Here is a 57,671-nt window from a genome sequence, read left to right on the forward strand (position 1 = left end):
CTATTGTTGATGGTGAATTCCAAACTGCTTGTTCTAATGCTTGTTCTACTGGAGCAATGATTTTTGGAGATATTAATGATAAAGAGTCTAAAGTGGCTGCACTTGTAGAAGATGAAAGAATGTATCATTTATTGGAGCATGTTGGTACAAAACCAAATGTTATTTACCACGTTAAAGTTAGAAATACTTAAGATAAATTAAAAATCAATTTAAAGGATTATGTCTCATATATACGACGCACCCATTAGAAAACCTTTGGTTATAGGTGATAAAACCTATCACGATGTAACAGTAGATGTTGCTGCTCCTGTAGAGGGTAAAGCCAATAAGCAATGGTGGATTGTATTTTCAATCGCATTAATAGCCTTCCTTTGGGGATTAGGCTGTATTATTTACACTATTTCTACAGGTATTGGGACTTGGGGATTAAATAAAACAGTAGGTTGGGCTTGGGATATTACGAACTTCGTTTGGTGGGTTGGTATTGGTCACGCTGGAACTTTAATTTCTGCAGTACTTTTGTTATTCCGTCAAAGATGGAGAATGGCGATTAACCGTTCTGCTGAAGCCATGACAATCTTCTCTGTAATTCAAGCAGGTTTATTCCCAATTATTCACATGGGGCGTCCATGGTTAGCGTACTGGGTTGTTCCAATTCCGAATCAATTTGGTTCTCTTTGGGTTAACTTCAACTCACCATTACTTTGGGATGTATTTGCAATTTCTACTTATCTTTCTGTATCCTTGGTTTTCTGGTGGACAGGATTGTTACCTGACTTTGCAATGCTTCGTGATAGAGCAGTAACTCCTTTTAATAAAAGAGTATATTCAATTTTGAGTTTTGGATGGAGCGGTAGAGCAAAAGATTGGCAACGTTTTGAGGAAGTATCTTTAGTACTTGCAGGTTTGGCTACGCCACTTGTACTTTCTGTACACACTATTGTATCGATGGACTTTGCTACTTCTGTAATCCCAGGATGGCATACTACAATTTTTCCTCCATACTTCGTTGCTGGAGCTGTTTTCTCTGGATTTGCAATGGTAAACACATTGCTTATTATTATGAGAAAAGTATCTAATTTAGAGGCTTACATTACTATCCAGCACATCGAATTGATGAATATCATTATCATGATTACAGGGTCTATTGTTGGTGTTGCTTATATTACGGAACTTTTCGTGGCTTGGTATTCTGGAGTTGAATACGAACAATACGCATTCTTGAATAGAGCTACTGGGCCTTACTGGTGGGCATATTGGTCGATGATGACTTGTAACGTATTTTCTCCACAATTTATGTGGTTCAAAAAATTAAGAACAAGTATCATGTTCTCTTTTATTATTTCGATTGTAGTAAACATCGGAATGTGGTTTGAAAGATTTGTAATTATCGTTACTTCTTTACATAGAGATTATCTTCCATCTTCTTGGACAATGTTCTCACCAACATTTGTTGATATTGGAATTTTCATTGGAACAATTGGTTTCTTCTTTGTTTTATTCTTGTTGTATGCTAGAACATTTCCTGTAATTGCACAAGCAGAGGTTAAAACTATTTTGAAAGCAACTGGAGATAATTATATTAGAGAAAGAGCATCACATAAAGATTCACACCATGAGTAATAAAGTAATATACGCCATTTATAATGACGATGATATATTGATGGACGCCGTTAAAAAGACACGTGCGGCTCATCATCATATTGAAGATGTTTTTACTCCATTTCCGGTTCACGGATTGGATAAAGCAATGGGACTTGCACCAACAAGATTAGCAATTTGTTCTTTCCTATATGGTTTGTGCGGTTTGTCTTTTGGAACTTGGATGATGAATTATATTATGATTCAAGATTGGCCACAAGATATTGGTGGAAAACCAAGTTTTAGTTATATTGAAAATATGCCTTCTTTCGTGCCAATTATGTTTGAAGAAACTGTATTTTTTGCAGCTCACTTAATGGTTATTACTTTTTATATGAGAAGTAGATTGTGGCCATTTAAAGAAGCTGAAAATCCAGATGTACGTACTACAGATGACCATTTCTTGATGGAAGTTGCAGTAAACAATAATGAAGAAGAGCTTGTTTCTTTTTTCGAGAAAACAGGAGCAGTAGAAGTTAAAGTAATTGAAAAGCATTAATAGTAGATATGAAAAGCTTATATAAAATAACACTTTTAGTAGGTATTAGTATTTTAGTTTCGTCTTGTCACGATAAGGAGAAGCCAAATTATCAATACATGCCTAATATGTATGAGCCAGTAAGTTATGGAACTTACTCTCAATCGGATGTTTTCAAAGAAGGTAAAGAAGGTCAGCTTCCTGTTGAAGGAACAATTAATAGAGGTTTTGAGGTATATGAGTATCCAAATACTCCAGAAGCACTATTAGCTGTTAAGGCAGCTAACTTGCAATCTCCTTTAGGTGCTTTGTCTGAAAAAGATGCAGAAAAAGCTAAAGCTCTTTTCGAAATTTATTGTGCCATTTGTCACGGTGAAACTGGTGATGGTCAAGGGAAATTAGTTAAACAAGGAAAATTCTTGGGAGTTCCTAATTATAAAGATAGAGAAATCAATGTAGGAAGTGTATTCCATGTTGAAACTTATGGTCTTAATATGATGGGTTCACACGCTAATCAATTGAGCAAACAGGAGCGCTGGTTAGTTGCATCTTATGTTATGGATCTAAAAAGCAAATTATAATTGTAGAACAAACTCATCGTAATAGATATGTATACATTTTCAAGTAAATTAAAAACATTTTCTCTAATCTTAATGGCTGTTGGTCTTTTAGGAATAGGTTATGGTTTTTTATCTGCACCCAAAGATATTAAAGAAGTTGAGGCAATTCTTGCTTCTGATGCTCATGGTAGTCATCATGAAGTTGAAGCTACTCATCCTTCTGAGGCAACAGAGGTTGCAACTGAAGCGCACGCTCACGCTACAAAAGAAGAAAGTCATGCTGTAGCAGAAGTTGCTCATGATTCAACAGAAGCACAAACTTCTACAGCAGTAGTAAAAGATTCGTTAGCTACACCTGTTGTAGCTCACGAAACACATGTTGCCACAGAAGCTCATGCTGAAGCTGGTGAACACAAAGTTGATGCTCATGCTGAACACGAAGCACATTTAAAACACGTTTTACACCAACTGCAAAACAAACCATGGGCTGCATTGTATGTTGCTTGTATCTTTTTTATGTTGGTTTCTCTTGGAGTGTTAGCTTTTTATGCTATTCAACAAGTAGCTCAATCAGGATGGTCTCCAGTATTGTTTAGAGTAATGCAAGGTATTACGGCTTATTTGCCAGTGGGTTCTGTTATCTTTTTTGTGATATTAATTCTTTGTGGATTGCATTTCAATCATTTATTTGTTTGGTTGGGTGAAGGTGTAACAGAAAAAGGTCATGAAAATTATGATGCAATTATTGCAGGTAAATCAGGATATTTGAATTTTCCTTTTTGGATAATCAGAGCAGCAATATTTTTGATTGGATGGAATCTTTACAGACACTATTCTAGAAAAAATTGTTTAGCACAAGATGAAGCAAACGATGATAGTTTTTACAAAAAGAATTTCAAAATGTCTGCTGGTTTCTTGGTATTCTTTATCGTTACAGAATCAATTATGTCTTGGGACTGGATTATGTCTGTAGATCCACACTGGTTTAGTACTTTGTTTGGATGGTATGTATTTGCTAGTTTCTTGGTAAGTGGTGTAACAACAATTTGTTTGATTACTGTTTACTTGAAATCAAAAGGATATTTAGAGCATGTAAATACAAGTCATGTACATGATTTGGCTAAATTTATGTTTGGTTTTAGTGTTTTCTGGACATATTTGTGGTTCTCACAATTTATGTTGATTTGGTATGCTAATATTCCAGAGGAAGTTACTTATTTTGTAACAAGAATCCAACAATACAATTTGCCATTTTTTGGTGCTGTAGTTATGAACTTCTTATTTCCAGTATTGATTTTAATAAATACTGATTTCAAGAGAATCAGTTGGATATTAGTTATGGCTGGAGTAGTTATTCTATTAGGGCATTATATTGATTTCTTTAATATGATTATGCCTGGCACAGTAGGTGACCAATGGTTTATTGGAGTTTCTGAAATAGCTTCTGTTCTTTTCTTCCTTGGATTGTTTATTTATGTTGTATTTACAGCATTGACTAAAGTTCCATTATTAGCAAAAAGAAATCCGTTTATTGAAGAAAGTAAACATTTTCATTATTAATATTTAAAAAAAAATAGATGACAAGTTTGTTGGTAATTATAGTTTTAGTTTTGTTGGCTATTGCATTATGGCAATTGACTAAAATATTCGATTTAACTCAAGTAGTTAGCGAAGTGGATGATTCACAAGTAGCTAATGATAAGGATAATAACATCCAAGGGTATTTGATGTTTGGTTTCTTGGCATTCCTATATATTTTTACAATTTACGGATTGATAAAATGGGGAGATTTAGTATTGCACACACCTGCTTCAGCTCACGGTTCGGATATTGATAACTTGATGAATGTTACATGGATTTTAATTTTCATTGTTCAGGCTGTTACTCAAGTTTTAGTTCATTATTTTTCTTTTAAATACAGAGGGAAAAAAGATCAAAAAGCTTTATTCTTTTCAGATAGTACAAAGTTAGAAGTTATTTGGAGTGGTATTCCTGCTGTTGTTTTAGCAGTTTTGATTCTTTTTGGATTATATGCTTGGACTAACATTATGTTTATTGATGAAGATGAAGATACTATTGTAGTTGAAGTGTATGCACAACAGTTTAAATGGACTGCAAGATATGCTGGTCCTGATAATGTTCTCGGAAAAGCTAACGTTCGATTGATTGAAGGAGTAAATACTTTAGGTGTTGATTTATCCGATCCAAATGCTCAAGACGACATTGTGGTTTCTGAATTGCATATACCAAAAGGAAAAAAAGTACATTTCAAATTCCGTTCGCAAGATGTTTTACACTCTGCTTATTTTCCATATTTCAGAGCACAGATGAACTGTGTACCTGGTATGGTGACTGAATTTGCTTTCGAACCAATATATACAACGGCAGAATACAGAGAGCTAGATTATATGAAGAAAAAGGTTCAAAATATTAATGCAATAAGAACTAAAAAAAGTGCTGAACTTGTGGCTAAAGGTCAGCCAGCACTAGATCCTTATACTTTTGACTTTTTATTGATTTGTAATAAAATTTGTGGTGCATCTCACTACAATATGCAAATGAAAATTGTTGTAGATACTCCAGAAGATTATAAAAAGTGGTTGAGCGAAAAACCTACATTAGTACAAGAAGTTAAAACAGCCAATGCAACTCCTGCTCCAGCTGAAGGTACAATAGGAATTGATACTACAAAAGCTAAAGATACTGCAGCTATTGTTAAAGTAGCTATGAAATAATTATTTAAGAAAATTTAAAGTAAACAAATATGTCAGCAGAAGGTCACGATCACGCACAAGATCACGAACACGAACACCACCATAAAGACACTTTTATCACTAAATATATTTTTAGTATAGATCACAAAATGATTTCCAAACAATACTTGATAACAGGTATTATTATGGGGGTTATTGGGGTTATGATGTCTATGCTTTTTAGATTACAATTGGCTTGGCCAGAAGAATCTTTTAAAATATTCAATCTATTATTAGGTGATAAATTTGCTCCGAATGGAGTAATGGCAAACGATATTTACCTTGCTTTAGTTACCATACATGGAACGATAATGGTATTCTTTGTATTGACAGCAGGTTTGAGTGGTACTTTCAGTAATTTATTGATTCCACTTCAAATTGGAGCTCGAGATATGGCTTCTGGATTTTTGAATATGATTTCTTATTGGTTGTTCTTTTTATCCAGCGTTATTATGTTATGTTCTCTTTTTGTTGAGGCTGGACCAGCATCTGCTGGTTGGACAATTTATCCTCCTTTGAGTGCCTTACCACAAGCTATTCCAGGTTCTGGAGCAGGGATGACACTTTGGTTGGTTTCTATGGCTATATTTATCGCTTCTTCATTAATGGGGTCATTGAATTATATCGTAACTGTTATCAATTTGAGAACTAAAGGGATGTCAATGACAAGATTACCACTTACAATTTGGGCTTTCTTTGTAACAGCTATTATTGGTGTTATTTCATTTCCAGTATTATTGTCAGCTGCTTTATTGTTGATTTTTGATAGAAGTTTTGGTACTTCTTTCTTCTTATCAGATATTTATATCGCAGGAGAAGTATTGCATTATCAAGGCGGTTCACCAGTATTGTTTGAACACTTATTCTGGTTCTTGGGTCACCCTGAAGTTTATATTATTATCCTACCAGCTCTTGGTATTACATCTGAAATTATTGCAACAAATTCACGTAAACCTATCTTTGGATACAGAGCGATGATTATGTCAATCTTGGCAATTGCATTTTTGTCAACAATTGTATGGGGTCACCACATGTTTATTTCAGGTATGAATCCATTTTTAGGATCTGTGTTTACCTTTACAACTTTGTTAATTGCGATTCCTTCGGCAGTAAAAGCGTTTAACTACATCACAACACTTTGGAAAGGAAACTTACAATTGAATCCTGCGATGTTATTCTCTATCGGATTGGTTTCTACTTTTATCACAGGTGGTTTGACAGGGATTATTCTTGGAGATAGTACTTTAGATATTAACGTTCACGATACTTACTTTGTAGTGGCTCACTTCCACTTGGTAATGGGAATCTCTGCACTTTATGGAATGTTTGCTGGTATTTACCACTGGTATCCAAAAATGTTCGGAAGAATGTTGAACAAAAATTTAGGTTATATTCACTTTTGGGTAACTGCAGTTTGTGCTTATGGAGTGTTTTTCCCAATGCACTTTATTGGATTAGCAGGTTTGCCAAGACGTTATTACACAAACACCAATTTTCCTTTGTTTGACGATTTGCAAAATGTTAACGTATTGATTACTGTTTTTGCTATCGTTGGAGGAGTTTTCCAATTGGTATTCTTATTCAACTTCTTTAGTAGTATTTTTTACGGTAAGAAAGCAGTTCAAAATCCATGGAAATCAAATACGCTTGAATGGACTACTCCAGTAGAACATATTCACGGAAACTGGCCAGGAGAAATTCCAGAAGTACACCGTTGGGCTTACGATTACAGCAATCCAGGTCACGATGTAGATTTTGTACCACAAAACGTTCCAATGAAAGAAGGAGAAGTAGTATTACACCACTAATCATTTTTTAAATTATATCTAAATGCCTTTCCTTTCGAAAGGCATTTTTATTTGTCCTTAACTTGTTATATTTGTAGCATGAACGAAAATTTAGACCCAACAAACAACAGCTATAATTCAGAGGAACTTGATCTTGAAAAAAGATTAAGACCACTGTCATTTGATGATTTTGCAGGTCAGGATCAGGTTTTAGAGAATTTGAAAGTTTTTGTTGCAGCAGCGAATCAAAGAAATGAAGCGCTCGATCATACCTTGTTTCATGGACCTCCAGGATTAGGTAAAACTACTTTGGCAAATATCTTGGCAAATGAATTAGAAGTAGGGATCAAAATCACTTCTGGTCCTGTTTTAGATAAGCCAGGAGACTTGGCTGGTTTGTTGACCAATTTGGAAGAAAGAGACGTTTTATTCATAGATGAAATCCATCGTTTAAGCCCAATTGTTGAAGAATATTTGTATTCGGCAATGGAAGACTTCAAGATTGATATTATGATTGAATCGGGGCCAAACGCCAGAACGGTTCAAATCAATTTGAATCCATTTACTTTAATTGGTGCAACAACTCGTTCGGGTTTATTAACAGCTCCAATGCGAGCACGTTTTGGAATTTCATCACGACTACAATATTATACTACGGAACTTCTAACGACAATTGTTGAAAGAAGTGCCTCTATTTTAAAAATGCCAATTTCTATGGAAGCGGCTATCGAAATCGCAGGCAGAAGCAGAGGAACGCCTCGTATTGCGAATGCATTATTACGTCGTGTTCGTGATTTTGCTCAAATAAAAGGGAATGGAACTATTGATATCGAAATTGCTCGTTATGCCTTAAAAGCATTAAATGTTGATGCTCACGGTTTGGACGAAATGGATAATAAAATCCTTAATACAATTATTGATAAATTCAAGGGTGGACCAGTAGGTTTGTCAACATTAGCAACTGCTGTGTCCGAAAGTAGTGAAACCATTGAAGAAGTGTATGAACCTTTCCTTATTCAAGAAGGATTTATCATGCGAACACCAAGAGGAAGGGAAGTGACTGAAAAAGCTTATCAGCATTTAGGAAAAATTAGGACAAATATTCAAGGCGGACTCTTTTAGTTTTGATTAATAACAAAGAAATACACACACAATTTATAAAAGCCGAATCTAAAAGACTCGGCTTTTTGTCTTGTGGAATATCTAAAGCAGGTTTTTTAGAACAAGAAGCCCCTCGATTAGAGAATTGGCTCAAAAAACAAATGAATGGTCAAATGTCCTATATGGAAAATAATTTTGACAAACGTTTGGATCCTACTTTACTGGTAGAGGATTCTAAAAGTGTGATTTCGCTATTATTGAATTATTACCCTTCCGAAATTCAAAATACGGATTCTTATAAAATTTCAAAATACGCTTACGGTCAGGATTATCATTTTGTAATTAAAGACAAATTGAAGGAGTTATTATTTTCTATTCAATCTGAAATTGGAGATGTTTCAGGTCGTGCTTTTGTAGATTCGGCTCCTGTTTTAGATAAAGCTTGGGCTGCCAAAAGCGGTTTGGGTTGGATTGGTAAAAACAGCAATTTACTGACTCAAAAAGTAGGTTCTTTTTATTTCATAGCCGAATTGATTATTGATTTAGATTTAGAATACGACCATGCTGTAACCGATCATTGCGGTTCTTGCACCGCTTGTATCGATGCTTGCCCGACCGAGGCTATTGTTGCTCCTTATGTGGTGGATGGTAGTAAATGTATTTCTTATTTTACCATTGAGCTCAAAGAGAATATCCCGTTAGAAATGAAAGGCAAATTCAATGAATGGGCTTTTGGTTGTGATATTTGTCAGGATGTTTGTCCTTGGAATCGCTTTTCGAAACCACATAAAGAGCCACTTTTCAATCCCAATCCTGAATTGCTTTCTATGTCCAAAAAAGATTGGAATGAAATTACCGAAGAAACTTTTAAAGCTGTTTTTAAAAATTCGCCACTAAAAAGAACGAAGTTTGATGGCTTAAAGCGCAATCTGAATTTTTTGAAATAATTTTTCAAATTAAAACCATTGTTGTTGATTATTTTTCTAAATTTATAATTCATTTAAAATCATTTTGTTATGAAAGTGGAACAAATATTAGCCAAAAAAGGAAAAGAAGTATTTTCAGTATTACCAACCATTACAGTGTATGAAGCCTTGGGTGTAATGAGTGAAAAAAACATTGGTGCTATTCTAATTATAGAAGACACTGTACTCAAAGGGATTTTATCTGAAAGAGATTATGCAAGGAAAATTGCCTTGAAAGCAAAGTCTTCCAAAAAGACTTTTGTTCATGAAATCATGGAAGAAAATGTGCTTACTGTAACTCCAGCAGATGATTTGGATTATTGCATGGAATTAATGAATACAAAACGAGTAAGACACTTGCCTGTTTCGGACAACAATATAATCATAGGAATCATTTCTATAAGCGACGTGGTAAAAGCAATCATCGAAATACAAAAAGAAACTATCAAACATTTGGATTCTTATATATCGCAGTAATTTCAAATAGTATTATATCTTTAAAAGCCATCTCAAAAGCGAGGTGGTTTTTATGTTTTATCATAACCTATGCAATTTGAATAAGCAAAATATTAATTTAATTTAGATAGCTACTGTTCTTATTACAAGGATAAACAAAACTTGTGTTTTTTTATGAATTGTTTTTTGCCTAATCCCTTTCGATAAACTACTTTTGCAAAAGTTTTAAAAGAACCAACAAAGTCAGCCTTGAGTACCATTTCTATCAAATCAATTTATAACGATTTCAAAGCCATCACAAAAGCAGGATTAGCTATTAGTGTTTTGTTCTCGTCTATCGCTGGTTTTTTGCTTGGTGTGACTGATTTTCAGTCTTTGGATTGGGTGGTTTTGCTAAAATTAGCCATTGGTGGTTATTGCATGGTGGGAGCTTCAAACGCATTCAATCAAGTGATCGAAAAAGATTTGGATGCCTTGATGGACAGAACTAAAAATCGTCCTATTCCAGCTGGCAGAATGTCGCCAAATTTGGCTTTAGTAATTGCGAGTGTTCTCACTATTATTGGAATTGTTTTGCTTTATAGTATCAATCCAAAATCAGCCATGTTTGGTGCGATTTCTATTTTTTTATACACAAGTTTATATACTCCTTTAAAAACGGTGACTTCCTTGTCGGTTTTTGTGGGAGCTTTTCCAGGAGCAATTCCTTTTATGTTAGGCTGGGTTGCAGCAACAGGAGAGTTTGGTATTGAGGCTGGAACTTTGTTTTTAATTCAGTTTTTCTGGCAGTTTCCTCACTTTTGGGCAATTGGTTGGTTTTTATATGAAGATTACGAAAAAGCGGGTTTCTTTATGTTGCCAACAGGTAAAAAAGATAAAGGAACAGCTTTGCAAATTATATTATATACCGTTTGGTTAATAGTTGCGTCACTTTTGCCTTCCTTGGGATATACGGGGCAATTATTTATTTCGCCTATCGCAGCGGTTTTAGTATTCTTGCTCGGACTTTGGATGCTTTTTTACGCAGTGAAATTATATCAATCAAGAACAGCAAAAGCAGCAAGAACCTTAATGTTGGTAAGTGTTTCTTATATTACCTTATTACAATTAATTTACATATTTGATAAATTTTTAAGATAGTTATGACAACAACAATGACCGCCGAAGAGCATAAAGAAAGATCAAATAGATCATACAAATTGCTATTGATGTTCGCCATGATTAGCATGATTATGATGTTTGCAGGACTTACCAGTGCTTTTATAGTGAGTAAATCCAGAGTCGATTGGTTGAAAGATTTTCAATTGCCAGCTGCATTTTTCTACAGCACAGCAGTAATTATTGGCTGTAGTGTTACTTTTCATTTGGCTAAAAAAGCGATTCAAAAAGACAATCAAAATGCTACAACAGGATTTCTTTTGGCTACTCTGGTATTAGGAATTTTATTTGTGGTTTTGCAATTTGCAGGATTTACTGAAATAGTAGAAAGTGGGTATTATTTTACTGGACCACAGAGTTCAATTACAACAACATTTTTATATATTGTTACCGTTGTGCATTTGCTGCACCTTGCTGGCGGACTAATTTCGCTTTTAATTATAATTTATAATCATTTTAAACAAAAATACAATTCAACCCAAACTCTTGGGATTGAGTTAGGTGCAATGTATTGGCACTTTTTGGATTTATTGTGGGTATTTTTATTTTTATTTTTATTTTTCTTTAAATAAGAAAAAATTGTAGATTTGGGAACTTTTTAACGAATAACTTTTATGGAGACAGTTACTACTGCAAATAGTGGAGAAAAAATTTGGGGAGGCGGCGATACTCAACCAATGGGAGCTAGTTATGGCAAAATGATGATGTGGTTTTTTATCGTATCAGATGCTTTAACATTTTCAGGATTTTTAGCGGCTTATGGCTTTTCTAGATTCAAATTTATAGAAACTTGGCCTTTGGCAGATGAAGTGTTTACACACTTTCCATTCATGCACGGTGTTTCGGCACCGATGTATTATGTGGCATTTATGACTTTTATTTTGATTTTTTCATCCGTAACAATGGTACTTGCCGTTGATGCTGGTCATCGATTGGATAAAAAGAAAGTAACACTTTATATGTTTTTAACGATTATCGGAGGTTTGATATTCGTTGGTTCACAAGCTTGGGAATGGAAAAACTTCATCAAAGGAGAATACGGAGCTGTTGAAACTAAAGGAGGAAGTTTACTTCAGTTTGTTGATAAAGACGGAAAACGAGTAGCACTTGCTGATTTTGCAGTGACTTTGCCAGAAGAAAGGGAGCAATTGTCAAGAAATAAAGCAAAATGGTTTATGGATGAACCAACTTTGCCTAGTTACTCTGTTGCAGAAGTGCAAGCGGGTTTCAAAGCGAATCCTAATATTTTAATTAGAACAGAGGTTATCAATGCCAAAAAACAAAAGACGGTTCTTTCTAGAGAAGAATCAGAAGCAAGATTAGCGCAAGCTAGTTTAGTTGTTGAAGGTGCTAACTTGGTTAGAAACGAGTATGGAAGCAAATTGTTTGCTGATTTCTTTTTCTTTATAACAGGTTTTCACGGTTTCCACGTATTTTCTGGAGTAGTAATTAATATTATTATATTCTTCAATGTTTTATTAGGAACCTACGAGAAAAGAAAAAGCTATGAAATGGTAGAAAAAGTGGGACTATATTGGCACTTTGTTGATTTAGTTTGGGTATTTGTATTCACGGTTTTCTATCTAGTTTAATTTACAAAAAGTCATTATTATGTCACACGCACACGAATCTAATACTAAAAGAATCTGGACTGTTTTCGGAATCTTATCTGTTATAACAATTATTGAAGTAATCTTTGGTATTCTTAAGCCAGAGTCATTACACATGACAAACTTTTTAAGTTTAAATTTATTGAACTGGTTGTTTATTATCTTGACTTTAGTAAAAGCCTACTATATAGTTTATGCTTTTATGCACATGGAAGGAGAAACAGCATCTTTGAGAAATTCAGTAATTTGGCCTTTAATTTTCTTGGTAGTTTATTTATCATTTATTCTTTTAGTTGAGGCTGATTATGTATTTGAGGTTTTTAAAAATGGCACTATTAAGTGGAATTTTTAACAAAATATTAATTCAATAAAAAGGGTGCGCATTGCGTGCCTTTTTTTATTTTTGTACCTATCTTCCGCTATAATTATGAAAAAAAATATTGTTCTCTTCATCCTTTTTATTTTACCAATTGTAGCTTACCTTTTCTTCGCTTCTGGCGTAAATGGTTTTACAACATTACCAACAATAACTCCTAAAACAGCCGATTTTGGCAATTGGAAATCATTGGATGGACAAAAAATAAGTTTGAATGGTAATATTACCGTACTAGGTTTTTCGGGTTCAAACTTGCTAAAAAACCGAGGTAATTTTTTTAACTTAAACGAGAAAATTTATCAGCGTTATCATACTTTCAAGGATTTACAGTTTGTAATTGTTTGTCCTCTAGGAACAGAAGAACAAGCTAAAAGTTTGTTAACCGTTCTAAAAGGCTTTACAGACGTAAGTGATTGGCATTTTGTGTTTGCATCGCCTTCAGAAATTGCAACTTATTACAATCAGTTAAAGTTAGTTGAAAAATTAAATGCTGATTTAGGAACTCCAAACGTTTATATTATTGATAAAGAAAGAAATTTGAGAGGAAGAAAAGAGAAGAAAGATTATAAAGAAGGTTACAATACTTTTCATCCATCGGAATTGAGCAACGAAATGCTTGACGATTTCAAGATTATTCTATACGAATACCGAGCGGCACTTAAAAAAAATCACAATGCCACTAAAAAACTTTAATCACCCCTATTATGCTTAAAAACAAATCGTATATATGGATTTCTTTTGTGGTTCTAATTTTTGGAATTATTGTAGTTCCGAAAATAATTGATAGAATTGAGAAGGGCGAAATCGTAAAAGGAGACCGACTAGATAAAGTTTCGAATACTTCCAATGAAGATTCTAATTTAATTGCGATTGGTCCTGCACCTAAATTCGAATTAATAAACCAAGACAATGTTAAGATTACCAACGAAACCTATAAAGGAAAAGTCTATGTTTTAGAATTTTTCTTTACCACTTGTCCTTCCATTTGTCCGAAGATGAATCAAAGTATGTTGGTTATTGAGAAAAAATTCTTTGGTAATCCTAATTTTGGAATTGTTTCTATCACTATCGATCCTGAAAATGATACTCCAGCTGTTTTAAAAGCGCATCGAGAATTGTTGGGAGTGAAATCATCGAATTGGAATTTCCTAACAGGTGATAAAAAATATATTATCGATTTGTCAAACAAAGGATTCAATCTTTATGCTGGTGAAAATAGTAAAGTCAATGGTGGTTTTGAACATTCTGGTTCGTTTGCTTTGATTGACAAAAACGGAAAAATTAGATGTAGAAAAGACGAATACGGAAATCCAATTTTATATTATGATGGTTTAGACAAAAAAGGAGTTCGTGATATTCAGCAAGACATAGCAATTTTATTAAAAGAATAACGATGGAAGACAATTTGTTAGAAAAAAAATTCAATAAGTTTATAATAGCAGTTTCTATTATAATACCAGTAGTAGTGGCTATTCTTTTTACAGTAAAGCTAAAAGATTTTGGATACAATGTTCAGCCTCTTTCATTTTTGCCACCTATTTATGCAACTATCAACGGAATTACGGCAGTTGTTTTAGTTGGAGCAGTATTGGCCATCAAAGGCGGAAGAGTTTTTTTGCACAGAAGATTAATGACTACCGCTATAGCTCTTTCGGTTGTTTTTTTGGTAATGTATGTGGCGTATCACATGACTTCTGAATCGACCAAGTTTGGAGGAGAAGGAATAATTAGAACGGTCTATTTCTTTATTTTAATTTCGCATATTCTGTTGTCTATTGCTGTTATACCACTAGTTTTGGTTACTTATGTACGCGCTTTGGCCAACAAATTCGATAAGCATAAAAAAATTGCCCGAATCACATTTCCGATTTGGTTGTATGTTGCCGTAACAGGTGTTGTGGTTTATTTAATGATTTCCCCTTATTATGTTTAGTAAAGTTAGAAGTCAGAAGTTAGAAGTCAGAAGTCAAAAAAACAAATCGAAAATTCTTTTTGTAATTTGTTTTTTTGTTTTTGGATTTTCTACTTATGCCCAATGTGCCATGTGTCGTGCTGCTTTAACTAGTGAAGGAAACACTGCAAAGGCACAAGCCGTAAATGACGGAATCGTTTATTTAATGGTAATTCCATACCTTCTTGTTGCTGGAATAGCCTATTATATTTATCGAATGTGGAAGAATAAGAAGTAGTCTGTTTTTAGAATCTGAAATCTAAATTCTACAATCTAAAATCGAACTACTTAAATCCATCTACAGAAACATTCACAACTCCATTTATTTTTATAAAAGCAATAATGGCTTTGTTAGTCAATTGAATGCTGTTAAACTGAATATCTTCCATTTTTCCGTTGACAAAAACACCTGGCATTGGAGAATAATTTTTCAAATAAGCCGCCATACTTTTCTTTCCTTCTTCAAGATTTGGAACGATAGAATAACGACAAGTCTGCTGAATTTTTCGTAGAATCAGTCCTTGAGCTAGCCAGTTAGCCGTACGCATCAATTTATTTTTGGTGTCTAAAGCATAATCCAGTTTGTCAAAATAAATTTCTTTGGTTTGTTCATTATATTGAGGAAAACCGGTTAAATATATTGTTCCGTTTACCGAACCTAATAAATCCAAAGCAATTACCATTTTGTCATTTTTGTGCCAAATATCCACTTTTTGAACGGTTACTTTTTTGCTTCCTGATCCAAACACTTGCCCTGCAAAATTCTTGGTCATTATTTTGGTCGCTTCCGCATAAGTTGATACTGCGGCAATTGTAGCAGAAATTTTATTGGGGATTTTAGTTATTGGTTTTAGAATAATTTTTGAAGCATTGAATTTAGATTCTGGTTTTTGACCAATCAAAGTTTCCATCGTACATTTCATCCCCATATCCATCAAAAAAGTGTCGTTTTTAAGTTTGGCATCGGTCGAATAGACTTCGATAGGAACCACTTGAAGCCAACTTTGATACGCTTCACTCATTTGAAAAGGGGTGCAAATTTTTTCCAAAGCTGCCAAAACATTAGGTTTGAAATCCATCGATTTTTCTATGGCAGCATCAATTTTAGTTTCTATTTTAGATCTAAAAAGTTTTACAGCAGGATTGATAAGATAAGTAACAGGTGCATTTTTTCCAAAAACAGTCATCGTTGGACTTTCGTTCCAATCCAACGATTTAAGTTCGGTTTTAGAATGCAGTTTCCAATTGGTCAAACCTACGTCACTTAACAAAGTTACTACGCCATTCAAATTGAATTCTTTTACATTGTACATGTTAACTCCCATGGTTTTAGTGCCTATTCTATATTTAACCAAGGCTTTAAGTGGTAAAACAGTTTTTAATTTTCCGTTTTCGTTGCTGATGGAAATGGGTGCTAATTTCCAAACTTTCATTTCAATATCATCGTCCTCAATGGTGTTGTCTTCATAAATTAATCCATTCAAAAGCGTGTTAGTCTGGTTTTCTATATCTTTGATTTTTACACTAATAGGTAAATTGATAAAAGAAGCTACGTTGTCATAAAGTAGCGGACTAGCATCATCAGGTTCGGGTTTTAATGCTGCAATTTTATTGGAAGTAGAACAGCTAGAAAGAGAAAAAATGATTAGAAAAGTAAGAAACGTAGAGGCGGTTTTTAGCATTTTGATATAGTTTGAAAGTGTAAAATTAGCAAAACAAATATATTTTAGGATGAAACTGTAACATTTTCATCAGCAATAAGTCTTATTCGTTGTGGAAGTGTTCTAGGTATTAACATTTCCTTATTACAAATTATTTTTCAAAAGAATTAATATTGTTTCAAAATTAGCCAATATGATTGAAATTAAAAACTTACACAAATCCTATAAAGTCGGTGGTTCTGAATTGCACGTGCTAAAAGGAATAAATTTCAATATCAAAGAAGGAGAATTGGTAGCCATTATGGGTTCTTCAGGCTCTGGGAAATCCACTTTATTGAATATTCTAGGCATTCTTGATGAAGCTGATTCGGGCGATTATATTTTGGATAATGTACCCATCAAAAAACTCAACGAAACCATAGCGTCCAAATACCGAAATCAATTTCTGGGTTTCGTTTTCCAATCGTTCAATCTAATCAATTATAAATCGGCTCTCGATAATGTAGCCATGCCTTTGTATTATCAAGGTGTAAAACGTAAAGAGCGCAACGAAATAGCCTTGCGTTATCTGGAGAAAGTAGGTTTGGCTTCGCATTCGCATCATTTACCCAATGAACTTTCTGGAGGTCAAAAGCAAAGAGTAGCCATTGCTAGAGCTTTGGCTTCTAATCCGAAAGTGCTTTTGGCCGATGAGCCTACTGGTGCTTTGGATACACTAACGTCTTATGAAGTAATGGAATTGATTCAAGGGATTAACGACGAAGGAAAAACGATTTTGATTGTCACTCACGAACCTGATATTGCCGCTATGTGCAAAAGAAATGTGGTTTTGAAAGACGGTTTAATCATCGATGATAAAATAGTAGAACAAGTTAGAGCTTCGTCTTATGTTTAATATAGAACGCTGGCAGGAAATCTTCGAGGCAATAGCCAAAAACAAGTTGAGAACCTTTCTCACGGGGATTTCTGTGGCGTCTGGAATCTTTATTTTAGTTATTCTTTTAGGCGTTGGAAAAGGACTCCAAAACGGAATTGAAAAACAATTCGAACGTGATGCTGAAGGAATTATTGAAGTTTGGTCTGGAGTTACGACCAAAGAATATAAAGGTTTAAATCCAGGCAGACAAATCCAGTTCAGGGATAGCGATTACAATCTTTCGGTTCAAAAATTTGGCGATCAGTTAGACAAAAAAGCATCTTCCTACAATCAATGGAATGGAGCGGTTGTCTATGGAAAAGAAACTGGAAATTACCAATACCGTGGTGTAAAACCAGATTACCAAGCCATAGAAAACGCTACTATGGTAGAAGGTAGATTTATCAATGAAAATGACTTGGCAAACGATGAAAAAGTAGGCGTTATTGGTCAGAAAATAAAAATTGATTTGTTTAAAAACAAAAGTCCATTAGGTAAATATATTACTATCAACGGAATTAATTTTAAAGTAGTTGGCGTGTTCACGGATCCTGCTGGAGAAAGAGAGGAAAATAGAATTTATTTGCCCTTGACCACCACACAAAAAACGTATGGAGCTGGAGATAAGATCAGTAATCTCTTTTATACTCTTCAAAAAAAGGCTACCTATGAGGAAGCATTAGCCCAATCTACTAAATTTTCTAAAGAATTAGAACAGCTGTTAAAAAGCAAAAATGTCATTGCTCCCGATGATAGTGGAGGAATAGGAATTCACAATTCCGTAGAAAATGCCAAACAATTTTATGATTTGAATCTTTATATCAGACTGTTTTTTTGGTGGGTGGGTATTTGTACCATTATAGCAGGAGTCGTTGGTGTGAGTAATATCATGTTGATTATTGTTAAAGAACGAACCAAAGAAATTGGTATTCGAAAAGCATTGGGTGCAAGCCCCATTTCTATTATCGGAATGATTTTGCACGAATCGATTTTTATTACCACAATTGCTGGTTTTATGGGACTTTTGTCCAGTTTGTTGCTGTTAGAATTCGTTGGTCCTTATGTTAAAAGTGAGTATTTCCAGAACCCCGAAGTCGATTTTAGTATTGCCTTAACCACCTTATTATTGTTAGTGTTTGCAGGAGCTATGGCGGGATTTTTTCCAGCTTATCGTGCGGCTAAAATTAAACCAATTGTTGCACTTAGAGACGAATAATTATGTTAGATAGAGACAGTTGGGACGAAATTTTAGAAGCGCTTACCGCCAATACCTTCAGGACATTATTGACGGCTTTTGGAGTGTTTTGGGGTATTTTTATATTGGTAATTTTACTCGCTGCAGGTAAAGGATTAGAAAATGGAGTCAAAAAAGGTTTTGATGGAATAGCAACCAACACGATGTTTATGTGGACGCAACAAACATCAAAACCCTACAAAGGATTGCCGCAAACTAGAAATTTTGAGTTCAAAAACAGAGATGTGGATGCTTTAAAACAAAGTTTTCCTGACTTGTTGTATGTTTCTCCACGCAATCAATTGGGCGGTTTTGAAGGTTCAAATAATGTAATTCGTGGTACAAAAACCGGAGCTTTTACCGTTTATGGCGATTACCCAGAATTGATTAAACAAGAATCAATGGAGATTACCAAAGGGCGTTTTGTGAATCAACAAGATATTTTCTTAAAACGAAAGGTAGCTGTTATTGGACAAGGAGCAATTAAAGATTTATACGATAAGACCGAAGAAGTGCTCGGAACCTATATCAAAGTAAATGGAGTGAATTTTATGGTGGTTGGCGTTTATAATTCTAAATCGAATGATGGGAATGCCGAATCGAATCAGAAGAATATTTTCATGCCTTTTACTACTTTCCAGCAAGCTTTTAATTATGGAGATACTGTGGGTTGGATGGCTTTGACGGCTAATGATGGTGCTTCAATAACCAAGTTGAAGCCCCAAATTTTGGAATTCATGCGAGCCAGACATTCCATTCATCCACAAGATGAAAGAGCTATTGGAAAATTCGATTTGTTCGAAGAATATAGCAAAGTGCAGGATTTGTTTGCCATATTAAAGTTCATTGCCTTTTTTGTGGGAACATTAGTTTTGGTTTCGGGAGTTATTGGAATCTCGAATATTATGCTAATTGTAGTTAAAGAACGCACCAAAGAAATTGGAATTCGTAGAGCTTTAGGAGCAACACCAGGAGCTATTCGTTCGCAAATATTATTAGAATCCATCTTCTTGACTTTTTCGGCAGGAATGTTGGGGATTGCAGTAGCAACAGGGGTTTTAGTAATTGTAAACAACGTTTTAGAAGGAATGCCTAAAGAAGGAATGATGTTCGCCAACCCGAGTGTGGATTTATCAGTAGTGTTTTTTGCTTTAATAATATTGGTTGGTTCTGGATTATTAGCAGGATTTATCCCAGCGCAAACCGCTATAAAAGTAAAACCCGTTGACGCATTACGAACAGAATAAAATAGCAATCAAAAAATAATCGAATCAAATAAATAGTAAAATGAAAAAAGGAGTAACCGTAGCCATCTTAATTATAATCGCATTGGTTTTTGTCGGTGCGTTGTATTATTTGTATGCCAAAAACCAACATCCGCCAGTAGTTTTTCAAACAGAAAAAGCAGAAATCAAAACGATAATTAAAAACACAATTGCCACAGGAAATATCGTTCCTGATGAAGAAGTATTGATAAAACCCAATATTTCGGGGATAATTGAAGCAGTTTATATCAAAGCGGGAGAAACTATCAAAGCAGGTGATTTGATTGCTAAAATAAAAGTGGTTGCCAATGTTTCGAATTTGAGCAATACACAAAATCAGGTTCGAACAGCTAAAATAAACTTGGACAACCAAGAAAAATTGTTTCAAAGACAAAAAACCTTATTCGACAAAGGTGTTATTTCTGCCAATGATTTTGATGCGGCGCAACTGGCTTATAAACAAGCCAAACAAGATTATGCCGCTTCCAAACAAGGTTATGATATTGTAAAAACAGGAACTACTTCGGGTCTTGGGAATTATGCTAATACTTTGATTCGCTCTACCGTCAACGGAATGGTGTTGGATGTTCCTGTGAAAGTAGGAAATCAGGTTATCGAAAGTAATAATTTCAACGAAGGAACGACTATTGCTAGCGTTGCCGATGTGGGCAAAATGATATTTGTGGGCAAAATAGATGAATCGGAAGTTGGGAAAATAACCGAAAATTTACCCATCGAAATTACAGTTGGAGCTATCGAAAACAAAAAATTCGATGCCGTTTTAACCTATATTGCTCCCAAAGGAAAAACCGAAAATGGAGCGATTCAATTTGAAATAAAAGCTTCGATGTCTAACAAGGACAATACTTTTATTCGTGCAGGATTGAGCGCCAATGCTTCTATCATTTTAGAAAAAGCCGACAAGGTTTTGGCTATAAAAGAATCCTTAATTCAGTTTGATGCCAAAACCCAAAAACCTTTTGTAGAAGTTGAATCGGGTAGTCAAAAGTTTGTTAGAAAAGAGTTGGTTCTTGGTGTAAGCGATGGAATTTATGTAGAAATAAAAAGCGGTGTCAAAGCTTCCGATAAAATAAAAGTTTGGAATCAAGGCTTGAAAACCGAAGAGCCGAAACCATAAATTTATCTCAAAAAAGAAATTCAATTTTAAAATAAATGTAAAATAGGTGTAGTATCTTTGCTACGCTTTCATTCAAAAGATATGAAGAAAATTAATTGTATTCCACTGGTTATTATCCTGCTGTTTGGCTTGTCGATTCAGGCGCAAACCAAAAAATGGACGTTAGAAGAATGCGTGAAATACGCCATTGATAACAATATCTCGATCAAACAAACCGAATTAGATACTCAAACAGCTGCTATTGACAAAAAAGGAGCGATTGGAAATTTTATTCCTTCGGTAAATTCGAATGCTTCTCACTCTTGGAATGTTGGTTTGAATCAAGATCCAACTACGGGACTTTTGCGAAATCAAACGACTCAATATTCTTCTTTTGGAGCAGGTGTTGGAATTGATATTTACAAAGGTTTACAGAATCAAAATACACTTCGAAGAGCCAATCTTTCGATTCTTGCTGCCAAATATCAATTGACCAAAATGCAGGAAGATATTGCATTGAATGTAGCCAATGCTTTTTTACAAGTGCTTTTTAATAAAGAAAACCTGAAAGTACAACAACAACAAAAAGATATTGACCAAAAACAATTGGCGCGTTCAGAAGAATTAGTCAAAGCAGGTTCGGTACCAAGAGGCGATTTGTTAGACATCAAAGCGACTGTAGCCTCTGATGGACAAAAAGTCGTTGCTGCCGAAAATGCGTTGTTAATATCTAAATTAGCATTAGCTCAATTACTACAGCTCAAGGATTTTTATGATTTTGATGTAGCCGATGAAACCACCGTTCAAGACGAAAATAATATTCTGGCTCAAACTCCAGTTAGTATTTATGAAAAAGCCAAAGAGCAAAGAACAGAATTAAAAATCGCTAAAACTAATTTAGAAATTGCTCAAAAAAATGTAGCCATTGCTAAAGGCGCTTTTCAGCCAACGTTACAAGGTTTTTATAATATTAACACGAGAATTTCGTATGCAGATAGTTATGATTTTCTTACAGGAACATCTCAACCTGCTGCGCCTTTTGGACAACAATTTACCGATAATAGAGGGCAAGCTTTTGGTGCACAATTATCGATTCCAATTTTTAACGGTTGGTCAGTCAAAAATAATGTGGAGCGTTCTAAAGTCAGTTTAGAAAAATCTAAAATCGCTGTAGAACAAGAAGAATTAACGTTGGAAAGAAATGTTTATACTGCTTTTACCGATGCAAAAGGAGGTTTGAATGCCTATGAATCTTCGCTTTCTGCATTAGAAGCTAGACAAGAAGCGTATAATTATGCCAAAGAAAAATATGCAGTAGGAATGATGAATTCTTTCGATTTCAATCAGGCGCAAACATTGCTTACTAACGCTCAATCCGAAGTTTTGAGAACCAAATACGATTACATCTTTAAAATAAAAATACTCGAATTCTATTTTGGAATTCCAATCATAAAAAACTAATTCATTATGTCTAAAAAAACTATTTATATATTAGTAGGTGCTGCGATTGCCATTATAGGATTATTGATTGTACTTTCAAAAACAGGAGTTATTGGCGATAAAGACAAAGGGAAATCAGTAGAAATTGCCAATGTCAATGCCACAACAATTGTTGAAACCGTTTCGGCAACCGGAAAAATCCAACCCGAAATTGAAGTGAAAATTTCTTCGGAAGTTTCAGGCGAAATTATTGCCTTGAATGTCAAAGAAGGACAAGTAGTCAAAAAAGGCGATTTGTTGGTTAAGATAAACCCTGATTTATATACTTCGGGTTACAATCGTACACTTTCTAATTTATCAGGAACCAAAGCAGGTTTGAGTCAAGCCGATGCTTCGTTTAAAGAGGCTAAAGCCAATTATGAAAGAAACAAAACCTTATTCGAAAAAGGAATTATTTCTAAATCGGATTGGGATAAAGCAATTTCTTCATTTGAAGTGGCAAAAGCCAATAAACAATCCGCTTATTTCAGTGTGCAAAGTGCTTCAGCAACGGTTAATGAAGCCAAAGACAATTTGGGTCGAACCACTATTTATGCACCAGCCGATGGAACGATTTCAGTACTGAATGTTGAATTGGGTGAAAGAGTTTTAGGAACGCAACAAATGGCAGGAACCGAATTACTTCGCGTAGCCAATTTGAACAACATGGAAGTTGAAGTAGATGTAAACGAAAATGACATTGTAAAAATAAAAGTAGGCGACGAAGCCAATGTGGAAGTGGATGCTTATTTGAAAAAACAATTCAAAGGAACGGTAACGAGTATTTCCAACTCGGCTAGTTCTACTTTGACAGCGGATCAAGTGACTAATTTTAAAGTAAAAGTTAGAATTCTGAAAGAATCCTACCAAGATTTATTGGAAGGAAAACCAGCCACTTATTCGCCATTCAGACCTGGAATGACTGCAACCGTGGATATAATTACTAAAACCAAATCGAATGTTTTGGCAGTGCCAATAAGTTCGGTTGTAGTAAAATCGGACACTACAGCGGTTAAAGATTTTAAAGTGGAAGACAAAGAGGAAAAAAATAAAGCGCCTGCTCCAAAAAGTGATAAAAAACTAGAATGTGTGTTTGTGAAAGTAGGTGATAAAGCCAAAATCCGAATCATCAAAACTGGAATTCAAGACGACACTAATATTGAAGTACTTTCTGGACTCAAAAAAGGCGATGTCGTCATCACTGGCCCATACACAACTGTTTCAAAAGAATTGAATTCTGGAGATAAAGTCACTCTGGAAAAAGAAGAGAAGAAGTAGTGTTCAGTTTGCAGTAACCAGTATTCAGATTTCAGTTTGCAGTAATTAGCAAACAAGTTGTAAGTTTCAAAAGAAACTCATAATTCATAACTCATAATTCATAATTATTTTGTCCTACATTTTAAACATCGAAACCGCGACCAAGAATTGTTCTGTTGCATTAGCAAAAGAAGGAACAACTATTTTATGCAAAGAAATTGCCGAAGAAGGCTATTCTCACGCAGAACGTTTGCACGTTTTTATAGAAGAAATTATCAAAGAATCGGGGATTACTTTTCAAGAAGTAGTAGCTATTGCCGTCAGTCAAGGGCCAGGTTCTTATACAGGATTACGCATAGGAGTTTCTGCGGCTAAAGGCTTGTGTTATGCTTTGGGCGTTCCGTTAATTGCGGTAGATACTTTACAGGTTTTAGCTTCGCAAGCCAAGGTTTCTGATGGATTGATAATTCCAATGCTAGACGCAAGACGAATGGAAGTCTATAGTGCTATTTTTTCGCCAACATTCGAAACTAAAAGAGCTGTTCAAGCGGAAATTATCACTGAAAACTCTTTCGAAGATTTCCAAGAAACCCTTTGTTTCGTAGGCGATTGTGCAGAAAAATGTAAAACAGTTCTAACAAAAGAAAACCATGTTTTTTTAGAAGAAATTAAATATCCATCAGCAAAAGAAATGAGTTTGTTGAGTTTCAAAAAATATCAAAAAAACGAAACAGTCGATGTTGCTTATTTTGAGCCTTATTATTTAAAGGATTTTATGATGACAGTTTCGAAGAAGTAATTGTCTATATTACAGAAGAATTTAATCAAGTAATTTATTAATTTAGAAGTAAAAACCTCGCAAACTGAGAGGTTTTTACTTTTGATTTAGCAGCTTTATTTTACATCAATCAACTGTATTTTAGTATTAGAAACTCTTTTGAATGTTCCAATTACAAAATTTTGATTCTGTATAGCAGCATCAAGTTTGTTGCATAGCGTATTGCAATCAATTTCAATTTGATCTAGTAATTGATAACCTGCTTTTTTTGTAACAAAACTTTCTCCATTTTTCTTTAAATCAATGTCAAATGGAGTTTCATTACTTACTTCTTGAATAGAATTAATTTTTAATAATTTATATTTCAATGAGCTACCGTCAGCAGGAGGATTTTTGATTTGTTCTACACTTACTGAAAGGTTATAAATTTTTCCAGGAACATAATTAAAACCTTCGATATTTTCATAAAATCTCTGCCAATTAGCTGTTCCAATAGCATTTCCTTCTTGAACGATTAAAGTCAAAACAGGACCTACGGCTACACCTGTGTTTTGATAATGATTAATTCGCATGTCAATAGTTTGTAATTTGTTTTCATCTTCATTGGAACAAGAGAATGAAATGACAATAGTAATTAAAAGTAGAATTAGTTTTTTCATAATTTATTTGTTAGCTGTTTTAAAGTAGATACTTGATTTTGCATTTGGTTGCGTTGGATTGTTGCTAATTTGTATAAAAATGAAAAATAATTTTATTGTAAGCAATATGAAATTTGTTTTTTGTGGTGTTTTATATCCTCTTTAAATTCAATAAATTATAATTTCTAACCAAAAAACCTCGCAATTTGCGAGGTTTTTTGTTATATTTTTCTTTGTAATATTACTTATTCTCCTCTTTCAAATAAGGTTGAATGGCAATTCCTGCAGCGTCAAAAGCTAATTTGCAACCCTCTAAAGTATCCGACGAAACTACTCCAAAATCAGCATTGGTTGCCCATGGTCTAACGGCTAATTGAATTGAACTGTCCGTCAATAATTTTACAGAAACTTCGGCTTCAGGTGTTTTTAGAACTTTTGGATTCTTGTTTAAAACTTCAGTTATTAAGTCTTTAGCCTTTTTGATATCCGTGTCATAAGAAATAGAAAAAGTCAAATCGGATCTGCGGATTCCTTCTAAAGAGTAATTGATAATCGTTCCGTTCGACAACGAACCATTTGGAATAAAAATCGTTTGATTGTTACTATTGATTAATTTCGTTACAAATATCTGTATTTCGCTTACGGTTCCTGAAACTCCCTGCGCTTCGATAGTATCACCTACTTTGAAGGGTTTGAAAAGAATAATCAACATTCCGCCAGCAAAATTAGATAGCGATCCTTGTAGTGACAAACCTACAGCAAGCCCAATGGCTCCAAGGATAGCAACAAAAGAAGAGGTTCCTATTCCTAATTTGTCGATAATAGTAACAAATAACAATACTCTTAAAACCCAAAGTAAAATATCAGCTAAAAATTTGGTCAGAGTAGGATCTAAATCCCTTTTGACCATGATTTTTCGAATCAATCTGTTAATTACACGAATGGTGTAAAGTCCAACAAAAAGAATAAAAAAGGCTGAAATTAATTTTGGTGAATAGTCAATAAATGTTTTGATGATAGTACCGGCATAACCAGTCAAATAGTTAGGATCTAGTGTCATTTGAATAAATAGTAATTTGTTTTATGCGTTTGCAGCTTCTACTTGAATGGCATTGTCATTCAACATGCTTTTGAGCATATTTTCGATACCACTTTTCAAAGTAAACGTAGAAGATGGACAACCACTACAAGCACCTTGAAGAATTACTTTTACCACTTTCGAATTTTCATCATACGATTCAAAAGCAATGTTTCCACCATCGGCTTGAACAGCTGGTTTTACATATTCTTCGAGTATGTTGATGATTTGTTGTGAAGTCACATCCAGATTGTCGAAGTTTTCGTTTTTGCTTTTTTCAGATTCAGTATGTGCTACAATCAAACTTTCGTCGAGAACAGTTCCGCCATTTTCGATAAATTGTTTGATAAAAGTTCGCACTTCTAATGTAATTTCTTGCCAGTCGTTGATTTCATATTTAGTCACCGAAATATAATTTTCGTCAATAAATATTTCTTTTACATAAGGGAATTTGAATAATTCTTGTGCCAAAGGAGAAGCAGCAGTCTCATCGATATTTTTAAATTCGACAGGGCTTTTGGTCAGCATTTTATTGACTACAAATTTCAAGGCTGATGGATTTGGAGTCGTTTCGCCATAAACCGTTACTGGCTGTTTTTTTGTTTTTTCGTCAGATGGAGTGATGATAATTCCACCATCGGCTATAAATTTTTCGATTTGTTCCGCTACAGCATCCTGAACGTCTTCCCATTCCACGATACTAAATCTTTCGATTCCGATGAAATTTCCAGAAATGTAAACCGTTTTTACAAAAGGTAAATAAAATAATTTTTGAGCCAACGGAGAATTCTTGGCTTCATCAATGTTTTTGAATTCAAAACTTTCGTTTTGGGTAATAAAATCTTCTAATTCAAACTTTAGAATAGTAGGGTTCTGTGTTTCTTTTATTGTTATTTTTGACATGATAGTATTATTTTTTTGCAAATTTAACGAAGTTATTTTCTACTAATACCTATATTTGATTTTTTAATGAATAAATTAACTTTATCGCTGTTTTGTTTGAGGTTTTAGTTCTTTTTTCACCGTTTACTAACCCCAAGTTTCATAAATATAATCCTTTTTTGATGTATCATAAAATTAAGTTTATCATAGTCCTTTTACTAGTTAGTCAGTTTTCTTTTTCGCAAGAGGGAATACCTGTTTATTCGGATTATTTATCGGATAATTATTACTTGATACATCCTTCGATGGCTGGTGCTGCAAATTGTGATAAAATCAGGGTTACTGCTCGCAAGCAATGGTTTGGGCAAGAAGATGCGCCTGCACTTCAAACGGCAAGCTACAATGGCAGAGTAGGGGAAAGATCAGGAGCTGGAATTATTCTTTTTAATGATAAAAACGGGTATCATTCGCAAAAAGGAATGAAGTTGACTTACGCACATCATTTGATGTTTTCTAGAGATGAGGTCGATTTGAACCAATTGTCTTTTGGAGTAAATGCTGGTTTTTTTCAAAGTCAATTGGATGAAACAGCTTTTTTGCAATCTGGCGATTGGGATCCTATTATCAATGGAACAATTGTTCAAAAAGATGCTTATTTTAATATAGATATTGGTGCATCTTATAACTTCTTGGATTTTTATGCCCATTTAACGGTTAAAAATGTGGTAGAAACGCGAAGAGAGATTTACACCGAATATGAGAGTGATAATTTAAGAAAGGTTTTGTTGAGTGGAGGTTATGTTTTTGGTGATTTAGACAGAATATTATGGGAGCCATCTGTACTGTTACAATATACAGATAAGACCAAAGAGAAAGCTATTGATCTTAATATAAAAGCCTATAAAAATCTAAATTTCGGAAAAGTTTGGGGTGCTTTATCGTATCGCCGAACTGGTTTTTCTGCTCAAAGTTTACAATACATTACGCCAATTATTGGAGTTAATATTGACAAGTTTATGTTGGCTTACACTTATTCTCATCTTAGGGGTAATGTCAATTTTGATACTGGTGGTTTTCATCAAATAACACTAGGAATTGATTTGTTTTGCAAACGAGAAAAATACGATTGTAATTGTCCAGCCATTAATTAATTTATCTAATGTTAATCAAATCATTAAACGGAAAAACGCCATCTATTCCTGAAGATTGCTATGTGGCTGAAAATGCAACTATTATTGGTGATGTTAGTTTCGGCAATTCTTGTAGTGTGTGGTTTAATGCTGTTATAAGAGGTGATGTCAATTTTATTCGTATTGGAAATAAAGTCAATATTCAAGACGGTGCGATTATTCATTGTACATATCAAAAGCATCCCACAATTATTGGAAATAATGTTTCTATAGGTCACAATGCCATGGTTCACGGCTGTGTGATTCATGACAATGTATTAATTGGAATGGGGGCTATTGTGATGGATAATTGTGTAGTCGAAAGTAATTCTATTATTGCAGCTGGTGCCGTTGTTACTCAAAACACGGTAGTCGAAGCAGGAAGTATTTATGCTGGTGTTCCTGCAAAGAAAGTAAAAGAAATTAGTCAATCTGATTTTGCTGGAGAAATTGAACGTATTGCTAATAACTATGTAATGTATTCAGGTTGGTATAAAACTGAAGAATGATTGCTAGAAATCTTTTTCCAAAACCTTGTATTGATTGCCTAAAATTTCCGAAAGTACTTTAGAATTGGAATTGGTGTAAAATACAGGTTCTCCATTTCTTTTCGATGAAAAGCCTACATTTTCTAAAACCTTTTGAGTTTGTCTAGCCACGGCTTCTCCTGAATCGATAATTTTGATGTGTTCTGGAAGTATTTTTTTGATTTGAGGAATCAAATAGGGGTAATGACTGCAACCCAAAACAAGATAATCAATATTAGCATCAATCATAGGAACGAGATAAGAATACAAAAGCTGTTTCATCTCCACCGAATCAATTTCTCCATTTTCAATGAGTTGTACTAATCCGTGACCGATTTGTTCTATTATTTTTATGTCTTGATACTTCTCGGCGGTTTTATTGAAAAGTTCACTGTTAAGCGTGCCTTTTGTAGCCAAGATTCCTATGGTCTGTGTTCTTGAATTTGTTGCTGCTGGTTTTATGGCGGGTTCTATTCCTATAAACGGAACATCATATTTTGCTCTTAATTCCAGAATAGCATTGGTTGTAGCAGTGTTGCAGGCAACAACAATTAATTTACAGTCCATTTCAAGCAGGAAGTCAGTGTTCTTCATGCTCAAAGCTACAATTTCGGCTTTTGATTTTTGACCATAAGGTGCATTTTTACTATCGGCCAAATAGATGGTTTTTTCGTTAGGAAGCAATTGATGAATGGCTGACCAAATGGATGTTCCTCCGATTCCCGAGTCAAATATTCCGATAGGTTTGTTGTTCTCCATAAGTATCAATTACGAATTAAAAATTACGAATTACGATGAAAATGAATCGATTGCGTTGTGCGAAGTGATTGATGAGTAATTGCAATTATTTAAAAACAAATTTAGGTACTAGCAGTTGATTTACCTAAAAATCGCAGCACAAAAAAACCGCTCGATTCCATATCTGGAGGAGCGGTTTTAAATAATTAGTTTAGGTTTATTAGAACCCTAAATCTTTTTTCACATCTGCAGTCAAGTTAGGACCATCAGCTAGCAAAAGTGTAGATCCGTCAAGAACATATTGAAAACCTTTAGCTTTACCTACTTTTTGAATAGAAAGTCTTACTTTTTCGTAGATTGGTTTTGTAATATCTTCTTGTTTTTGTTGCAATTCTTTTTGTGCATTTTGTCCAAATTCTTGGATTCTTTTTTGCATGTCTTGCACTTCTTTTTGACGTTCAGCATTTACAGCATCAGTTACTTTTGTAGCATCAGCATCGTATGTTTTTAATTTTGCTTGAAATTCTTCTGCCATTTTTTTATAATCTGCATCATAAGTAGCGCTCAATTTTTCTAATTGTTTTTGAGCATCCAGCATTGCAGGCATTTTTGTCATAATTTCACTTACATCAACATGTGCTGTTTTTGCTTGTGCATTCATAGTTTGGCTGGCTCCTAAAACTAGTATTGCAGCAATTAGTAAAGTTTTGATTTGTTTCATTGTTTTAAGTATTAATTAATTATTGGTTGTATTCTATTTTGTTGTTTTAACTTTTTCTTCGGCTGCTTTTTTGGCTGCTTCTCTTGCTTCTAGCACTTTTTGTTTTCTTTCTTCTAGTGCTTTTTTGCGATCTTCAATTATTTTTTTGCGTTCTTCTAATGTTTTTGCTCTTGCTTCTGCTTGTTTTTCTTTGGCTTCTTCTGCCGCTGTTTTTGTTGTGTCTTTAACTGTTTCGGTTGTTTTAGCCTCGGTCTTTGTTTCCTCTTTTACTGTACTTTCAGAAACCGTGCCAGTTTTTTTGGCTTCTCTATCAGCTAAAATTTGCTTTCTTTTTTCTTCCTGTGCTTTTTTGTTGTCTTCGGCAGCTTTTTTGCGTGCTTCGAGTATGGCAGCTCTTTCTTCTAATTGTTTTTGTCTAGCATCGGCGGCGGCTGTTTTTGCAGCTTCTTTTTGAACTGAATTGTCTGTTGTTACAGCTGTTTTAGCTGTGGTAACTGTTCCGTTTTTCTTGGCCTCTCTATCAGCAGCAATTTGTAATTTTCTTTCTTCTGCAGCTTGTTTTCTTTGTTCTTGAACTAGAATTCTATCGGCTATGATTTTGTCTCTAGCTGCTTTTTTAGCATCTAATGCTTTTTGTCTTTCTGCTAATCCTGGGTTTTCATCCAGTGCATCTTCTTTGGCTTCTCTTTCCTCTTCTTCTTTAAGCTGTTTTTTAGTGAGTTGTTCTCTTTTTTCGGTTCTATTTAAAACACGAATAATTTGGTCGCTAATATCAAATCTTTTGGCAGCAAATAGCATTGTTAAATCGGAAGTTTTGTCAAATATGAAATCGTATTTTTTGGCTTCGGCAATGTCTTGTACAGCGGTAAAAACTTGGTCTTGTATTGGTTTTGTTAAACCTGCTTTTTGAGTCATCAAATCGCCATTAGGACCAAAACGTTTTTGTTGGTACTCTAAATTTTCATTTTCAAGGAACGTGATTTCGGCAATTCTTTCTTCTATAAGACCTTTTGTTAATAAGGCTTTCTCTGCTTTTAGGGCTTCTTTTAATTTATTGATTTCATTTTTTTTGGCTTCAATTTCTTGCTTCCATTTTTGTGCTTTTTGTTCTAATTGGTTTTGAGCTTCGGTATAATCTGGAACGTTTTGTAAAATGTATTCCATATCGATATACCCCACTTTTGTGCCTTTAGTTTGTGCTTGAATCGAAGAAAATCCAATCAGGGATAAAAATAGAATTAAAAATTGTTTTTTCATAACTTTACTATATTAGAAAAATGTAGTGTCTGTTTTTAAAATTGTTGTCCAATGATAAAATGGGTTTCCCAGCCATTGGCTTTAGATCCAAGTGTTCCGTCGCCTTGTGGTAATCCATCAAAACCATAACCAAAATCAATTCCTAATAATCCAAAGGCAGGCATAAATACTCTCAATCCTACACCCGCTGAACGACTTAATGAAAATGGATTGTAGTTAGAGAATTTGTCAAAAGAGGAACCTGCTTCAAGGAAACTTAGTGCATAAATCGACGCTGCTGCTTTTAAGGTTATTGGATAACGCAATTCTAATGAATATTTGTTGTATATCGTTGCTCCAATTGGTTCTCCTAAACTATTTACAGGTGTTAAAGCACTGTTTGGGTATCCTCTCAAAGCAATGGTTTCTCTACCATCCATAGAAAAGTTTTGCATACCATCACCTCCTAAAAAGTATCTTTCAAACGGAATGTCGCCTCTGTCTTTGTTATAAGATCCCAAGAATCCGTATTCAACTAATGATCGAAGAACTAGTTTTCCATAGACTTTGGTGTACCAATCGGCTTTGAATTTGATTTTGTAATATTCTAACCAGTTGTATTTCTTTTGATCTACTTTTGCAGGGTCGGCTACTGCATCTTGGTAATTCGTAACACTGTTAGGTGTTGGGTTAGTGGTACTAGGTAAGCTTTCAAGATAATCGCCATTGTTTACCATTGTACCATTCGAACCTTCATATTGCGCTCCTGAATATACATATTTATATTCTTTTTGATTGCCTAAATTAGCATAATCTACTCCGTTAAACAAAGAGTAAGGCAAGGTGAATTTTCCAGTCAAACTGAATTCAGCACCATAAGTCGGGAAAATCGGGTTTACACCTTTGTTACTTCTAGTTAATCCTATAGTGTATGCCAAGTTTCTTGAGGCTCCATCTCCAAAGGTAAATAGGCCTGTGTTGTAATTGTGCAAATCATAGTGTTGATAACTGATAGTTTGAGATAATCCAAAATAATCATCAGGTACACTCAATCTTTTGTAAATTCCTGCTGATAATGTCAAGATATTAAAGCTTCTACTTTTATCAACTCTTTGGGTTCTAAAATCATTATAAAATTGACTTGTATAGGATATAGAAGTGTTTAATTGCACTGGTTTTTGTCTGCCAAACCATGGTTCAGAAAACGAGGCACTATAGGTTCTGTAAAAAGAACTGGCTTGCAATCGCAACGATACTTTTTGTCCGTCTCCCATCGGAAGTGGTTTGTAAGCTTCTTTTTTGAATAAATTTCTAGCCGAAAAATTGTTGAATGACAGTCCTAACGTTCCAATAAAACCACCACCGCCATAACCTCCTTGAAGTTCGATTTGGCTAGCTCCTTTTTCAGTCAAAGGATAATTAATATCTACTGTTCCTGCAGCTGCATCCACATTTTTGAACTGTGGCTCAATTGTTTCTGGGTCAAAAAATCCCAATTGTCCAATTTCACGAATGGTTCTTATTAATAATTCTTTGTTGTATTTTTCGCCTGGTTTGGTTCTTAATTCTCTATAAATTACATGGTCATTCGTTTTATCATTTCCGGTAACTGTAATTTTGTTGAAATAAGCAATAGGACCTTCGGTGATTCTAATTTCAAAATCGATAGAATCATTGGCTGTTCTGGTTTCTACAGTGTTGATGGTCGAGAATAAATACCCGTTGTTTTGGTATAAATTGGTAATATCTTCTCCATCAGGTTTTGTTTTGTCGGCAATTCTTTTTTCAAGAAGGACACCATTGTAAGTATCTCCTTTTTTGATGCCTAACATTGCTGAAAGTCCTTCATCTGAATAAACAGTGTTTCCAAGAAATTTGATGTTTCCAAAACGGTATTTGTTTCCTTCTTCAACTTTTACTTTTACCATCAAAGCTTTGGCATCTTTGTCATACGAAACAGTGTCTGATAGTATTCTAGCATCGCGGTATCCTTTTTCTTTGTAGGCTGCAATAACTTTATCCAAATCGTCTTTGTATTTTTCTTTGATGAATTTAGAGCTTTTGAGGGTTAGCAATTTTTTCTGTTTGGTATCTTTCATGGCACCACGCAAGGTTTTGTCATTCAATTCCTTGTTGCCTTCAAAATCAATTTCTTTGATTTTTATTTTTGAACCTTTGTCAATTTTTACCAACATGTTTACCATATTCACTTCTGCAGTGTCTATAACGGTATTGATGGTAACTTTGGTATTAAAAAAACCGTCTTTTTTATATTTATTTTCAATATAATTTTTGGTGGTTGTAATTAAGTTTTCGTTGACTACTTTGGTCTTGGTCAGTCCATTATCTTTAATTAAACCTTCCATTTTGCTTTTAGAAACTCCAACTATTTTTACTTCATTTAGTTTAGGAAGTTCTTCTACGTTCAAGTCAAGATAGATACTGTCATTTTCGATTCGGTTTACATAAAATGAAATTTCGTCAAATAAACCTAGTTTGCCTAATTTTTTTATAGCGTTACTAATTTCTTCGCCAGGAACTGTAATTTCTTGTCCTTTTTCAAGACCTGCAAAAGTGACTACGGTATTTTCGTTGAAACTGATTTTTCCAACTACATCTACTTTGGCTAAAATGTATTTTTTTCCTTGGTCAAAAGGAACTCTTTCTTGGGCTTTCATTTGGCTAAAACTACCAAGAATTAAAAGACCAAAAACTATTTTTATGCTTTTTTGTAACACTAAAAAATTATTTAATTTGTTCACTTGTTTTTCCAAATCTACGCTCTCTTTTTTGATAACTAATGATAGCCTCATACAAATCTTGTTCTTTAAAGTCTGGCCATAATACATCAGTAAAATATAATTCTGCGTAGGCTATTTGCCATAACAAAAAGTTACTTATTCTATGCTCTCCACTTGTTCGTATTAATAAATCTACCTCGGGTAAATTTTGCGTGTAAAGATGCTCATTTATAATTGAATCGTCAATAGAGTCTATTGAAATTATATTATTTTTAACTTTATCGCTTATGTTTCTTACAGCATTTACGATTTCCTCTCTAGCGCCATAACTTAAGGCTAATGTGAGGGTCATTTTAGTACTGTCTTTGGTCTTTTCTATAGCCTCAAATACTACTTTTCTAACCTTTTCTGGTAGTTTTTCTAAATTACCAATAGCGTTTAGCTTGATGTTGTTTTTTTGAAGCATTTTGATGTCCTTGGTCAAAGTCTTTACTAATATCTTCATTAGTATTTCGACTTCAATTTTGGGTCTGCTCCAGTTTTCGCTTGAAAAAGTATATAAAGTAAGATTTTCTATGCCTAAATTAGAACAGGTTTCTATGATGTCTTTTACGGATTGTGATCCGTTTTCATGACCCATAGCACGTAAATATCCTTGTTGTTTTGCCCAACGACCATTGCCATCCATGATAATAGCTAAATGCTTGGGTAAGTGGTTTGTGTCTATTTTTTCTAGTAAATTCATTTCTATTGTGCGCAATAGCAAGGTTTGTCTCCAAAGGTGTAGGTTAGCGTTACTCCCGAAAAAACATACCAATCATTGTTATTTAAGTTTCCAAATTTAGTAAATCTATTGTCTTCTGGATTGCTTCCGTCTAAATTATCGGTAAATGTATATCTAGCTCCAACTTCAATTCCTAATATAAAATGAGGTAAGACATTAGATTTTAATCCTAAAGTCATTGGGATTGCAAACGAACCTACATGTTTATCACCCCGATTTTCTCCAGGAACAACTGAAAAATCACGGTATCTCAAATAATTTAATCCAGAATGTACATAAGGTGTGATTTTAGCTTTGTAATCATGTAGATTAAAATCAAAAAAATTAAATTCGATTCCTGCCGAAGCTTCACTGATGCCTTTTCTAAAGGTATAGCCTCTTTGTTCTCTGCTGGGTTCATCTGAATTTGCATCATGACCAGTAATAAAAGCACCAGCCAAGGAAAAACGATAAGAAAGCCTCGGACTTTTGTTCCATTTGTATAAAAAACCAATGGCTGGATCGTTAGGGTTGATGTAAGTAGTTTCTCCTACATCACCTACATAATTGCTCCCGCCAACAAACACACCTAATTCATGAATTTGGGCATTGATAGTACAAAAAGACAATACGAAAAACAGGTTGAAAAGTTTATTCATTTAGTTAAAATTGCGTGCAAATATAATAATTATCGACACGAATCAATGCGCATTAGATTAAATGTGCTTTTTATTAAAAAAAATGACACTTAAAACGAACGAAATTATTGATTCGAAAACACTTAAACGAATAAAATAAAGGTATTCGTATTTTAAAAAATAAAAAAAAAAGTTAATTTCTTCGGTCTTCTCCCCAAAATAATTTGCCACGAAGTGTTTTCAAAAAAGTTTCATTAGGAATTTCAATCATATTGATTTGAAAAGGGGTTTTCTTTATGGTTAATATAGTTTCGTTTTTTACGGAAGTAATTCTAGAATCCAGCGAAACTAAATAATGTTCTTCTCGCCCTGAAACTTTTAGTTTGATTTCGGTTTCATCAGGAATTACCAGTGGGCGTGCATTTAAGTTGTGAGGTGCAATGGGTGTCACTACAAGACTTTTTACATCTGGAGTTAAAATAGGTCCGCCACAACTCATGGAATATCCTGTAGATCCTGTTGGGGTTGCTATTATTAAACCGTCAGCCCAATACGAATTCAAAAATTCGTCGTTAAGATAGGTTTCTACCGTAATCATTGAGGTGGAATCTTTTCGACTCACTGAAATTTCGTTTAAAGCAAAATTAATTTCTTCAATAGCATCATTTTTCAGAGAAGTCGAAAGACTTAATAGTGTTCTTTTTGAAATGGTATATTTCTTTTCGATGATGAATTGCATGAATTCATCAATGTTTTCTTTTTGAACTGTTGCCAAAAATCCCAATCGTCCAGCATTTATTCCTAAAATAGGAACACCAGAATCACGAACCAATGCAGCAGCCCGCAAGATTGTTCCGTCACCGCCAATGCTGATAAGCATATCAAAACTACTGTCTAATTCGGTGTGAGATGAAAATGTTTTGTATTCTTTATCGATGATTTTTTTTTCGTACAAAACGCTTAAAAAATAGGATTCGATAACCATTTCGACATTGTTATTGGTGAAAAATTCAAAAATGTCGTTTATAATAGGTTCGGTGCTATTAAGATAGTATTTTCCGTAAATGGCTACTTTCATTTTCTGTGTAATTTTCTCCCTCTCTAAAGGGGTGTGGTGAGGCTTTATATATTAAGGTATTTGTCTAGATAATCCGATCGTTCTTTTAAAGTGGTAATATAGCTATCTTCATTATGGTCTGATATTATTTCGTAATCATATCTTCTAAAGGCTTGAATGATTTCGTTTACTGGTCCAATGCTTATTTTTAGTGTTATTTCAATGCTGTCTGCATCGGTTGCTGATACAAATAACCCTAATAATTTTCCATCGTTGCTTTCTACAATTTGGGAAATTTGACTTGCTGAATAATCAATGTCTTTTTTTCTGATAATAATAATTTTTCCTTGTTCGCTCAAAAAAGGAGTTTCATTAAAAAATTTAATGATGTCACTCATTTCATAATACCCAATGTATTTGTTCTTTTCGTCTAAAACGGGAATTAAATTAGTGTTGTTTTTGGCAAAAACTTCCAAAACATCAAGCCAAATCATGTTGTTTCTGGCAAAAAAACCTTCTAGGGAGTATTTGTAATCAGATACTTTTTTGTTGCTATCAAAAGTTTCAATATCATTCGAAGCGATGCTGCCAATGTATATTTCTTCTTCAATTATGGGAAAATGAGAAAAAGTCAAATCATCAAAAAATTCTTGAACCGCCCCGATAGTTTCTTGGCTGTCAATTGCTTTAAAATCATTGGTAATATAGTTTGTGATTTCAGTCATAATCCTTCTAAAATATTTCTTGCAAAATAATCAAAAATATGCAAAACAGCTAGGTTTACTTTGTATTTTTGCATTTCAAGTTTTACAAATATTCTTAAATAGTTTTCTAATGACAAAGTTAAGTGTAAATATTAACAAAATAGCAACTTTACGCAACGCTCGTGGCGGAAATGTACCTGATTTATTAAAAGTAGCCGCCGATATTCAAAAATTTGGGGGTCAAGGAATTACAATTCATCCAAGACCAGACGAAAGACACATTCGCTATCAGGATGCTCGTGATTTGAAAGCTATTGTTTGCACTGAATATAATATTGAGGGAAATCCGCAACATAATTTTATCGATTTGGTGTTGGAATGTAAACCAGAACAAGTGACTTTAGTTCCTGATGCTATTGGAGCAATTACTTCTTCAGCTGGTTGGGATACTGTGAAAAATCAAGCCTATTTAGCCGAAGTGATTCAGGAATTTCAACGCAACGGAATCCGAACTTCTATTTTTGTAGATCCCATTGCTGAAATGATTGAAGGCGCTAAAAAAACAGGAACAGATAGAATTGAATTGTACACCGAAGCTTTTGCGCATCAATACAGTTTAGGAAACAAAAACGGAATAGATCCTTATGTGAAATCGGCAATTTTGGCTAATGAATTGGAATTAGGAATCAATGCGGGTCACGATTTGAGTTTAGATAATATTCAGTTTTTTAAACAAAATATACCTGGTTTATTAGAAGTTTCTATTGGTCATGCCTTGATTGCGGAAGCTTTGTATCTCGGATTGGAGAATGTAGTGAATATGTATTTGCAAAAACTGAAATAAATCAACCATATAAGTTATATAAGTTCATTTAAGATTTTAAATATCCCAAACTTAAATGAACTTATATGACTTATATGGTAAAAAAATATAATCTAAATGTTGTACTCAAAAATAGAAGGCGAGGGCAAGCCACTTTTAATCATTCATGGATTTCTAGGAATGTCTGACAATTGGAAAACAATGGGAACGCAATTTGCTACCGATGGATTTCAGGCGCATTTATTGGATTTGCGCAATCATGGTAAAAGTTTTCATTCGGATGAGTTCAATTACGAACTAATGGCTCAAGATGTTTTGGATTATTGCCAAGCTAATAATCTCGAAAAAGTTAGCATAATTGGACATTCGATGGGAGGGAAAACAGCCATGCTTTTTGCAACAAAATATCCCGCAATGGTCGAAAAATTAATAGTTGCTGATATTGGTCCAAAATTTTATCCGCAACACCATCAAGTTATTTTTGATGCGTTGAATGCGGTCGATTTTTCTAAAAAACCAAGTCGAAATGAAGTCGAAGCAATTATGTCGCAATACATCACCGATTTTGGAACCCGACAATTTCTATTAAAAAGTTTGTACTGGCAAGAGCCAGGACAATTAGCCTTCCGCTTTAATTTAGCAGTTTTTAATGCTAATAAAGACGAAATAGGAAAACCACTTCCCGAAAATGCGATTTTCAATAATCCAACACTTTTTATTCGTGGCGGCAATTCGAATTATATTTTAGATGAAGATTTCGAGAATATTCAACAGCATTTTCCAGATTCAAAACTAGAAACTATCCCGAATGTTGGGCATTGGCTTCACGCCGAAAACCCAAAACTCTTTTATGAAATATCGAGTTCGTTTTTGAAATAATTATTATACATTTGAAATAAAAAGACTATGAAACTACTTATCCGAATTATTATCACATCAATTTTAGTGTTGCTTATTGCTCATTTTATGACTGGTGTTCATATCAAAGATTTTGTTACTGCGCTACTTGTTGCGGTTGTTTTAGGATTGCTTAACTTGTTTATAAAACCAATATTTGTAGTATTGACACTGCCTTTTACCATTTTTACATTGGGCTTGTTTTTACTGGTGATTAATGCTATAATTATTTTGTTATGCACCTATATTGTTGGCGGATTTAAGGTTGATTCCTTTTTTACGGCACTGATTTTCAGTGTGGTATTGTCGTTGTCGCAGTCCATTTTATTTGCTATTGTAGGTAAAGATAAATAGAAAAATAAAGGGAATTGAGGGGCAAATAAGCGACTAAAATTCAATAGATTAAAAACTTGTTTGGGTTGTAAAATTTTTATAATTTTGCGACCCAATTTTATTATGTAAATAAACGAAGAAGATGGATATTAAAAGAGTAGCAGTAGACGCAGTAAACGAAACAATTGTAATGACAGTTGTTCACATGGATTACAAAGGTCAAGTAGCCAAAAGAATAAACGAAAAAATGCCTTTGGCACAAGTAAAAGGTTTTAGAAAAGGAGCTGTGCCTAAAGATCTTGTTGAAAAACAATATGGTAGAGAAATTAAGAAAGAAGAAGTTAAAAAAGTAGTTGATTTAGCTTTAGAGCGTTACATTCAATCGGAAAGATTAAATCTTTTGGGAACTCCTTTAGCTAAAGAAAATGAAGAATTAGATTGGTCAGCAGAAGAATTGACTTTCGAGTTTGAAATCGGTTTGGTGCCTAATTTCGAAATTGATTTAGATGCTAAAAATGACATCGTAAAATATGTAGTTACGGCCGATGATAAATTAATCGACGGACAAGTGGAGCGCATCCAAAAACAATTTGGAAATGCAATTCCTCAAGAAGTGGTTGTTGAAGGATCTGATATTAAAGGTATTTTTACTAATGAAGCAGAAGGAATCGGAAACGAAACTACTATTTCATTATCAGTTTTCAAAGACAAAGCTACTGCTGATAAATTTATTGGTAAAAAAGTAGGTGATGTTGTAACGGTAAACACAAGTGGTTTATTCGAAGACGATCATCAATTGATGGATTATTTGAAAGTAGGTCACGATAACGTTCACGGTTTAGCAATTGATGTTGATTTCACTATCGAAGCCATTACTGTTTCAGAGCCAGCGGAATTGAACCAAGAATTATTTGACAAATTATTTGGCGCTGGAAATGTAGCTTCACTAGAAGACTTGAAAGCAAAAATCAAAGAAGATGCCGAGTCTCAATTTGCTCAACAAGCGGATCAAAAATTATTAGGTGATGTAACGGAGTTTTTAATCGAAAACACCAAATTCGATTTACCAGCTGAATTCCTTAAAAAATGGTTGCAAACTGTAGGTGAAAAAAAATTATCTCCAGAAGAAGCTGAAGTAGAATATGCGCGTTCTGAAAAAGGATTGCGTTTTCAATTGATAGAAGGAAAAGCATTGGCTCAAAATGACATCAAAATCACTTTTGACGATTTGAAAACTTTTACTTCAAAAAACATCCGTCAGCAAATGGCACAATTCGGGCAAACTAATCCTACTGACGAAGAAGTTCAAGGAATTGTAGCAAGAGTTTTGTCTAATCAAGAAGAAGTGAAAAGACTTTCAGACCAAGTAGTTGCAGAAAAATTATTGGAAATCTTCAAAGAGAAAGCAAATCCAACAACTAAAGAAGTGACTTACGAAGAATTTATTGCTGCGTCTTACGGAGAATAATTTGGAAAGTTGGGAGATTGAAGTGGGAAGTTTGAAGTCGAGAGTTTATTGGATTAAGTCCAAAAAATTCAAATAACTTTATGATTTTTTTACAAAGTCTAAACCATAAAAAATAGTTATATTTGAGCGTCAAAAATATTTTTTTGGCGCTCTTTTGTTTGAATCGTTTAGGGTTAAATAATTATAAACCATTAAACCATTTTAAGCTTTTAAACTTTTAAACTTTTAAAAAATGAACTACGGTAAAGAATTTAAAAAATTTGCTACAAAACACCAAGGTGTAAACGCAATGTACTACGACAAAATCGTAGCGGCAATGAATCCAACTAATATGACCCCTTATATTATTGAAGAGCGTCAGTTGAATATTTCTCAATTGGATGTTTTTTCAAGATTGATGATGGACAGAATTATCTTCTTGGGAACAGGAATCGATGATCAAATTGCCAACATCGTTCAAGCGCAGTTATTATTTTTGGAAAGTGCCGATGCTTCTAAAGACATTCAAATTTACTTGAATTCTCCAGGAGGAAGCGTTTACGCAGGATTGGGAATTTATGATACCATGCAATACATCAAACCAGATGTAGCTACCATTTGTACAGGAATGGCAGCTTCTATGGGAGCAGTGCTGTTATGTGCTGGAGCAGCTGGAAAACGTTCAGCATTGCCGCATTCAAGAGTAATGATTCACCAACCATCAGGCGGAGCACAAGGTGTGGCGACTGATATGGAAATCAACTTGCGTGAAATGTTGAAACTAAAAGATGAATTGTACCATATTATTTCACAACATTCAGGACAAACTTTTGATAAAGTACATAAAGACAGCGAGCGCGATTATTGGATGATTGCTGACGAAGCCAAAGAATACGGAATGATTGATGAAGTGTTAAGAAGATAAATTAAAGTTAGAGGTTAGAAGTTAGAGGTACGATTGGGACTTCTAACTTCTAACTTCTGACCTCCAACCTCAAAAGATGGCAAAACCAAAATTAGAATGTTCATTCTGTGGAAGAAAAAAACCAGAAACCAGTTTGCTGATTGCTGGAATTGATGCGCACATTTGTGATAAATGTATCGAACAAGCCCACGGAATTGTATTAGAAGAATTAAAATCAAGCGGCAAAGCAAATCATTTGCCAACCGACTTGGTATTGAGAAAACCAAAAGAAATCAGGGCTTTCCTAGATCAATATGTTATTGGTCAGGATCAAACCAAAAAAGTAATGTCGGTGGCGGTTTACAATCACTACAAACGTTTGATGCAACAAGAATTGCACGACGAGGTAGAGATTGAAAAAAGCAATATCATCATGGTAGGTCAAACTGGAACTGGGAAAACATTGGTGGCTAAAACCATTGCTAAAATGTTAGACGTTCCTTTGGCGATTGTTGATGCAACGGTATTAACAGAAGCTGGTTATGTGGGAGAAGATGTCGAAAGTATTTTGACGCGTCTTTTGCAGGCTGCTGATTATGATGTAACCAAAGCTGAAAGAGGAATTGTTTTCATTGATGAAATTGATAAAATTGCTCGCAAAAGCGACAATCCATCCATCACTCGTGATGTATCAGGAGAAGGGGTGCAACAGGCTTTATTGAAATTATTGGAAGGAACGGTTGTCAATGTTCCACCAAAAGGAGGAAGAAAACATCCAGACCAAAAATTTGTTGAGGTAAACACCCAAAACATTTTGTTTATCGCTGGTGGTGCATTTGATGGAGTAGAACGTATAATTTCTAAACGTTTGAACCGTCAAGCGGTTGGTTATTCGACTTCTAAAAATGCTGACAATATAGATAAAGATAATTTACTACAATATATTATTCCAAAAGACATCAAAGATTTTGGATTGATTCCGGAGATTATTGGTCGTTTACCAGTTTTAACGCACATGGATCCTTTGGACAGAGCCACTTTGAGAGCGATTTTGACCCAACCTAAAAATGCTTTAATCAAACAATATCAAAAGTTGTTTTTGATGGATGAGGTGGAATTCAATATCACAGACGAGGCCTTGGATTTCATTGTAGATAAGGCTTTGGAATACAAATTAGGAGCTCGTGGATTACGTTCGTTATGCGAAGCTATCTTGACCGATGCGATGTATGAATTGCCAAGTTCTGATGATAAAGTATTAGAAATCGACGTAGATTACGCCAAAGAAACTTTGAATAGAAATTTATTGAAACGATTAGAAATTGCTTCGTAATTCAATTTCAAGCTCAATAAAAAATGAAATAAAGCTCAAAAACGGATGTTTTTGAGCTTTATTCGTTAAATTTGTGAGCTCAAAGTGTTTTTTATGGCAAAGTTTAAATTAGATTTAGAAAAAGGAATACTGGATTATATCCAAAAGCATCCCAATAGTTCCTCAAGAGAAATTTATGATGGATTGGGAAATGTTGTAGCACTTGCGACCGTAAAAAGGACAATTGCAACATTATTAGATAAAAATTTTGTTACTACAATTGGAAAAGGAAAAGCTACGAAGTACTTTATTGGCAAAGGTTTAGATGTTTTATTTCCAATAGATGTAGCAGTTTATTTTGAAAAAGAGATTGATGAACGAGAAATAAAAGAAGGATTTAGCTTTGATCTTATCAAAGAAATATTGAGCGTAATTTCGCTGTTTACTGATGAGGAAATGGAAAAACTGTCCAATCTTCAAAATAGTTTCACAGAAAATACCTCAAGACTTACGAAAACCGAATATATTAAAGAGTTTGAGCGGTTAGCGATTGATTTGAGTTGGAAATCTTCTCAAATTGAGGGTAATACTTATTCTTTATTAGAAACTGAAAAATTATTAAAAGAAAAAGAAACGGCGTCAGGTAAGACTAAAGATGAGGCTGTTATGTTATTGAATCATAAAACCGCATTGGATTTTATTTTGGAGAATCCAGATTATGTAAATCCTCTTTCTGTTTCACGAATTGAAGATATTCACAGTTTGCTTATTGAAGGTTTGGGTATTGATAGAAACATTCGAAATCGAAGAGTTGGTATTTCAGGAACAAATTACAAACCTTTAGATAATGCCTTTCAAATAAAAGAAGCATTGGATGATATGTGTATTCTTATCAACAGTAGAGAAAATATTTTTGAGAAGGGATTATTGGCTTTGGTTTTACTTTCTTATATTCAACCTTTTTCTGATGGGAATAAGAGAACTGCAAGAATTATGAGCAATGCCATTTTAATTCATTATCAGTATTGTCCACTATCTTTTAGGACAGTTGATTCTATTGATTATAAAAAAGCGATGCTTGTTTTTTATGAGCAAAATAATATTAGTGTTTTTAAGAATATTTTTGTGGAGCAGTTTGAATTTGCAGTTAAAACGTATTTTTGATTTAAAACCTTAAATGGAATTTTATTGAAACGATTGGAAATTGCTTCGTAATTTTTAGTGAAATTACCTTTGTCAAAGTTTTAAAACTTTGACAAAGATTAAAGTTTATAGAATTTTAAACCCGACAGTTTTTAAAACCTGTCGGGTTTTTTGTTTTTTCTCTCTTTGTGAAAAAATGCAACATATCCTTTTTTATCTACAATAGATTGTCGATTTTTGCCCCTCGTAAATCAAAACCAATAAAAATGGCAACAGTAGATAAAGAGATTATTTTATTAAAAGTTTCTGGTCAGGACAAACCTGGGGTAACTGCGGGTTTAACATCGATATTAGCTACTTATGATGCCGTTATTTTGGATATAGGTCAAGCAGATATTCACGATACCTTGTCACTGGGAATTTTGTTTGAGATACAAGCAGGCTCTAGCTCGGCACCAGTGTTGAAAGATTTATTGTTCAAGGCGTATGAACTTGGAATCAAAGTAAAATTTATTCCAATCACTATTCCTGATTACGAAATTTGGGTCAAAGCACAAAGCAAGCAAAAGTATATTATCAATATTTTGGGCGAAAGACTGACTGCCGTGCAATTGGCAGCGGTAACCAAAATAATGTCCGATCAAGACTTGAATATCGATTCTATCACGCGATTAACGGGCAGAACTTCGGTGGTCGAGAAAGAAGAATATCCTCGTTCTTGCGTGCAATTATCCGTAACGGGTAATGTGGTCGATAAAACGATGATGACGGCTAATTTTATGGATATTTCTAGAGAATTAGACGTAGATATTTCGTTCCAAGAGGATAATATGTACCGAAGAAACCGCCGTTTGGTGTGTTTTGATATGGATTCTACTTTAATTCAAACGGAAGTAATTGATGAATTAGCAGAATTAGCTGGTGTAGGCGAACAAGTGAGAGCCATCACCGAATCAGCGATGAACGGCGAGATCGATTTTAGCGAAAGTTTCAAAAAACGTATGGCTTTGCTGGAAGGTTTGAGCGAAGAGGTACTGCATAATGTGGCGATTAATTTACCGATAACAAAAGGCGCTCACCGCTTGATGAAAGCTCTGAAATATTACGGTTATAAAACCGCTATTCTTTCTGGAGGGTTTACTTATTTTGGTCATTATTTGCAAAAAGAGTTAGGGATTGATTATGTTCACGCCAATGAATTGGAGATTATAGACGGTAAGTTGACCGGAAATTATATAGGCGAAATTGTAGATGGCGCAAAAAAAGCCGAATACCTACAAGCCATTGCCGAAAAAGAAGGCATTCACATCAACCAAACCATTGCTGTGGGAGATGGTGCCAATGATTTGCCAATGATAAACCTAGCAGGTTTAGGAATTGCTTTTCACGCCAAACCCAAAGTAAAAGAAAGTGCAGCGACTTCTATTTCTAGTTTAGGTCTTGATGGAGTTTTATATTTATTAGGCTATCACGACAGACATATTGATATGATGCAGGAGTAATTTTAGCTTCATTATAAAATCAAAAAAAGCTCAAAAAACAGATTTGTTTTTTGAGCTTTTTTGATTGAGATATTCTTGTTATAGTTCGTGTTTTACCTTCCTTAAAAGAGTAGAATAAATAATGTTTTACCTAAAATTTAGCCAGCACTTTTTCATACGCTTTTCTTTGTCCACCTCTAAAATAAACGTGACCGCAGAAACTGTAACCCATTTTTTCAAAGATTTTCATCATGGCAAAATTATCAAAATTGGTGTCTGCTTTTACGCTGTAGATGTTGTTCTGAAGGGCAAAATCTTCGATACAGCCCATTATTTTTTGAGCTAAACCTTTGCCCAAATACTTTTCGGAAATAGCCACTCGATGAAACACCACAAAATCTTCGTTAGTTAGCCAGTTTCCTTCAATTTTGGCATATTCAGGTTCGTCATTGATTAATACAGCACAATATCCTACGATGGATTCTCCGTCGGTCAACACAAATCCTGCTTCTTTTTCAATGTCTTTTTGCACCACTTCAATGTTTGGATAACCATCTTGCCATTGATTACTGCCGTTTTCTTTTCTTCGTAAAATCGCTTGTTCTAAAATCTCCCATATTGGAGTGATTTCAGTGGTTTTTGCTTTTCTGAAATGGTAATTGGTCATTGGGATTTGTGTTTTATCGAGTTATGATAACCTTTTGAAGTCAAAGAGATAATTTATTTTTTTGGTTTCTGCTAGCGCGAGCGTCCCGCTCGTGCCCACAAATTTGTCACGTCCTAAAATAAGTTTACATTTTGAATTATTATTTAATTGCTTTTGATTGACGGCACGAGCGGGACGCTCGCGCTAGCTGGGTTTTATTTATATTTATGACTTTAGATATTAATACATTTAGGATGTTGGATAAAAAAAATCGGAACAAAAATTATGTTCCGATTTAAATAATTTACATTATTGATATATTGTCATCATTTTTTTGGCATAAATACAAAATCATTACAAGATGAATTTTATGGATTATTAATCAATTTCTGAATTTCAATTTCAAGTTTCTTTTTTTCAAGTGTAAGTATTTCATCATCTAATTTTTTTGTTCGATTCCATTTAATAAATCCAAACAAAATTAAAAAAATACCAACTGGAAAAAATATCCAAAAAATTATACTATAAATTTTTGTGTATGAATTTCTAGATATCAATTCATTGTATTTGTTTTCACAAGAAATTTGATTTATCTCATTTTCAAGATGATTTTTCTTGACGATTAATAAATCAGTATCGGTTGCAGTTTGGAGATTAGAATTTATCTTATCTGCTTCTTTTTTGTTACTTTCTATTTTATAATTTAAAATACTTAACTCATTTTTTATCTTAATTGAAAGTACTTCTAATTCTTGCTTTTCTTTTAAGGGATAATAAACCGTCATAACAATAAGTAAAATACCTACTGTAACTAAATATTTATATAAATTTTCTGAACCTGAAAAGAAACTATTTTCCATTTGAAAAGGGTTTTAAAAGTTCATTAGGATTAATTTTTAAAGTATCAAGACCTATTGCTGTTTGGTCTAAAACTCGTCTGTTTTTATCAATTAATTTACGAATTTGTGGGTCTTGTTGATTATCAAGATTACCGCAGGAAGCTACACTCAATAAGAATGCCAAAATTGCTAATGATTTACCAGCTTTAATTAATTCAATACTCCCTCTTGATTGTAAACTAATTTTGACGAAAAAATCTTCTAAATTATCGTCAAACTTCAATTCTTTGTTAATATCATGTATTAAAGTATCAATGTTATCCATTAAACTTCTAATATCTTCAAAATTTATATTTTCATCTTTTAATATATTTAAAACAAAGTGAGTCTCTTCACCTTTTTTAAATAAATTCCCTATTTCTTTGTCAATAAAAGGTGCAAATCTATTAATGTTACTAATTGAATGTTGATTTGATTTGACTTGAAAAAAAACTGGATTTAAGCTTCTAATATTTTTAATTGTAAGCCATTCTATTCGTCTTCTTTTAAAATGTGTTCCGTTACCTATTAATTCTGGCACTTCATAAGCTTCGTCATCTGCTACTCTCCCAAATGCTAATCGATCTGAATTTCGGCTAGGCACAACTACAATGTCATTCTTTTTTAATGTTAAAAAAGTATTGATTTTATTGTAAGCAGCTGTTACTTTACCCTTGTTTTTACTTACACTTCTATCTAACTTATCTGTTATTGCAATTTTTTCAGTTATATAGCCTTTATTGTTTTTTTTTAGTTCATCTAATGTAAAATAATCCCAACCAATGGCTATATAATCTCCCTTTGTAAATTCATCAAAATGCTCACCATATGTTGTCCTTACGAACCAATAGTTGACACCATTACCAACATTATTTACTCTACCTAATATTTCGTTAACTGTCATTATGTTGTTAATTAAGGATAAATTTTACAAAAATAAAACAATATTAAGTTAAATAATCTTAATATTTACAAAGTTACAAAAAAATAAAAGCAAAATTTTGAATCTAAATTTGTTATCTTATAAATTACAATTTAAAAAGGCAATGTTATTGAAATATACAATCGTCATTGTTATAGGAGTTTGCGTGAGGGATGGAAGCGGCATCCTTTTGTGGAGTGCTAACGGAACAAAAGATACAGCGGACAGCCCGACCCGTAGTTTTTCACGGAGGGTCACGCCCCAATAATCAATAACGAATCGTCACTCTTTTGCCTATTTTCGTTTCATTTTTTTATCTCTTTTCTTAAATTTCCCAAAAAAGTATATCTTTAGCCAACTAAAAACAATTACGAATTAGAAATTACGAATTACGTGGGTAGAAATGTTTTATAATTAAAAACCAATAATTCAGATTACTTAAACTAAACCCAAAGATGGAAGACAATAACCAAGAAGATTTTAAAAGAGAACTCGGATTACTAGACGGAACGATGCTTGTGGTGGGTTCGATGATCGGTTCGGGAATATTTATAGTAAGTTCGGACATTGCCAGACAAGTAGGTTCGGCAGGATGGCTTACAGTGATTTGGCTTTTGGCGGGACTCATCACGATGATTGCTGCTGTGAGTTATGGCGAGTTGAGTGCAATGTTTCCCAAAGCGGGCGGGCAATATGTGTACCTTAAAGAAGCTTACAATAAATTAATTGCTTTTCTGTACGGTTGGAGCTTTTTTGCTGTAATCCAAACGGGAACGATTGCTGCGGTGGGAGTGGGTTTTTCGAAATTTGCGGCTTATTTGTATGCGCCTTTGAGCAATGAAAATATTCTGTATGAAATAGGTACTTTCCAATTGAATGCTGCCCAAATTGTTTCGATTATTACCATTGTTTTGCTAACGTATGTCAACAGTCGTGGGGTGAAAAACAGTAAAACGATGCAAACGGTTTTGACTGTGGTTAAGATTTTGTCTTTGTTTGGATTGATCGTTTTTGGCTTTCTTTTGGCAGCCAAAGCCGATGTTTGGAACGCCAACTGGACGGATGCTTGGACGCCTCGTTCTTATAATGTGGACAGCAGTTCGTGGATGTCTATCAGCGGAACGGCTTTGATTGCTGGAATTTCGGCAGCCATGGTGGGTTCTTTGTTTTCGAACGATGCTTGGGTTGGGGTAACATTTATTGCTGGTGAAATCAAAAATCCAAAACGCAATGTGGGATTGAGTTTGTTTCTAGGAACTTTCTTGGTGACCATTATTTATCTTTTGGCTAATATGATGTATTTGGCGGTAATGCCGTTGGAAGAAATTGCCACTGTTCCTTATGATAGGGTAGCGGTGGCGGCTTCGCAACATACTTTTGGCGATACGGGAACCTATATTATTGCGGTAATGATTATGATTTCGACTTTTGCTTGCAACAACGGATTAATTATGGCGGGTGCGAGAGTGTATTATACCATGGCAAAAGACGGTTTGTTCCTCAAAAAAGCAGCAACTTTAAATGATGCTAGCGTTCCGGCTTGGGCTTTGTGGATGCAGTGTATTTGGGCTTCGTTCTTATGTTTGACTGGAAAATATGGCGATTTGCTGGATTATGTGGTGATTATTGTAATGATTTTTTACATCTTGACCATCTACGGAATTTTTATTCTCCGCAAGAAAATGCCCGAAGCTGAAAGACCTTATAAAGCTTTTGGTTATCCTTTTTTGCCTTTTCTTTATATTATTTTGGCTTCGGCAGTTTGTATTTCTTTGTTGCTCACTAAATTCTCGACTTGTGGCTGGGGAGTTTTGATTATGCTAACAGGAATTCCGGTATATTACTTTACCAAACCGAAAGAGTAGTGAATTTGGAACGCGGATAACACGGATCAAACGGATTTTCGCTGATAGCTTAAAATTTTTACTTTTTGAAACCTTTGTCAAAGTTCAAAACTTTGACAAAGTTGATTGGTAATAAATAAAAAAATCCGCGGCAATCCGTTTAATCCGTGTCATCTGTGGCTAACCATAAAAAAAAACCGTTCTAAATTAATCAGAACGGTTTTCTTGTTTTTGGATGACTTAAATAATAATTCGGATTATTTCTCCTCGTTTGTTAATCATTTCCATTTGGATGCTTTGATTTTCGGCTTTGTTGTTCAAAATTTTCGAAGCCGATTCGATGTCTTTGATTTTTACGTTGTCGATGCTCAAGATGATGTTTCCTCTTAAGTCTTCTTCATACTGTTTTAAGTTTTCGTTGGTGATGGCTTTTATTTTTACGCCACTTTCCAAATGAAATCTTTTCTTGTCGTTGGCATCTATGTTTTCCAACTCTAAACCTTTAAATTCAGTATTGAAGAACTCATTTTTACTTAAAATTACAGGAACAGTTTTGTTTTTTCCTTCTCTGATAAATGTTACTTCTACTTTGTCATTCGGTCTTTTGGTATTAATATAACCCGAAAGATCGGCAAAAGTAGCAATGTTTTGATTGTCTAATTTAACGATGATGTCGCCTTTTTGCAATCCTGCTTTTTCGGCTCCTGATTTTTTCACCACTTTATTGATATAAAAACCTTGGGTTTCTTTGATACCTAATTCTTTAGAAGCTTGTGCGTTCAATTCGCCTCCTTCAACACCCAAAACGCCTCTTTGTACATTTCCAAATTCAATTAAATCATCAATTATTTTTTTGGCATTATTAGATGGAATTGCAAACGAATAGCCGGTATAAGAACCTGTTGGAGACGAAATCATCGTGTTGATTCCTATCAATTCGCCACGAGTGTTGACTAATGCACCACCACTATTTCCTGGGTTTACAGCCGCATCAGTTTGTATGAACGATTGAATACCGCTCGTGTCCAAGTTTCTGGCTTTGGCCGAAATAATTCCAGCCGTAACAGTCGAAGTTAAATTATACGGATTTCCAACGGCCAAAACCCATTCACCAATTTTTACCGAATCCGAATTGGCGAAAGCGGTGTAAGGTAATTTTTCGTCGGCAGTAATTTTCAGCAAAGCAATATCCATCTTGGAATCCGTTCCAATGAGTTTGGCTTTGTACGATTTTTTATTGTTTAAGGTGATTTCTATTTCGGATGCGTCTTTGATGACGTGGTTGTTGGTTACAATATAACCATCTTCCGAAATAATTACACCCGAACCTGTTCCTACTTGTTCTTGTTGTTGTCCACCTCTAAAACCATAAAAATATTCTAATAACGGATTAGAAACAGTGGTTCTAGAAACATTTTTTACGTGAACCACCGTGTGAATTGTTTTGTCGGCTGCTTCGGTAAAATCAACGGCTTCTGCAGATAAACCAACAGTTCTTCCGTACGAATTGGGAGCTTGGGTTACAATTGATTTTTTCGAAAAATAGCCATTGTCGTCAAATAACAATTTATAAGAGCCCAAGGTTACGGCTCCGCTCAACAATGATACTAAAAATAGGCTTGAAAATCGTTTCATAGTTTTATAGTTATTTAAGAATTTACGCTGTAAAATTATAAATTTTAGTATTTCAAAAAAACAGTTTAACGCTCGGTTAACAATCTTTAACGTATCATTAATATTTGCATTTTTGACGGTATAATTTAACCTAATGTTTTGAAATCTAATTTGTACTTTTGTAACTCTTAATACATACTGTAATGCAATTAGAATTCTATAAATATCAGGGAACAGGAAACGATTTTGTAATGATTGACAATCGTTCGGGATTTTTCCCAAAAGAAGATGTACAACTCGTTGCCCGTTTGTGTGATCGCCGTTTCGGAATTGGTGCTGACGGATTGATTTTGTTGGAAAATGACACCGAAACCGATTTCAAAATGGTTTACTACAATTCCGATGGGAATACCAGTTCGATGTGTGGAAATGGTGGTCGTTGTTTGGTGGCTTTTGCCAAAGATTTAAACGTGATTGCCGATAAAACAACATTCATAGCCACCGATGGCTTGCATCACGCAACTGTTGCTAGTGACGGAATCGTTTCTTTACAGATGATTGACGTTGCTGATATCAAAAAAGAAACCGATTATACTTTTATGAATACTGGTTCGCCACATCACGTACAATTGGTGGACGATTTAGAACATTATAATGTAAAAGAAAAAGGAGCAGCGTTGCGTTATGGTTCTTTATATGGAGCAGCAGGTAGCAACATCAATTTCGTAAAAAAAATCAATGAAGATACGTTTTCACTTCGCACCTATGAAAGAGGAGTTGAAGATGAAACTTTGGCCTGCGGAACTGGTGCAACAGCGGTTGCCATCGCCATGAATGCCACAGGACAAACCAATGCTTCTTCTATTAATTTGAATGTAGAAGGCGGAAAATTAGCCGTTTCTTTTGATAAAATAGGTGATTTGTTTACCAATGTTTTTCTGATTGGGCCTGCGGAATTTGTTTTTAAAGGCGTTATTGAAATATAATGATTACTCTCAAAGGCGAAAATATCTACCTCCGAGCACTCGAACCCAATGATTTGGAGTTTGTCTATGCTATGGAAAATGACCAAAGCATTTGGGAAGTAAGCAATACACAAACACCTTACAGTCGGTTTTTGGTGAAGCAATACCTCGAAAATGCCCATCAGGATATATATGAAGCCAAGCAATTGCGATTGGCGATTTGTCAGGATGAAGATTTTCCAGCCCTTGGATTAATCGATTTATTTGATTTTGACCCAAAGAATAACAGGGCGGGAATTGGTATCGTTATTCAGTCAGTAGAAAACAGAAAACAAAACATCGGTTCCGAAGCTTTGGAGTTGTTAGTCAACTATGCTTTTTATCATTTGAATCTACATCAATTATATGCAAATATAGCTGTAGAAAATGTTGCGAGTGTGGCTCTTTTTTCTAAATTTGGATTCCAGAAAATAGGCACAAAAAAAGATTGGACTTTAGTCAATGGAGTGTATAAAGACGAGGCTATTTTTCAATTAATAAATCATCAACTTTAAAAATTTCAATTTTGAACTTAAAGAAAATCATAACAATAGCATCTGTAGTACTAATATCAGGATTACTGATTTACGGAGGAATACTAGCCAATCAGGTTTTTTCTAAAAACACCAAATTTTCACAATCTGAAGTTTTTGTTTTTGTACCAACAGACGCTACTTATGAAGATGTTAAGAAAATATTAGAACCTTTTGTAGAAAACATGAACCGTTTTGAAATGGTGGCTAGTAAAAGAAGCTATCCCGAAAATGTAAAATCAGGACGTTTTTTATTGACCAAAGGAATGAATAGTTACGATTTGGTGAAAGCTATGCGAAGCAATGTTCCCGTGAAATTGGCTTTCAACAACCAAGAACGATTGGAAGATTTTGCCACTCGAGTGAGTTCACAAATAGAACCCGATAGTTTGACTTTGATGAAAATCTTCAAAGATTCCATCTTCCTGAAAGAGAATGGTTTTACAGAAGAGAATGTTTTTGCCATGTTTATCCCGAATACTTACGAAGTCTATTGGAACATTACTGCCGAAAAATTCCGTGATAAAATGATTAAGGAATACCATAATTTTTGGAATGAAGAGCGAATTGCAAAAGCCAAAAAGCAAGGTTTAACCCCTGTTGAAGCTACTATTTTAGCTTCAATCGTACACAAAGAATCCGTTAAAAAAGACGAAAGACCAAGAATTGCTGGTGTGTATTTGAATCGTTTAAAAATTGAAATGCCATTGCAAGCTGATCCAACCGTAATTTATGCCTTGAAAAAGAAAGACAACGATTTCAATCAAGTAATCAAAAGGGTTTTGTATAATGATTTGTTTTTGACTTCACCTTACAATACGTATAAAGTGATTGGTTTGCCTCCAGGACCTATTGCAATGCCTGATATTACAGCCTTGGAAGCTGTTTTGAATCCAGAAAAAAATGATTTTATTTATTTCTGTGCCAGCGTAGATCGTTTTGGCTACCACGAATTTGCGGTAACCTTACCAGAACATAATATAAATGCCAAGAAATACGCAGATTGGATCAACAGTCAAGGAGTAAAAAGATAGTTTTGAATTACAAAAAGCAGTTTTATTTTTTGTTGCTGTTGGCGTTCCAAAGCGTTTTAGGGCAAAATTCATTCGATACTTTTCTTAAACCTTCTGATTCTTTAAATAAAAAGAGGCAGAATGCTGTATTCGTTACCGAAGCCGTTTTAGCCTCTGGTGCTTTGATTGGCTTGAACCAACTTTGGTATGCGGATTATCCCAAATCCGATTTTCATTTCATCAATGATAATTCCGATTGGATGCAAATGGATAAAATAGGACATCTTTATTCTTCTTACCATATTGGACGATTGGGAGCTGAAACTCTGAATTGGAGTGGAGCCAACCAAAAAAACCAATTGATTTATGGAGCTAGTTTAGGATTTGTGTTCTTAACCGCTGTTGAGGTTATGGATGGATTTTCTGCCGAATGGGGAGCATCGATAGGTGATGTTGTTGCCAATGCTTCGGGAACGGCTTTATATGTTTCGCAAGAACTAATTTGGAACGAACAACGCATCATTCCAAAATTCTCTTTTCACACTACAAAGTATGCTGATTACAGACCCAATTTGTTGGGTAATTCTTTGCAAGAACAAATCTTAAAAGATTATAACGGACAAACCTATTGGCTTTCGGCAAATTTGCATTCTTTTGCCAAAAATTCTAAAATACCGAAGTGGTTGAACCTTGCTTTGGGTTATGGAGCAGAGGGAATGATTGGCAAAAATGATGATAAAAATCAGATTATTTTTCCTGCAAATATGGAAAAATTTAGAAAATTTCACATAAGTTTGGATTTAGATTTGACAAAAATCAACACAAAATCGCAGTTTTTGAAGACCGTTTTTTCGGTTTTAAATACGGTCAAAATCCCCGCCCCGACCCTTGAATACTCGCCTCAACGGGGATTCAAATTTCACACTCTCTATTTTTAGAAAATCTTAACTTGTTGATTTTCAGACTTACTATTTTTTATTGTATATTTGCACCGTAGAAATTTCAAGATGGGACAGCGTTTTGAAGAAAAATAATTTATGATAAACAAATGGTCTTTTTACACAACTTTGACTATTATTGTAGCTTTTTTAAGCTCGGGCTTTAAGCCTTTTGATCTAGAAACCAATCAGTGGTTTTTTACTGATGAAAAAGATGGTGCACACTACTTATTTCCATCTCAAAAACAAAATGAATATACTAATTTGAGTGTGCCTTTTACTGGTAAATTTTTTGTCGGTTATAAAGAAGCAATTGCTTTCAAGGAATCCCAAGGGAAGTACAAAAAAATTAATTCGTTAGGGTATATGGGCAAATACCAGTTTGGCACCGAAACCCTAAAAACAGTTGGAATTCACGATAGCAGTCGCTTTTTGAATAGTCCAAAAATGCAGGAAAAAGCTTTTGTAGCACTTCTGGCAAAAAACAAATCCGAATTAAAGAACGTTATCGAAAAATACGAAGGAAAAGTGGTAGCAGGTATTCTAGTTACTGAATCTGGAATATTAGCTGCAGCACATCTTGGTGGAGTAGGTTCGGTAAAAAAGTTTTTTAGAAACAACGGAAATCGCTATTACAAAGATGCTTACGGAACTTCGATACGAACGTATATGAGAGATTTTGGAGGCTATGAAACCTCTGGAATTGTAGCCAATAGTAATGCTAAAGTAAGCCTGTAATTATTGCTGTATAAATTTAAAACCACGTCGATTGACGTGGTTTTTTTATGTAAAATAAATACTTTCTAGATGAATATCGTGTTATTGGATGCTACTCAAATACTCATCGGCTGTCATAATTGGAATTGTAGCGTTCTTAAAGTCTTTCCCGTTTCGAGTGATGATAATCGAACAATTAGCTTGTAAGGCAGTAAAATATTGAACTGCATCTTCAAAATCTTTAAAATTCGAATTCAATCCTTTTTCAATTGTTTCTTCATCAACTTCACAAACCTCACAGATTATTTTAAATTTTCGTAATTTATTCAAGACAGATTCCGATGTTTCGAATTTATTTAAAACGTAATCTACTGTTGTAAACGAAAGAGGAGAGACAACTAAAGTGAGCTTTTTTTGATCCGCCAAGGTTGCAATTTTTGCAATTGAATCAAAAAAAGGAATTCTTTCTCCCAGCAAATCCAATATAACATTAGTGTCTAAAAATAGTCTGGTCATTTGTGTTTTTGTTCTAAATAATCAGCACGGTCTTTTTTATAATCATAATCAGCTGGAATTTTAACTCCTGATGAAAGACTTTTTACAAAGGGAGAAATCTGCAAGTCGTTATTCGATTGATCAGTAGTTAAAGAATTGAAATAGTTTTCTATTAGTCGAGACAAACTTATTTTTTTTTCAGAGGCATAATTTTTAGCTTTTTCAATTATCTCTTGATCTAACTTTAAAGTAAGTTTAGCGTCCATGATTCAAATGTTTTTATACGTACAAATATACAAATTTAAAACGTGTTAAAATATAGTTACTCGTTTTTTTGATTTAAACTGATTTTGTGAATGGATTGAAATACGTAATTACATTTTATGAATGATAAAAATAGTTGGGCGGTTGTGTAAATCAACTTTGATTTTTTTCCATTCAGAAGCTCTCATTGTTTTGATGAATTCCGTTGGCATAGTAATGTCAGTAGCCACACAAATATAAGTGGATGGATTCAAGGCTTGAATAATATCTTCCAGCATTTTATTGTTTCGATAAGGAGTTTCAATAAAAAGTTGCGATTGATTTTTATCTTGCGATAATTTTTCTAGATTTTTTAATGCTGATTTTTTTTCACTTTTATCGATTGGAAGATATCCATTAAAAGCAAAACTTTGACCGTTCATTCCAGAAGCCATAATCGCTAATAAAATAGATGAAGGACCTACTAGCGGGACAACTTGAATTCCTTTTTCGTGAGCCAATTTTACAATAACAGCTCCAGGATCGGCAACTCCGGGGCAGCCGGCTTCACTCATGAGTCCCACGTTTTTTCCTTCTAAACAAGCTTGGAGCATCTTGGAATGTTCCGAAACTTCGGTGTGTTTGTTTAAGGAACTTAATCGTAACGAAGCTTGCACTTTTGTTGGTTGAATGCTTTTGATGAATTTTCGAGCCGTTTTTTCGTTTTCTACAATAAAATCGTCAATAAAATCGATGCTTCTTTTTATAGTTTGAGGCAATACATCATTTGGGTCACCTTCTTCACCTAAAGTAGTTGGGATTAAATATAGTTTTCCTAAAGTAAGATTTGGCTTCATTATATTTTATTTAGATAGGTGAAAACCTTCGAGTTCTTGATTTGTAATTAAAGAAATCAAGGGTGCTTCTCTATCAGTTTTTTAGCAATAACATCACAGGCATCGTTGAGCATTTGATAAACCGCTTCAAATCCGTTTGGCAAACCGTAGTAAGGATCTGGCACATCTACATTTTCGTTAGGAAATAATTCG

Annotated in this window: 61 protein-coding genes (2 of these 61 running past the window's edge); 41 read left to right on the forward strand and 20 right to left on the reverse strand. The window is 34.2% G+C overall.

Features of this window, described 5'->3' with window-relative positions; all coding sequences use genetic code 11:
- From OZP15_RS04290 to OZP15_RS04375, 18 genes are all read left to right on the forward strand, one after another.
- Positions 1-191: the final stretch of a TAT-variant-translocated molybdopterin oxidoreductase gene (locus tag OZP15_RS04290; protein ID WP_281337113.1), read on the forward strand. It extends 2,878 nt beyond the left edge of the window; only the last 191 of its 3,069 coding nucleotides appear in the window; the start codon falls outside the window, past its left edge; the stop codon is at positions 189-191.
- 28 nt (positions 192-219) lie between these two features.
- Entirely contained in the window at positions 220-1,623 is a 1,404-nt protein-coding gene (gene nrfD / locus OZP15_RS04295) for an NrfD/PsrC family molybdoenzyme membrane anchor subunit (protein WP_281337114.1), read from the forward strand.
- The gene (locus tag OZP15_RS04300; RefSeq protein WP_269227263.1) at positions 1,616-2,140 is read left to right on the forward strand and encodes a DUF3341 domain-containing protein; all 525 of its coding nucleotides are present in this window, start codon (positions 1,616-1,618) and stop codon (positions 2,138-2,140) included. The genes nrfD and OZP15_RS04300 overlap by 8 nt, the downstream gene beginning before the upstream one ends.
- Positions 2,141-2,148: 8 nt before the next feature.
- Entirely contained in the window at positions 2,149-2,700 is a 552-nt protein-coding gene (locus tag OZP15_RS04305) for a c-type cytochrome (protein WP_269227264.1), read from the forward strand.
- A gap of 27 nt (positions 2,701-2,727) precedes the next feature.
- Entirely contained in the window at positions 2,728-4,239 is a 1,512-nt protein-coding gene (locus tag OZP15_RS04310) for a quinol:cytochrome C oxidoreductase (protein ID WP_281337115.1), read from the forward strand.
- Positions 4,240-4,256: 17 nt separating this feature from the next.
- Complete coding sequence (locus OZP15_RS04315) at positions 4,257-5,414, forward strand: cytochrome c oxidase subunit II (RefSeq protein ID WP_281337116.1); 1,158 nt, start codon at positions 4,257-4,259, stop codon at positions 5,412-5,414.
- Between the two features lie 29 nt (positions 5,415-5,443).
- Complete coding sequence (locus OZP15_RS04320) at positions 5,444-7,240, forward strand: cytochrome c oxidase subunit I (protein WP_281337117.1); 1,797 nt, start codon at positions 5,444-5,446, stop codon at positions 7,238-7,240.
- A 78-nt stretch (positions 7,241-7,318) separates the two neighbouring features.
- On the forward strand, positions 7,319-8,341 hold the full coding sequence (ruvB, locus tag OZP15_RS04325; protein ID WP_281337118.1) for a Holliday junction branch migration DNA helicase RuvB: 1,023 nt from the start codon (positions 7,319-7,321) through the stop codon (positions 8,339-8,341).
- A gap of 2 nt (positions 8,342-8,343) precedes the next feature.
- Positions 8,344-9,267: a tRNA epoxyqueuosine(34) reductase QueG gene (gene queG / locus OZP15_RS04330; RefSeq protein ID WP_281337119.1), complete on the forward strand. Its 924-nt coding sequence runs from the start codon at positions 8,344-8,346 to the stop codon at positions 9,265-9,267.
- Positions 9,268-9,336: 69 nt separating this feature from the next.
- Complete coding sequence (locus OZP15_RS04335) at positions 9,337-9,762, forward strand: CBS domain-containing protein (RefSeq protein ID WP_269227267.1); 426 nt, start codon at positions 9,337-9,339, stop codon at positions 9,760-9,762.
- 228 nt (positions 9,763-9,990) lie between these two features.
- A complete protein-coding gene (gene cyoE, locus OZP15_RS04340; protein ID WP_269227268.1) occupies positions 9,991-10,881 on the forward strand; it encodes a heme o synthase in 891 nt (296 codons plus the stop codon).
- A 2-nt stretch (positions 10,882-10,883) separates the two neighbouring features.
- Positions 10,884-11,471 carry a cytochrome c oxidase subunit 3 gene (locus OZP15_RS04345; RefSeq protein ID WP_269227269.1) on the forward strand — a complete coding sequence of 196 codons (588 nt, stop codon included), beginning with the start codon at positions 10,884-10,886 and terminating at the stop codon, positions 11,469-11,471.
- A 42-nt stretch (positions 11,472-11,513) separates the two neighbouring features.
- The gene (locus OZP15_RS04350; protein WP_269227270.1) at positions 11,514-12,491 is read left to right on the forward strand and encodes a cytochrome c oxidase subunit 3; all 978 of its coding nucleotides are present in this window, start codon (positions 11,514-11,516) and stop codon (positions 12,489-12,491) included.
- A 19-nt stretch (positions 12,492-12,510) separates the two neighbouring features.
- The gene (locus tag OZP15_RS04355) at positions 12,511-12,861 is read left to right on the forward strand and encodes a cytochrome C oxidase subunit IV family protein (protein ID WP_269227271.1); all 351 of its coding nucleotides are present in this window, start codon (positions 12,511-12,513) and stop codon (positions 12,859-12,861) included.
- A gap of 75 nt (positions 12,862-12,936) precedes the next feature.
- Positions 12,937-13,578, forward strand: coding sequence for a hypothetical protein (locus tag OZP15_RS04360; RefSeq protein ID WP_281337120.1), 642 nt, complete (start codon positions 12,937-12,939; stop codon positions 13,576-13,578).
- 11 nt (positions 13,579-13,589) lie between these two features.
- On the forward strand, positions 13,590-14,276 hold the full coding sequence (locus OZP15_RS04365; RefSeq protein ID WP_269227273.1) for an SCO family protein: 687 nt from the start codon (positions 13,590-13,592) through the stop codon (positions 14,274-14,276).
- A 2-nt stretch (positions 14,277-14,278) separates the two neighbouring features.
- A complete protein-coding gene (locus OZP15_RS04370) occupies positions 14,279-14,818 on the forward strand; it encodes a DUF420 domain-containing protein (protein WP_281337121.1) in 540 nt (179 codons plus the stop codon).
- A complete protein-coding gene (locus OZP15_RS04375) occupies positions 14,811-15,074 on the forward strand; it encodes a hypothetical protein (RefSeq protein WP_269227274.1) in 264 nt (87 codons plus the stop codon). Before OZP15_RS04370 ends, OZP15_RS04375 begins: the two co-directional genes overlap by 8 nt.
- 46 nt (positions 15,075-15,120) lie before the next feature.
- Here the strand turns inward: OZP15_RS04375 and OZP15_RS04380 are convergent, their stop codons facing one another.
- Positions 15,121-16,518 carry a DUF4403 family protein gene (locus OZP15_RS04380; protein WP_269227275.1) on the reverse strand — a complete coding sequence of 466 codons (1,398 nt, stop codon included), beginning with the start codon at positions 16,516-16,518 and terminating at the stop codon, positions 15,121-15,123.
- Between the two features lie 172 nt (positions 16,519-16,690).
- On the opposite strand from OZP15_RS04380, the gene OZP15_RS04385 reads away from it, so the two are divergent.
- The 7 genes from OZP15_RS04385 (at position 16,691) to tsaB (ending at position 24,564) form a co-directional block, all read left to right on the forward strand.
- Complete coding sequence (locus OZP15_RS04385) at positions 16,691-17,392, forward strand: ABC transporter ATP-binding protein (RefSeq protein ID WP_269227276.1); 702 nt, start codon at positions 16,691-16,693, stop codon at positions 17,390-17,392.
- Positions 17,385-18,629, forward strand: coding sequence for an ABC transporter permease (locus OZP15_RS04390; protein WP_269227277.1), 1,245 nt, complete (start codon positions 17,385-17,387; stop codon positions 18,627-18,629). Before OZP15_RS04385 ends, OZP15_RS04390 begins: the two co-directional genes overlap by 8 nt.
- A 2-nt stretch (positions 18,630-18,631) precedes the next feature.
- Positions 18,632-19,894 (forward strand): ABC transporter permease, encoded by a 1,263-nt coding sequence (locus OZP15_RS04395; RefSeq protein ID WP_281337122.1) that lies wholly within the window; start codon positions 18,632-18,634, stop codon positions 19,892-19,894.
- A 40-nt stretch (positions 19,895-19,934) separates the two neighbouring features.
- Positions 19,935-21,050 carry an efflux RND transporter periplasmic adaptor subunit gene (locus OZP15_RS04400; RefSeq protein WP_269227278.1) on the forward strand — a complete coding sequence of 372 codons (1,116 nt, stop codon included), beginning with the start codon at positions 19,935-19,937 and terminating at the stop codon, positions 21,048-21,050.
- Positions 21,051-21,131: 81 nt separating this feature from the next.
- Positions 21,132-22,490, forward strand: coding sequence for a TolC family protein (locus OZP15_RS04405; RefSeq protein WP_269227279.1), 1,359 nt, complete (start codon positions 21,132-21,134; stop codon positions 22,488-22,490).
- 6 nt (positions 22,491-22,496) lie between these two features.
- The gene (locus OZP15_RS04410; protein WP_281337123.1) at positions 22,497-23,786 is read left to right on the forward strand and encodes an efflux RND transporter periplasmic adaptor subunit; all 1,290 of its coding nucleotides are present in this window, start codon (positions 22,497-22,499) and stop codon (positions 23,784-23,786) included.
- A 109-nt stretch (positions 23,787-23,895) separates the two neighbouring features.
- Complete coding sequence (gene tsaB, locus OZP15_RS04415; RefSeq protein ID WP_281337124.1) at positions 23,896-24,564, forward strand: tRNA (adenosine(37)-N6)-threonylcarbamoyltransferase complex dimerization subunit type 1 TsaB; 669 nt, start codon at positions 23,896-23,898, stop codon at positions 24,562-24,564.
- Between the two features lie 95 nt (positions 24,565-24,659).
- Here tsaB and OZP15_RS04420 read toward each other — a convergent pair whose 3' ends face one another.
- From OZP15_RS04420 to OZP15_RS04430, 3 genes are all read right to left on the reverse strand, one after another.
- The gene (locus tag OZP15_RS04420; RefSeq protein WP_269227281.1) at positions 24,660-25,202 is read right to left on the reverse strand and encodes a DUF4377 domain-containing protein; all 543 of its coding nucleotides are present in this window, start codon (positions 25,200-25,202) and stop codon (positions 24,660-24,662) included.
- Positions 25,203-25,422: 220 nt separating this feature from the next.
- Positions 25,423-26,241 (reverse strand): mechanosensitive ion channel family protein, encoded by an 819-nt coding sequence (locus OZP15_RS04425; RefSeq protein WP_269227282.1) that lies wholly within the window; start codon positions 26,239-26,241, stop codon positions 25,423-25,425.
- 21 nt (positions 26,242-26,262) lie between these two features.
- Positions 26,263-27,162 carry a NifU family protein gene (locus OZP15_RS04430; protein ID WP_269227283.1) on the reverse strand — a complete coding sequence of 300 codons (900 nt, stop codon included), beginning with the start codon at positions 27,160-27,162 and terminating at the stop codon, positions 26,263-26,265.
- 161 nt (positions 27,163-27,323) lie between these two features.
- Here OZP15_RS04430 and OZP15_RS04435 point away from each other — a divergent pair, with 161 nt between their 5' ends.
- Together OZP15_RS04435 and OZP15_RS04440 are read left to right on the forward strand one after the other, a co-directional pair.
- Positions 27,324-28,292, forward strand: coding sequence for a PorP/SprF family type IX secretion system membrane protein (locus tag OZP15_RS04435; RefSeq protein ID WP_269227284.1), 969 nt, complete (start codon positions 27,324-27,326; stop codon positions 28,290-28,292).
- A gap of 8 nt (positions 28,293-28,300) precedes the next feature.
- A complete protein-coding gene (locus OZP15_RS04440) occupies positions 28,301-28,819 on the forward strand; it encodes a gamma carbonic anhydrase family protein (RefSeq protein ID WP_269227285.1) in 519 nt (172 codons plus the stop codon).
- Between the two features lie 3 nt (positions 28,820-28,822).
- On the opposite strand, the gene murI is transcribed toward OZP15_RS04440, so the two are convergent.
- The 8 genes from murI to OZP15_RS04480 all read right to left on the reverse strand — a co-directional run bounded on the left by murI (position 28,823) and on the right by OZP15_RS04480 (position 37,456).
- Positions 28,823-29,596, reverse strand: coding sequence for a glutamate racemase (murI, locus tag OZP15_RS04445; protein WP_269227286.1), 774 nt, complete (start codon positions 29,594-29,596; stop codon positions 28,823-28,825).
- A 199-nt stretch (positions 29,597-29,795) separates the two neighbouring features.
- Positions 29,796-30,296 carry an OmpH/Skp family outer membrane protein gene (locus OZP15_RS04450; RefSeq protein WP_269227287.1) on the reverse strand — a complete coding sequence of 167 codons (501 nt, stop codon included), beginning with the start codon at positions 30,294-30,296 and terminating at the stop codon, positions 29,796-29,798.
- Between the two features lie 33 nt (positions 30,297-30,329).
- Positions 30,330-31,553 (reverse strand): OmpH/Skp family outer membrane protein, encoded by a 1,224-nt coding sequence (locus OZP15_RS04455; protein ID WP_349293291.1) that lies wholly within the window; start codon positions 31,551-31,553, stop codon positions 30,330-30,332.
- 35 nt (positions 31,554-31,588) lie between these two features.
- Positions 31,589-34,345 carry an outer membrane protein assembly factor BamA gene (gene bamA, locus OZP15_RS04460; RefSeq protein WP_281337125.1) on the reverse strand — a complete coding sequence of 919 codons (2,757 nt, stop codon included), beginning with the start codon at positions 34,343-34,345 and terminating at the stop codon, positions 31,589-31,591.
- Positions 34,278-35,018 carry an undecaprenyl pyrophosphate synthase gene (uppS, locus tag OZP15_RS04465; protein ID WP_269227867.1) on the reverse strand — a complete coding sequence of 247 codons (741 nt, stop codon included), beginning with the start codon at positions 35,016-35,018 and terminating at the stop codon, positions 34,278-34,280. The genes bamA and uppS overlap by 68 nt, the downstream gene beginning before the upstream one ends.
- Before the next feature lie 2 nt (positions 35,019-35,020).
- Entirely contained in the window at positions 35,021-35,695 is a 675-nt protein-coding gene (gene porG / locus OZP15_RS04470; protein ID WP_269227288.1) for a type IX secretion system protein PorG, read from the reverse strand.
- A gap of 172 nt (positions 35,696-35,867) precedes the next feature.
- The gene (locus tag OZP15_RS04475; protein WP_269227289.1) at positions 35,868-36,752 is read right to left on the reverse strand and encodes an NAD kinase; all 885 of its coding nucleotides are present in this window, start codon (positions 36,750-36,752) and stop codon (positions 35,868-35,870) included.
- A gap of 44 nt (positions 36,753-36,796) precedes the next feature.
- Positions 36,797-37,456: a CBS domain-containing protein gene (locus OZP15_RS04480; RefSeq protein WP_269227290.1), complete on the reverse strand. Its 660-nt coding sequence runs from the start codon at positions 37,454-37,456 to the stop codon at positions 36,797-36,799.
- Positions 37,457-37,565: 109 nt separating this feature from the next.
- On the opposite strand from OZP15_RS04480, the gene OZP15_RS04485 reads away from it, so the two are divergent.
- The 8 genes from OZP15_RS04485 to serB all read left to right on the forward strand — a co-directional run bounded on the left by OZP15_RS04485 (position 37,566) and on the right by serB (position 45,796).
- Complete coding sequence (locus OZP15_RS04485) at positions 37,566-38,279, forward strand: pyridoxine 5'-phosphate synthase (RefSeq protein WP_269227291.1); 714 nt, start codon at positions 37,566-37,568, stop codon at positions 38,277-38,279.
- A 96-nt stretch (positions 38,280-38,375) separates the two neighbouring features.
- Positions 38,376-39,137 carry an alpha/beta fold hydrolase gene (locus OZP15_RS04490; protein ID WP_269227292.1) on the forward strand — a complete coding sequence of 254 codons (762 nt, stop codon included), beginning with the start codon at positions 38,376-38,378 and terminating at the stop codon, positions 39,135-39,137.
- Positions 39,138-39,164: 27 nt separating this feature from the next.
- Positions 39,165-39,509, forward strand: a complete 345-nt coding sequence (locus OZP15_RS04495) for a phage holin family protein (protein ID WP_269227293.1) — start codon at positions 39,165-39,167, stop codon at positions 39,507-39,509.
- A 121-nt stretch (positions 39,510-39,630) separates the two neighbouring features.
- On the forward strand, positions 39,631-40,956 hold the full coding sequence (locus OZP15_RS04500) for a trigger factor (RefSeq protein WP_281337126.1): 1,326 nt from the start codon (positions 39,631-39,633) through the stop codon (positions 40,954-40,956).
- A gap of 232 nt (positions 40,957-41,188) precedes the next feature.
- Positions 41,189-41,860 (forward strand): ATP-dependent Clp endopeptidase proteolytic subunit ClpP, encoded by a 672-nt coding sequence (gene clpP, locus OZP15_RS04505; RefSeq protein ID WP_269227294.1) that lies wholly within the window; start codon positions 41,189-41,191, stop codon positions 41,858-41,860.
- A gap of 76 nt (positions 41,861-41,936) precedes the next feature.
- The gene (clpX, locus tag OZP15_RS04510) at positions 41,937-43,172 is read left to right on the forward strand and encodes an ATP-dependent Clp protease ATP-binding subunit ClpX (RefSeq protein WP_281337127.1); all 1,236 of its coding nucleotides are present in this window, start codon (positions 41,937-41,939) and stop codon (positions 43,170-43,172) included.
- 93 nt (positions 43,173-43,265) lie between these two features.
- Entirely contained in the window at positions 43,266-44,315 is a 1,050-nt protein-coding gene (locus OZP15_RS04515) for a Fic family protein (protein ID WP_269227295.1), read from the forward strand.
- A 245-nt stretch (positions 44,316-44,560) separates the two neighbouring features.
- Positions 44,561-45,796 carry a phosphoserine phosphatase SerB gene (serB, locus tag OZP15_RS04520; RefSeq protein WP_281337128.1) on the forward strand — a complete coding sequence of 412 codons (1,236 nt, stop codon included), beginning with the start codon at positions 44,561-44,563 and terminating at the stop codon, positions 45,794-45,796.
- 130 nt (positions 45,797-45,926) lie between these two features.
- Here serB and OZP15_RS04525 read toward each other — a convergent pair whose 3' ends face one another.
- The 3 genes from OZP15_RS04525 to OZP15_RS04535 all read right to left on the reverse strand — a co-directional run bounded on the left by OZP15_RS04525 (position 45,927) and on the right by OZP15_RS04535 (position 48,203).
- Entirely contained in the window at positions 45,927-46,442 is a 516-nt protein-coding gene (locus OZP15_RS04525; RefSeq protein ID WP_269227296.1) for a GNAT family N-acetyltransferase, read from the reverse strand.
- Positions 46,443-46,789: 347 nt separating this feature from the next.
- The gene (locus tag OZP15_RS04530) at positions 46,790-47,281 is read right to left on the reverse strand and encodes a hypothetical protein (protein WP_269227297.1); all 492 of its coding nucleotides are present in this window, start codon (positions 47,279-47,281) and stop codon (positions 46,790-46,792) included.
- Entirely contained in the window at positions 47,271-48,203 is a 933-nt protein-coding gene (locus tag OZP15_RS04535) for a hypothetical protein (protein ID WP_281337129.1), read from the reverse strand. Before OZP15_RS04535 ends, OZP15_RS04530 begins: the two co-directional genes overlap by 11 nt.
- Positions 48,204-48,676: 473 nt before the next feature.
- On the opposite strand from OZP15_RS04535, the gene OZP15_RS04540 reads away from it, so the two are divergent.
- Positions 48,677-50,086: an APC family permease gene (locus OZP15_RS04540; RefSeq protein WP_269227301.1), complete on the forward strand. Its 1,410-nt coding sequence runs from the start codon at positions 48,677-48,679 to the stop codon at positions 50,084-50,086.
- 219 nt (positions 50,087-50,305) lie between these two features.
- Here OZP15_RS04540 and OZP15_RS04545 read toward each other — a convergent pair whose 3' ends face one another.
- Positions 50,306-51,700, reverse strand: a complete 1,395-nt coding sequence (locus OZP15_RS04545) for a Do family serine endopeptidase (protein WP_281337130.1) — start codon at positions 51,698-51,700, stop codon at positions 50,306-50,308.
- Between the two features lie 182 nt (positions 51,701-51,882).
- Between OZP15_RS04545 and dapF the strand changes: the two genes are divergently transcribed.
- The 5 genes from dapF (at position 51,883) to OZP15_RS04570 (ending at position 55,905) form a co-directional block, all read left to right on the forward strand.
- Positions 51,883-52,665 (forward strand): diaminopimelate epimerase, encoded by a 783-nt coding sequence (dapF, locus tag OZP15_RS04550; protein WP_281337131.1) that lies wholly within the window; start codon positions 51,883-51,885, stop codon positions 52,663-52,665.
- Entirely contained in the window at positions 52,665-53,198 is a 534-nt protein-coding gene (locus OZP15_RS04555; protein ID WP_269227303.1) for a GNAT family N-acetyltransferase, read from the forward strand. The genes dapF and OZP15_RS04555 overlap by 1 nt, the downstream gene beginning before the upstream one ends.
- Positions 53,199-53,209: 11 nt before the next feature.
- Positions 53,210-54,250: an endolytic transglycosylase MltG gene (gene mltG / locus OZP15_RS04560; protein ID WP_269227304.1), complete on the forward strand. Its 1,041-nt coding sequence runs from the start codon at positions 53,210-53,212 to the stop codon at positions 54,248-54,250.
- Between the two features lie 2 nt (positions 54,251-54,252).
- Positions 54,253-55,167, forward strand: coding sequence for a DUF2279 domain-containing protein (locus OZP15_RS04565; protein WP_269227305.1), 915 nt, complete (start codon positions 54,253-54,255; stop codon positions 55,165-55,167).
- A gap of 99 nt (positions 55,168-55,266) precedes the next feature.
- Complete coding sequence (locus OZP15_RS04570) at positions 55,267-55,905, forward strand: peptidoglycan-binding protein LysM (protein ID WP_281337132.1); 639 nt, start codon at positions 55,267-55,269, stop codon at positions 55,903-55,905.
- Positions 55,906-55,986: 81 nt separating this feature from the next.
- Here the strand turns inward: OZP15_RS04570 and OZP15_RS04575 are convergent, their stop codons facing one another.
- The 4 genes from OZP15_RS04575 to OZP15_RS04590 form a co-directional block, all read right to left on the reverse strand.
- Positions 55,987-56,400, reverse strand: coding sequence for a type II toxin-antitoxin system VapC family toxin (locus OZP15_RS04575; protein ID WP_281337133.1), 414 nt, complete (start codon positions 56,398-56,400; stop codon positions 55,987-55,989).
- A complete protein-coding gene (locus tag OZP15_RS04580; protein ID WP_269227307.1) occupies positions 56,397-56,645 on the reverse strand; it encodes a DUF6364 family protein in 249 nt (82 codons plus the stop codon). The genes OZP15_RS04575 and OZP15_RS04580 overlap by 4 nt, the downstream gene beginning before the upstream one ends.
- A 108-nt stretch (positions 56,646-56,753) precedes the next feature.
- The gene (locus OZP15_RS04585; protein WP_281337134.1) at positions 56,754-57,479 is read right to left on the reverse strand and encodes an SAM-dependent methyltransferase; all 726 of its coding nucleotides are present in this window, start codon (positions 57,477-57,479) and stop codon (positions 56,754-56,756) included.
- A 56-nt stretch (positions 57,480-57,535) separates the two neighbouring features.
- Positions 57,536-57,671, reverse strand: partial view of a low molecular weight protein-tyrosine-phosphatase gene (locus OZP15_RS04590; protein WP_269227308.1) — the final stretch only. 332 nt of this gene lie beyond the right edge of the window; 136 of the gene's 468 nt are visible here — the last part of the coding sequence; its start codon lies off the right edge, out of view — the gene reads right to left on this strand; it ends in the stop codon at positions 57,536-57,538.

This window comes from Flavobacterium eburneipallidum, assembly GCF_027111355.2.
In the GTDB taxonomy this organism is placed as follows: domain Bacteria; phylum Bacteroidota; class Bacteroidia; order Flavobacteriales; family Flavobacteriaceae; genus Flavobacterium; species Flavobacterium eburneipallidum.

Excerpts from the sequence above, each read along its gene's own strand:
- OZP15_RS04500 (WP_281337126.1), top strand. The coding sequence starts at position 39,631 with ATGGATATTAAAAGAGTAGCAGTAGACGCAGTAAACGAAACAATTGTA.
- OZP15_RS04420 (WP_269227281.1), bottom strand. The coding sequence starts at position 25,202 with ATGAAAAAACTAATTCTACTTTTAATTACTATTGTCATTTCATTCTCT.
- OZP15_RS04455 (WP_349293291.1), bottom strand. The coding sequence starts at position 31,553 with ATGAAAAAACAATTTTTAATTCTATTTTTATCCCTGATTGGATTTTCT.
- OZP15_RS04385 (WP_269227276.1), top strand. The coding sequence starts at position 16,691 with ATGATTGAAATTAAAAACTTACACAAATCCTATAAAGTCGGTGGTTCT.
- OZP15_RS04410 (WP_281337123.1), top strand. The coding sequence starts at position 22,497 with ATGTCTAAAAAAACTATTTATATATTAGTAGGTGCTGCGATTGCCATT.
- OZP15_RS04430 (WP_269227283.1), bottom strand. The coding sequence starts at position 27,162 with ATGTCAAAAATAACAATAAAAGAAACACAGAACCCTACTATTCTAAAG.
- OZP15_RS04475 (WP_269227289.1), bottom strand. The coding sequence starts at position 36,752 with ATGAAAGTAGCCATTTACGGAAAATACTATCTTAATAGCACCGAACCT.
- OZP15_RS04495 (WP_269227293.1), top strand. The coding sequence starts at position 39,165 with ATGAAACTACTTATCCGAATTATTATCACATCAATTTTAGTGTTGCTT.
- OZP15_RS04490 (WP_269227292.1), top strand. The coding sequence starts at position 38,376 with ATGTTGTACTCAAAAATAGAAGGCGAGGGCAAGCCACTTTTAATCATT.
- OZP15_RS04345 (WP_269227269.1), top strand. The coding sequence starts at position 10,884 with ATGACAACAACAATGACCGCCGAAGAGCATAAAGAAAGATCAAATAGA.
- OZP15_RS04545 (WP_281337130.1), bottom strand. The coding sequence starts at position 51,700 with ATGAAACGATTTTCAAGCCTATTTTTAGTATCATTGTTGAGCGGAGCC.
- OZP15_RS04525 (WP_269227296.1), bottom strand. The coding sequence starts at position 46,442 with ATGACCAATTACCATTTCAGAAAAGCAAAAACCACTGAAATCACTCCA.
- murI (WP_269227286.1), bottom strand. The coding sequence starts at position 29,596 with ATGGAGAACAACAAACCTATCGGAATATTTGACTCGGGAATCGGAGGA.
- OZP15_RS04380 (WP_269227275.1), bottom strand. The coding sequence starts at position 16,518 with ATGCTAAAAACCGCCTCTACGTTTCTTACTTTTCTAATCATTTTTTCT.
- OZP15_RS04355 (WP_269227271.1), top strand. The coding sequence starts at position 12,511 with ATGTCACACGCACACGAATCTAATACTAAAAGAATCTGGACTGTTTTC.
- OZP15_RS04580 (WP_269227307.1), bottom strand. The coding sequence starts at position 56,645 with ATGGACGCTAAACTTACTTTAAAGTTAGATCAAGAGATAATTGAAAAA.
- porG (WP_269227288.1), bottom strand. The coding sequence starts at position 35,695 with ATGAATAAACTTTTCAACCTGTTTTTCGTATTGTCTTTTTGTACTATC.
- OZP15_RS04555 (WP_269227303.1), top strand. The coding sequence starts at position 52,665 with ATGATTACTCTCAAAGGCGAAAATATCTACCTCCGAGCACTCGAACCC.
- OZP15_RS04315 (WP_281337116.1), top strand. The coding sequence starts at position 4,257 with ATGACAAGTTTGTTGGTAATTATAGTTTTAGTTTTGTTGGCTATTGCA.
- OZP15_RS04570 (WP_281337132.1), top strand. The coding sequence starts at position 55,267 with ATGATAAACAAATGGTCTTTTTACACAACTTTGACTATTATTGTAGCT.
- serB (WP_281337128.1), top strand. The coding sequence starts at position 44,561 with ATGGCAACAGTAGATAAAGAGATTATTTTATTAAAAGTTTCTGGTCAG.
- OZP15_RS04370 (WP_281337121.1), top strand. The coding sequence starts at position 14,279 with ATGGAAGACAATTTGTTAGAAAAAAAATTCAATAAGTTTATAATAGCA.
- OZP15_RS04395 (WP_281337122.1), top strand. The coding sequence starts at position 18,632 with ATGTTAGATAGAGACAGTTGGGACGAAATTTTAGAAGCGCTTACCGCC.
- clpP (WP_269227294.1), top strand. The coding sequence starts at position 41,189 with ATGAACTACGGTAAAGAATTTAAAAAATTTGCTACAAAACACCAAGGT.
- OZP15_RS04300 (WP_269227263.1), top strand. The coding sequence starts at position 1,616 with ATGAGTAATAAAGTAATATACGCCATTTATAATGACGATGATATATTG.
- ruvB (WP_281337118.1), top strand. The coding sequence starts at position 7,319 with ATGAACGAAAATTTAGACCCAACAAACAACAGCTATAATTCAGAGGAA.
- OZP15_RS04530 (WP_269227297.1), bottom strand. The coding sequence starts at position 47,281 with ATGGAAAATAGTTTCTTTTCAGGTTCAGAAAATTTATATAAATATTTA.
- OZP15_RS04310 (WP_281337115.1), top strand. The coding sequence starts at position 2,728 with ATGTATACATTTTCAAGTAAATTAAAAACATTTTCTCTAATCTTAATG.
- OZP15_RS04575 (WP_281337133.1), bottom strand. The coding sequence starts at position 56,400 with ATGACCAGACTATTTTTAGACACTAATGTTATATTGGATTTGCTGGGA.
- OZP15_RS04515 (WP_269227295.1), top strand. The coding sequence starts at position 43,266 with ATGGCAAAGTTTAAATTAGATTTAGAAAAAGGAATACTGGATTATATC.
- OZP15_RS04435 (WP_269227284.1), top strand. The coding sequence starts at position 27,324 with ATGTATCATAAAATTAAGTTTATCATAGTCCTTTTACTAGTTAGTCAG.
- OZP15_RS04425 (WP_269227282.1), bottom strand. The coding sequence starts at position 26,241 with ATGACACTAGATCCTAACTATTTGACTGGTTATGCCGGTACTATCATC.
- OZP15_RS04480 (WP_269227290.1), bottom strand. The coding sequence starts at position 37,456 with ATGACTGAAATCACAAACTATATTACCAATGATTTTAAAGCAATTGAC.
- OZP15_RS04585 (WP_281337134.1), bottom strand. The coding sequence starts at position 57,479 with ATGAAGCCAAATCTTACTTTAGGAAAACTATATTTAATCCCAACTACT.
- OZP15_RS04485 (WP_269227291.1), top strand. The coding sequence starts at position 37,566 with ATGACAAAGTTAAGTGTAAATATTAACAAAATAGCAACTTTACGCAAC.
- OZP15_RS04360 (WP_281337120.1), top strand. The coding sequence starts at position 12,937 with ATGAAAAAAAATATTGTTCTCTTCATCCTTTTTATTTTACCAATTGTA.
- clpX (WP_281337127.1), top strand. The coding sequence starts at position 41,937 with ATGGCAAAACCAAAATTAGAATGTTCATTCTGTGGAAGAAAAAAACCA.
- OZP15_RS04335 (WP_269227267.1), top strand. The coding sequence starts at position 9,337 with ATGAAAGTGGAACAAATATTAGCCAAAAAAGGAAAAGAAGTATTTTCA.
- OZP15_RS04405 (WP_269227279.1), top strand. The coding sequence starts at position 21,132 with ATGAAGAAAATTAATTGTATTCCACTGGTTATTATCCTGCTGTTTGGC.
- dapF (WP_281337131.1), top strand. The coding sequence starts at position 51,883 with ATGCAATTAGAATTCTATAAATATCAGGGAACAGGAAACGATTTTGTA.
- OZP15_RS04320 (WP_281337117.1), top strand. The coding sequence starts at position 5,444 with ATGTCAGCAGAAGGTCACGATCACGCACAAGATCACGAACACGAACAC.
- bamA (WP_281337125.1), bottom strand. The coding sequence starts at position 34,345 with ATGAGGCTATCATTAGTTATCAAAAAAGAGAGCGTAGATTTGGAAAAA.
- OZP15_RS04350 (WP_269227270.1), top strand. The coding sequence starts at position 11,514 with ATGGAGACAGTTACTACTGCAAATAGTGGAGAAAAAATTTGGGGAGGC.
- OZP15_RS04440 (WP_269227285.1), top strand. The coding sequence starts at position 28,301 with ATGTTAATCAAATCATTAAACGGAAAAACGCCATCTATTCCTGAAGAT.
- OZP15_RS04390 (WP_269227277.1), top strand. The coding sequence starts at position 17,385 with ATGTTTAATATAGAACGCTGGCAGGAAATCTTCGAGGCAATAGCCAAA.
- OZP15_RS04305 (WP_269227264.1), top strand. The coding sequence starts at position 2,149 with ATGAAAAGCTTATATAAAATAACACTTTTAGTAGGTATTAGTATTTTA.
- OZP15_RS04535 (WP_281337129.1), bottom strand. The coding sequence starts at position 48,203 with ATGACAGTTAACGAAATATTAGGTAGAGTAAATAATGTTGGTAATGGT.
- OZP15_RS04450 (WP_269227287.1), bottom strand. The coding sequence starts at position 30,296 with ATGAAACAAATCAAAACTTTACTAATTGCTGCAATACTAGTTTTAGGA.
- OZP15_RS04400 (WP_269227278.1), top strand. The coding sequence starts at position 19,935 with ATGAAAAAAGGAGTAACCGTAGCCATCTTAATTATAATCGCATTGGTT.
- OZP15_RS04365 (WP_269227273.1), top strand. The coding sequence starts at position 13,590 with ATGCTTAAAAACAAATCGTATATATGGATTTCTTTTGTGGTTCTAATT.
- OZP15_RS04375 (WP_269227274.1), top strand. The coding sequence starts at position 14,811 with ATGTTTAGTAAAGTTAGAAGTCAGAAGTTAGAAGTCAGAAGTCAAAAA.
- OZP15_RS04540 (WP_269227301.1), top strand. The coding sequence starts at position 48,677 with ATGGAAGACAATAACCAAGAAGATTTTAAAAGAGAACTCGGATTACTA.
- nrfD (WP_281337114.1), top strand. The coding sequence starts at position 220 with ATGTCTCATATATACGACGCACCCATTAGAAAACCTTTGGTTATAGGT.
- uppS (WP_269227867.1), bottom strand. The coding sequence starts at position 35,018 with ATGAATTTACTAGAAAAAATAGACACAAACCACTTACCCAAGCATTTA.